We start from the raw sequence: 57,671 nt of genomic DNA on the forward strand, positions 1-57,671 counted from the left end.
TATTGACATTAAGTCCTAATAAGCGTCCTTTCTACCAACAAGGTCAAAGAGCTATGAGACTTATTCTGTCTGCATTCTAGCCCTTTTTGTAGCCCCTTAAGGGTTCTTAATATCGCCGAACTCACGTTATATTAAACCAAGAATAGTACTTAAAGCTATTGCTAAGTTATCTAAATATTCTTTATCTAAATGACCAATTATTCTAATAATTCTTGATTGATCCACAACCCGAATTTGCTCACAAAGCACGACAGAATCTTGGCTTAACCCACCAACACCAGCAGGTACAAACACATGAGATGGTAAAATAGTACGTCTAATTTTTGATGTGAATGGTGCAATAATTGTATGAGGGCTAACAGCATTTGCTCGATCAATTTGCACTACAACCACAGGTCTAATTCCCGCTTGTTCTGTGCCTACAACAGGATTTAAATCGCACAACACTACATCTCCTCGTGCGATATCTACCACTGAACTTCACCTTGTGCTAAACGCTCTTCGTAATCTTCTAAATTAGATAAATATTCGGAAAAATCTGATTCAGCCATGTTTAGTGATTCGCTAAACTGAAGCCACAACTCCCAATTATTACCATTGTGCTTCATTAATAAGAAGTCTATATAATCATTCACTTCCTGAACTAAAGAGTCTGGCATTAGCCTAATTTTAGCAATTGTTTTCTCTTGTATATCCATGATTGATTTAATGTATTTCTCTTTATCTAGGATAATCTCTGCTGCTTGTACTAAACAGCAAAACCCGCTAGTGCGGGTTTTGCTTGTGTTCACTTACATGATACTGCTACTAAAACTCAGCATTCTGCGGTGTACGTGGGAAGGGAATCACATCACGAATATTACCCATACCCGTCATAAATTGCACGAGTCTTTCAAAACCCAAACCAAAGCCAGCGTGAGGCACAGTACCAAAACGACGCAAGTCTAAATACCACCACAAATCTTCAGGTTTCATACCTTGCGCTATTACCCGACGTTCTAGAACATCTAAACGTTCTTCTCTTTGAGAACCACCGATGATTTCACCAATTTTTGGTGCAAGAATATCCATTGCCCGGACTGTGTTTTCATCATCGTTCAACCGCATATAAAATGCTTTAATTTGCGCTGGGTAATCTGTGACAATTACAGGCTTTTTAAACAGTTGTTCTGCAAGATAGCGTTCGTGTTCTGATTGTAAATCTAAGCCCCAACTTACAGGATATTCAAACTTAACATCAGCTTTCTCTAGCAGTTTGATAGCATCGGTATAAGTAAGGCGTTCAAATTGATTGTTAATAATATTCTCGGCTGTGGCTAAAACCGTATTATCAATGCGCTGGTTGAAAAACTCCATATCTTCAGGGCATTTTTCTAACACATAATTAAAAATATGTTTCAAAAACGCCTCGGCTAAATCCATATCACCGTCTAAATCGCAAAATGCCATTTCTGGTTCAACCATCCAAAATTCTGCGAGGTGGCGGGAGGTGTTAGAATTTTCTGCGCGGAATGTCGGGCCAAAGGTGTAGACGTTAGAAAATGCCATCGCCATAACTTCTGCTTCCAACTGGCCGCTAACGGTTAAATATGTGGGTTTAGCAAAAAAGTCTTGGCTATAATCTACAGCTTGGTTGTCAGTTCGCGGAACATTCTTGAGATCTAAACTAGTGACACTAAATAGTTCACCCGCGCCTTCGCAATCGCTAGCGGTGATAATTGGGGTGTGTACCCACAAAAAGTCGCGTTCTTGAAAGAATTGGTGAATTGCTGTAGAACAAGCGTTTCGGACGCGGAAAACTGCACCGAAAGAGTTAGTGCGCGATCGCAAATGTCCAATCGTGCGTAAAAATTCAAATGAGTGGCGTTTCTTTTGCAAAGGATATGTTTCGGGATCAGCCTCACCGTAGACTTTCACCGCCTCGGCTTGCAACTCAATGCGCTGTCCCTTACCTTGAGAAGCCACCAGTACGCCGTTAACTTCAACAGACGCACCTGTATTCAGTTTTTTCAAAATCGCCTCGAAGTCTGGCAAATCCTGATTGATGACAACTTGCAAATTAGCTAGTGATGAACCGTCATTGACTTCAATAAAAGCAAACCCTTTCAAGTCACGTTTTGTTCTTACCCAGCCTTGAACTACAAGAGACTCATCAGGTTGACCACTTCGCAATATTTCTGCAATTCGTCTATTTACCATATTTACCCAGCACAGGATTTTAATATCCAGCCTATGATAACGCCCATTCCACCAAAGCGGACGGCTTGCCAGAAAGGTTTTTTCAGGCTTCGCCACGAAAATAGCTGGCTTTCTAAATTAATTTCTAGCACTTCCAACTGCTTTTGGATTTGCTTTAACTCGACTTTAATTTCTGCTGTCTGAGGCTGATTATCTTTTAATTCCTGCTGGCGTTGTTGCCATTGTGCCTTTTGCTGTTGATCGCAGATTACTTGGTGATACCTTTCTTTTAAGGATAGAAGCGATCGCTCTACTTGGGCTAACTCTTGCTCAAAATCCGGTTCTTGATTTTCTTGGTTGGAAGAATTCTGTGATTTTCTAGGCGGCTTCATTGACTGGTAGTAAATTAAGATTAATGTAATGCCAACAGTTCACAGGCACCGACATGGAATCTCTCAGCACCCAGCAATCAGAAATTAATCTTTTGCCTAAAACCAGTCAACTAAATGAAATTAGCACACTGGAACTAGCGCAAGCCCTCATGGAAAGACTCACCATCTCCCCTAACGATTGGCATCGCCTCAAGTCTAACCGCAATTCTCGCGCTAGTGAGCAAGCTGCTGCCGCTCTCGTATTTCTCCTCAAAAATCAACCCCAAGAAGCCCTCGCCCGCTTAGAACAAGCTACAGGTTGGTTAGATAAGTCAATTTCTGCTCCACCCTGTCCCACACATGGGGATAAGAACTCTAAAGCATAAAAGACTTCTTGCTCTGTTACCTGTCACCTATTCCCTATCCCCTGCTATAGGTATATGCCAAGTTAATCAAGCTTTGAAGTTGAGCGCAGAATTTCGCTGTTGATGGGTAGGGTAACAGTGAATGTTGTGCCAACATTGATTTCACTGTTTACCATAATCGTTCCGCCTTGTTGCTCAACTAGCTGTTTAACAATCGTCAGCCCCAATCCGGTTCCCGGAATTTTACTTACGTTACTAGCACGATAAAAGGATTCAAATAAACGTTCTTGGTCTGCTGGAGCAATGCCGATGCCTTGATCCTGCACTTGAAATATCACAGTTTCAGATTGACATTGCAATCTCAGTTGAACAGTGCTATCAGGTGCGGAGTATTTAATCGCATTAGACAAGAGATTGGTTAAAATGTGCCGCACTAAAGCTTCGTCCATGTAAACTGTGACACATTCATCCACGTAATTAAAATCAATGATGTGATTAGTGCCTGTACTGAGTTTGATTTCTTCAATTAGCTTGCGACAGAAAGGCTCAATTACTATCTCAGTAGGATTAGATGTTAGACTATTCGCTTCAGATTTTCCCAGGATCAAAACGTCATCCAGCAAGGCAACCATGCGGGTAACGGCAGTTTGGATGCGTTGAAAAAAGTCATTTTGCTGTTCTTTATTGAAGTCGCGCTGTTGTAGCAAACGAACAAAACCATTAATAATATTTAACGGGTTGCGAAATTCATGAGAAACCATTGAGACAAAGCGCGATTTTTGTTCTTTAAGTTCGCGTTCTTGCTTTAGCGCAGTCTGAAGTTGTAATGAGAGTTGCCGCGATCGCAGCAGCATTTCCACTCGTGCTTGCAACTCTAGCTTTTCGAGCGGTTTTGTAATTAGCTCATCGATAGTTTGCCACAAATGCCTTGTCAATAGATTGACATCAGAGCGCGCTGTTATTAACAAAAAGGGCAAAAAAACTGGTTGCTCTTTGTATTTTCTGGCTTGCACCCATTCCCAGAGATGATCTAGTGCTGGGCCATCAAGAATGCATAAATCAAAAGGCTCATCTAAGAGCGGTAAGGTTTTGCCTGCTTGTACAACTGAATCGGCGATCGTCACCTCGTAATATCTTTTCAGCCACTCTGCTAACAAGCGACGATTCTCAGATTGCTTTATAACTATTAAAATTCGACTCATCGCTGTTTTTTGTTAACTGGCAATACTGTCGCCAAAGTTTTTTATTGATGGCTAAATCAACATAGGTACATTATCAAAATTCATCCCCAAGCATTTCCGGCACTCCAGTCAACACGCCTCGCAGCTGTGTGAGTGGCTTGCCGACCTTGATTCCATAGCGACTAATTTCAAATTCACGCAAGGTTTTTTCAAAGTCTGTCATCCGCTTCTTGAGAACGCCAATTGCTCGCCGCAGTTCGCCTTGCATTTCTAAATAGCGCAAAAATATGATTGTGTCTGCTAGATAGCTAATTCCAATTTCTGTAACGCGGAATTCTCCTGTAATTGTTTCAATCTCATTAATTAGCAGCACAGCAACACCCATATTTTGCAAATACTTACATAGCCGATGAAGGTGACTTATCAAGTCTTCGCCGCGCAACGAAAGCCGATACCCAGATACACTATCAATCATCACAATCCGCGCCTGTTTTTGCTCTATTTCCTGACGCACGAGGTTAGCAAATTCATCAGGTGTATAATATAGCGGCTCTACTTGTACGACTGAAAGTGTCCCCTTATCCTGCATCGCACCAACGGCAATGTTAATCCCTTTAGCACGGCGCAGCAACGTTTCTTTTCTTTCCTCAAAGATGTAGATCACCGAACGTTCGCCCCGTCCGGCGGCCTCTTTCATAAACTGAAGTCCCAACGTGCTTTTACCCACGCCACTAGGGCCGCTAACAATAGTAATCGTGCTGCGCTCAATCCCACCGTGCAGCAACTCGTCGATTTCGGGGATGCCAGAGGAAACTAATTCAGTATTAAAATCTCGTGCGGAATCTTGAAGAACTAATCGGGGAAAGATTTGCATTCCCGTGCGGGTTAAGCGAATTGCATGATCGCCATCTTGAAAATCACTACCCCGAAACTTAGAGATACACAGTGTGCGCTCATTGTTGCTAAAGTTCAGATTGATTACGCCATCACTCATGAACTGTAAATCATCGTCGGGTGCTTCTTGACTGCTCTCTGAGGTGAATAAAACAGTTGCACCTTGCTCTACCAAAAATCTTAGAAATGACAGTACTTGCTTGCGAAACTGAAAGGGATCGCTTGCCAGGTAGCGAAACTGCGTCATCGAATCAATAAAAATACGCTGCGGCTTAAGAGTTTCCAACTGTTCTGTAATTCGGTTGGTTGTGGGTTCGCGTTCTACCTCAGCTGGTGAGAAAATATCATAAGTCTGAATTTGGGTAAAAAATTCGGGCGTGGGGCTAAGGTCAAGAAAGGAGACACCTTCTAGGTCAAATTCTAGTCCTTCGGCAGTTCGCTTCAATTGTGTGACGGTTTCTGCTAGCGTGATGAACAAAACCCGTTCGCCGTTTATTGCCCCTGCTGTTAAGAAATGCATTCCTAGTGTTGTTTTACCAACCCCTGGGCCACCCCGGATTAAGTAGGCACGATGTGGTACATAACCGCCACAAAGAACTTCGTCTAAACCCGAAATTCCCGAAGACAAACGATTTTCGGACATTTGCGAACAGTTTTCCTTTGTTTAATAACTCAAACGCAGCATAGCGTTGTCTTTCTACTGCATTGGTTTTAAGCACCGCTCAACAGCTAGGAAGTTCGCTTGCATTCACGAAAATCAGAATAACATCACATCACTATAAAAAACTCACTTCGTCCTGATAGTCATCAAAATTAAGTTCTAGCGATCACTCATCAATAAAACAATTGCTTGTTCTACAAAAATGTGGAGTCCGGGAAGCTACCCAAAGTCTAGATACTTCCTTCACACTTCATACTTCATTTCATCGCCTTAAAGACAAGCGGGGGCGATTTTCCATTTGTTTACACAGCCTTAATTCTGTACCTTTGCGGCCCCATTCTACTTGGTCAAAAATTTGATGCAGTAGACACAAACCCCGGCCGCTTTCTGACTCATCAGGTGGGAGATAATCAGTGGGATCATCTTCATCAAGCGTAGGTGCTGGAGTAAAGCCTTTACCTTGATCGGAGATCACCCACCAATACTGATTATCTATTAACGAAAAACGCACTACAACGCGTTTACTAGGATCAAGATTATTGCCATGTTTTGCGGCATTTACTAAGGCTTCTTGAAGACCTAGCCGCAGTTCTGCTTGTAATTTTGCTGGAATCTCTGCCAACAATAAATCTAATATAGGACAAAGATAGAGTGTTGAGGCAAAACTAAGTGTACCCCAATAGCGTCCAACTGGACGAAGCGAAATACTAATCACAAGAGAAACCCCGTAGCTTTCAGTTAGCCAGACATCAGTTTGCTTGGAAACGCACCCTGACAATATTTGAGGTGGTCATGCTGCCTTCAAACTTGCGTCTTTTATACTACGTTTTGAAAATGCTAGGGAGCATCGACTCTATTTATGAAGTTCAATTGCTGATACATAAAACGGCTCTTAAAAATCTAAGATTTGAATCAGCATCTTTTAAGTTGCTGATAGTTTGGAGAAACATTAGGATGACTTTTGTATTGCCGATACTTACTTCAAACAATCTTATTCATAAGTTGAGTATTGAGAGTCTATGCAACTTTAATGATTTTAACAAAATTGTTTCTATGTTTAAGTTAATTCGATTTTAGCATTTTTCTGATGCACTAGACTACAAATTTGAAATTTGAGTTTTTTATGAAGACTCAGTATTACTTATCTAAATGTGATAACACAAGAAAGGCAGCAGCTTCCACATGAGATGTTTGGGGAAAAAAATCAGCAGGTTGTATACGTGAAAGTGCGTAGATTCCTCCTTCACATAATAATTTGAGGTCGCGGGCGAGAGTAGCTACTTTACAGCTGACGTAAACGATGCGAGCAGGTTTCGATTGCCGTAATGAATCGATGACAGTGCGATCGCAACCTTTACGTGGCGGATCTAGTATTACTACTTCTGGTATTATTCCCATTTGTGGCAGTAAATTCTCTACCGCACCGACTTGGAATGTAACGTTATTTATACTGTTGTGTTCGGCATTCAAAATTGCCTGTTCTACGGCTTCGGCTTGCACTTCCAGTCCCACAGCTTGACGCACTTGCTTGGCTAAAGGCAGAGTTAAAGTTCCAATCCCACAATAAGCGTCAACTAACACCTCATGCCCTTGTAGCTTGATTTCTGACTGAATTACCTCTAACAGTGCTTCGGCTGTTTCCGTTGAAACCTGGAAAAAAGTATCTGGGCGGACTTGAAATTCTAATCCCGCAAATTTTTCTTTGAGATAAGGAACACCTGCAATAGGGCGAGTTTCTGCACCGAAGATGGCATTTGTCCGTTCAGCGTTACGATTTAGAGAAACTCCCACTAATTGAGGATATCGCTGCAACCATTCCTCGGCTTGTTCAGTAATTCCTGCTAACTTCCAGTCAGTAACTACCAAAGTCAACAAAATTTCCCCAGTCCGGCGACCGATACGTAAACCTAAATGACGAATTTGACCTTTGTGTCGTTGCTCATCGTAAATCTTCCAGCCGCGCTTTTGAATATCTTGCTTAACCTCAGCCAGCATGGGGTTTAATCGAGAATCTTGTACAGGACATTGATTTAAGTTCACTAAATGGTGACTTCCTTTTTGGTAGTACCCCGCCTGTACTTGTCCAGTAGCAGAAATACTGAAAGGATAAGTCGCTTTGTTGCGGTATCCCAAAGGTGAGACAGATGTCAATACAGGATCTACGGGTGGTGCAGTAAAACCACCGATGCGCTGTAAAGCTTGGATAACTTGATTGCGTTTAGCTTCTAGCTGATATTGGTAGTCAATATGCTGCCACTGACAACCACCGCACTTATCAGCCACAATACAACTTGGTCGTATGCGGTGCGGTGATGGATGTAATAGCTGCACGAGTTTGCCATGAGCATATTTCGGCTTAACGTGTAATAAGCGTACCTGGATGCGATCGCCTGGTACAGTATCCGGTACAAATACCACACGCTCCTCATAACGACCGACACCATCACCAGTATCGCTGAGGTCAGCGATCGCTACTTCAATTAATTCACCCTGTTTCCAAATATTAGTCATTTGTTGTTAGTCAATGGTCATTTGTCAAGAGATTGAAGTTTAATTTCACACTTCATCCTTTTTTCCCCCATTCCCCACTCCCTATTCCCTACTCCCTTCCCCTGTGTACCTCCAACTCGTTAAACTAGCAAATAATATTTCTCGTGATTACAATAATCATGACTGTAATTAGCCAAGTTATTCTCAAAGCCGACGACGAACTGCGTTATCCCAGCAGTGGCGAACTCAAAAGTATCAAAGAATTTTTGCAAACTGGCGAGCAAAGGACGCGCATTGCTGCGACCTTTGCTGAAAATGAAAAAAAGATAGTTCAGGAAGCCACCAAGCAACTTTGGCAAAAGCGACCTGATTTTATCGCACCTGGGGGTAACGCCTACGGTGAACGCCAACGCGCTCTGTGCATCCGTGACTTTGGCTGGTACCTACGTCTAATTACCTATGGCGTACTTGCTGGTGACAAAGAGCCAATTGAAAAAATTGGTATAATTGGTGTACGGGAAATGTACAACTCTCTTGGTGTTCCCGTCCCTGGAATGGTGGAAGCTATCAATTGTCTGAAAAAAGCTTCCCTTGATTTGTTAAGTGCAGAAGACACAGCAGCAGCAGCACCATACTTTGATTACATCATCCAAGCGATGTCTTAATCCCAGTAAGTTGTACTTGTTGAGCTACGGCTTTCGCTCTAATAAAGTGAGTGCAGAGTGTTAGCACTCTCAAGATAAGATCTCTAATTTGATCATACCTCCCCACAATTGGTAGTGGCTGTGGCAGTCTCAGTGTCAAGCTATCAACCAACTGTGGGGAAATTTTGTTTATTGGTCATTGGTCATTAGTTATTCTTTCCCTACACCTTCACACACTCCCCACTCCCCTAGATACAAAAAGCCGACAGTCTTTCATTTAAGCTGTCGGCGATTAGTGTGTTCCCTATTAATGACTCGGCTAGAGTTCAGTTATCTGTAATTATGCCAATGGAGCAATTGAAGTGGGACGATCTCAATCATGGATTTATGTGATTGTCGTCACTTAGGTGTTAATATCGAGCGGAATCTACTTAAGTAAGTGATTACAGATATCGAAAAGCAGAAAAACAAAGCTCAAATGACCAATGACAAACGACTATTGACTATAAAATAGTCTTCTGTCCACTTGGTGCATTACTCCCATGACCACCACCCCTAAAGATCCGTTTTCTCCCCAAGAAATTGCCTCCGAAGGTCTGAAGCCAGAAGAATACGCAGAAATTGTGCGACGTTTAGGTCGTCATCCTAACAAAGCAGAACTGGGAATGTTTGGGGTGATGTGGTCAGAACATTGCTGCTACAAAAATTCCCGACCCTTACTTAAACAGTTTCCCACTACAGGGCCACGTATTCTTGTCGGCCCTGGTGAAAATGCTGGAGTTGTTGACCTCGGTGAAGGATTACAACTGGCATTTAAGATTGAATCTCATAACCATCCCTCCGCCGTCGAACCCTTCCAAGGAGCCGCTACAGGTGTCGGTGGTATCCTCAGAGATATTTTTACAATGGGTGCGCGTCCCATTGCTTTATTAAACTCCCTGCGTTTTGGTTCTCTAGATGACCCTAAAACTCAAAGGCTATTCAATGGTGTAGTGGCTGGGATCAGCCATTATGGTAACTGTGTTGGCGTACCCACCATTGGCGGTGAAGTTTACTTTGACCCTGCTTATGCCGGAAATCCCTTAGTTAACGTGATGGCGTTGGGATTGATGGAAACGTCAGAAATCGTTAAATCTGGGGCATCCGGTTTAGGTAATCCTGTGTTGTATGTCGGTTCGACCACAGGACGTGATGGGATGGGTGGCGCAAGCTTTGCCAGTGCAGAATTAAGTGATGCGTCAATGGATGACCGTCCGGCGGTGCAAGTCGGCGACCCATTTTTAGAAAAGTCATTGATTGAAGCTTGTCTAGAAGCGTTTAAAACAGGTGCAGTTGTCGCCGCCCAAGATATGGGTGCAGCAGGTATCACCTGTTCCACCTCAGAAATGGCAGCTAAAGGCGGTGTCGGGATCGAACTAGATTTAGATAAGATTCCGGTGCGAGAAACAGGGATGGTTCCCTATGAATATTTGCTATCGGAATCTCAAGAACGGATGCTGTTTGTTGCCTACAAAGGTCGGGAACAGGAATTAATCGATATTTTCCACCGTTGGGGACTTCATGCTGTGGTGGCTGGTACAGTAATTGCTGAACCCATCGTCAGAATTTTATTCCGGGGTAAAATTGCTGCCGAAATTCCGGCTGATGCTTTGGCAGAAAATACGCCACTTTACGAGCGTGAGTTATTAGCCGAACCACCAGAATATGCCCGTCAAGCTTGGTCATGGACAGCCGATGCTTTGCCTGCTTGCACAACAGAGGGTATCGGTAGCCACAGTTGGAATGATATTTTATTGACTTTACTCTATACACCAACGATCGCCTCTAAAAATTGGGTATACCGTCAGTACGATCATCAGGTACAAAATAATACTGTCGTTCTTCCAGGCGGTGCAGATGCGGCTGTAGTCCGTTTGCGTCCGCTAGAAGGGCAAGGGAGCAGGGGAGCAGGGGAGCAGGGGAAGACTTATAAATCGGCTGTGGCGGCTACAGTAGATTGCAATCCCCGTTATGTTTACCTTGATCCCTATGAAGGTGCTAAGGCGGTAGTTGCAGAAGCAGCACGCAATCTTAGCTGTGTGGGTGCAGAACCTTTAGCTGTCACTGATAACCTGAATTTTGGCAGTCCCGAAAAACCCATTGGCTACTGGCAATTAGCCGAAGCTTGTCGAGGTTTAGCAGCAGGTTGTCAAGAATTATCTACACCAGTCACAGGCGGTAATGTCTCTCTCTACAACGAAACTCTCGATTCCCAAGGCAACCCCCAACCAATTTATCCCACCCCTGTGGTGGGAATGGTCGGTTTAATTCCTGATTTCACCAAAATTTGTGGTCAAGCTTGGCAAGCAAGTGGCGATGTAATTTATTTATTAGGGTTAACCGTACAATCCAAAGTTGAATTAGGAGCATCAGAATATTTAGCCACTATCCACAACACTGTGGCTGGCAAACCACCCCGCGTTAACTATGACTTAGAACGCCGTGTGCAACAGGTTTGCCGTGAAGGGATTCGCGCGGGTTGGGTACGTTCAGCCCACGATTGTGCAGAGGGCGGATTGGCTGTAGCTTTGGCAGAATCTTCGATAGCTGGCAATTTGGGTGCAGAGGTGAAATTAGAAATCTCTCCAAACCAATTACAACGTCTTGATGAAGTGCTGTTTGGCGAGGCTGGGGCAAGAATTATAGTTTCTGTGAGTTCAGAACACCAAGAAATTTGGGAATCCTACTTACAAGAACATCTTGGTCAAGAATGGCAAACACTAGGCATGGTTAATAATTTCGATGCAGGGTTGACGGTTTTAACTACTGATAACCAAACCTTAATCGCAGTTAGTATTGAAGATATGAAGGGTCGCTACAATAATGCGATCGCTAACCGTCTAGCAGCATATACCACAACCTAAAAAAGTCTGAAGTCTGGAGGCTGAAGTCTAAAATTTCACACTTCACCCTTCATACTTCCTACTTCTTACGGTACTGTTTTAATAAGTGGTTAAAGATTTGTTAAGAATAGATAACCACCCACAAATATAATCCCAGTGACTTGACACCCCAACCAGGAGCAAAGCCAGCATGATTCCCATCCATTCCGTCACTTCGGATGAATACCCCGAACAAATTCACAACTCTACCAATAGTCAAGAGCGTCCTGATAAGCCAGAAGAAGCTTGCGGTGTCTTTGGTATCTATGCACCAGGAGAAGATGTTGCTAAACTAACCTACTTTGGATTGTATGCCCTCCAGCATCGGGGTCAAGAATCAGCTGGGATTGCCACTTTTGAGGGGACAAAAGTCCATCTACACAAAGATATGGGCTTGGTGTCTCAAGTATTCAACGAGTCTGTTTTAGCAGAGTTGCCAGGGAATCTAGCCGTCGGTCACACCCGTTATTCCACTACTGGTTCTAGTCGCAAAGTTAACGCCCAGCCTGCTGTGGTTGAAACTCGTTTAGGTTCCGTTGCTTTAGCACATAACGGCAATCTTGTCAATACAACACAGCTGCGGGAAGAATTAATCCAGAGCAATTTTAACTTAGTCACTACCACCGACTCAGAAATGATTGCCTTTGCGATCGCCGAAGCAATCAACGCTGGTGCAGACTGGTTAGAAGGTGCAACTAAAGCTTTTCATCGTTGTCAAGGAGCCTTTAGTTTAGTCATTGGTACACCAATTGGGGTGATGGGAACCCGCGACACCAACGGTATTCGTCCTTTGGTGATTGGAACTGTAGGTACTAATCCAGTTCGTTATGTATTATCTTCGGAAACTTGCGGCTTAGACATTATTGGTGCTGAATATCTCCGAGATGTAGAACCAGGTGAATTAGTCTGGATTACTGACGAAGGTTTAGCTTCTTTCCACTGGAGTCAAAAACCGCAACGTAAACTGTGCATATTTGAGATGATTTACTTTGCGCGTCCCGATAGCGTTATGCATAACGAAAGTTTATATAGCTATCGAATGCGCTTAGGACGGCAACTCGCTGCTGAATCTGCTGTCGAAGCCGATATTGTTTTTGGTGTACCTGATTCTGGTATACCTGCTGCGATTGGTTTTTCTCAAGCTTCAGGTGTGGCCTATGGTGAGGGACTGATTAAAAATCGCTACGTAGGGCGAACCTTTATTCAGCCAACCCAAACTATGCGCGAGTCAGGTATCCGTATGAAACTCAACCCCCTCAAAGATGTACTGGCGGGTAAACGAGTAGTAATTGTAGATGATTCGATTGTGCGGGGAACTACCAGCCGAAAATTAGTCAAAGCTTTACGTGACGCAGGTGCAGCCGAAGTTCATATGCGAATTTCTTCACCGCCTGTAACTCACCCTTGCTTTTACGGCATTGATACCGATACGCAAGATCAACTAATTGCTGCTACCAAGTCTGTTGAAGAAATTGCCCAACAGTTAGAAGTAGATACCCTCGCCTATCTCAGTTGGAAAGGAATGCTTGCAGCAACGGGAGAAGATCCTAATAGTTTTTGTTCTGCCTGCTTTACTGGGGATTACCCAGTGGGTATTCCCGAACAAGTTAAGCGTTCTAAGTTAGTTTTAGAGCGAGTAGTTGTCTAGTGCTGTAATTTTAAAATTTACCTAATGAAATATCCGGCTATTAAAGTAACAATTGCTTTAGTAGTCGGATATTTTCAATAGGAATAAGTTATATCAAATAAAAGGAATTCTCATACATTATCCCCTGCACCTTGAAAATGGCGATCGCTACTCTATCTGCTACAAATCTTAATTTGGTTGACTTTTAATTTTATCCGATTATATTGAAATTCTAGACTGTGCCACTTGATAGGGCGGAATGTAGACTGATGAACAAATAACCAAATAGTGGTAGCAGTATAGCAATTTCGTTCAAAAACCTTAAATCTACCAAAACTCTACTTTGACATGAGTTCATTATCTCCTCATCCTGACAAAATTCTAGTTGTTGATGATTCGCCAGATAACGTTTTTTTAATCAAAACGATCCTGGAAGAAGAAGGTTATGCAGTTATGACCGCAGAGAACGGGATTGTCGCATTACAACAATTAGAAGCATCTCCTTGCGATTTGGTCTTGCTGGATCTGATGATGCCAGGAATGGATGGTTATGAAGTTACCAAGCGCATCCGTGGTGAGATGAACTTACAGCAATATATTCCTATTTTGCTGATTACGGCTCATGATGCACCCAACGTTGCACATGGACTAGATTTAGGCGCGGATGATTTTATTCGTAAACCTGTGACGGTAGATGAATTACTCGCCAGAGTGCGATCGCTTTTGCGGCTGAAGCACAGCATGGATGAACGTGATGAAATTGCCCGTCAGCGCGAAGATTTTGTTTCGCGCCTCACCCATGATTTACGGACTCCTTTAGTCGCAGCTGATCGGATGTTAATGCTATTTGAACAAGGTGCTTTGGGGAACCTATCACCACAAATGCAAGAAGCACTAACAATTATGGCGCGTAGTAATACTAACTTGCTGTCAATGGTGAATACCTTGTTAGAAGTTTATCGGTTTGAGGCTGGGCGTAAAACTTTAGCATTTCAACCAGTAGAATTAAAGCAATTAGTAGAAGAAGTTGTTGGCGAACTAACACCCTTAGCCCAAGCGAAAGGGTTGGCTATCAAGTTGGAATATGCTGAGGACTTAACTAACAGTAAAATTATGGGCGATCGCTTAGAACTGCATCGTTTGTTAACTAATCTGGTAGGTAATGCGATCAAATTTACAGAGTCCGGTTATGTAGCGATTCGCCTCTCCCCTGAAATCTCCTCATCTCACCCGAATGGTGATTCTATTAAGATTGTGGTAGCTGATACTGGTTCTGGTATTCCATCTGAAGAACAAAGCACTTTGTTTCAAAGATTTCGCCAAGGCAGCCATAAAAGTGCAGGCAGTGGCTTAGGCTTATATCTTTCTCGTCGTATTGTCGAGGCACATCAAGGACAGATTTCGGTCGATTCTACATTAGGTAAAGGTAGTGAATTTATAGTCACTTTACCATTCAAAAACTAAAAAAAATACTTAAAGTTAAATTATGAGTTATGTAGCGGTTTGATTGATTAACTCATAATTTATTATTGCAATTTATAAAGAATTTTAATTTTTTAAGGCTATTTAAATAGAATAATAGTTAATTTCAAGAAACAATGATTACTGCTGAATTATCTAACATCAATGAACTGATTCAGAAACAACGCAAATTTTTCCAACTAGGAAAAACTAAAGATATTGCTTTTCGCTTAGAAAAACTTAAAACTCTCAAACAAGCAATAGTTGATAATGAAACAGCTATTGTTCAGGCATTGCAAGCAGACTTAAATAAACCAGAATTTGAAACTTACGCCACAGAAATTAGCATTATCAAAGAAATAGATTATGCAATAAAGCATCTTCACTTATGGACTAAGCCTAAAAAAGCAGAAGTTCCTTTAGATTTTTTCAATTACTCAGCTAAAATTTATCCTGAACCCTTGGGAGTCGTCCTAATTATCGGTGCTTGGAATTATCCTTTTAGTTTAATTATTGCACCTTTAATCGGTGCGATCGCCGCAGGTAATTGTTCAATTCTCAAGCCTTCCGAAATGGCTCCCCATACGTCTCGTTTATTAGCCGAGATGATGGGTAAATATTTCGAGCCAGAGTATATTGCTGTAGTCGAAGGTGGTGTAGAAGTTAGTCAAAAGCTGCTTGCCCAAAAGTTTGACCATATCTTTTTTACGGGTGGTACAGCCATCGGTAAAATTGTCATGGAAGCAGCAGCAAAACATCTAACACCAGTAACATTAGAACTAGGCGGAAAAAGCCCTTGTATTGTCGATGAAAATATAAATCTTGACCATACAGCCAGACGCATCACTTGGGGAAAATTTATTAATGCTGGACAAACTTGTATTGCACCTGACTATCTTTTAGTTGATAAAAAGATCAAGCAAGATTTACTAGATAGCTTAAAAAAATGTATCAAAGAATTTTATGGTGATAATCCCGTAAATAGCCCTGACTTTGCCAGAATTATCAGTCAAAAACATTGTCAGCGTTTGTCCAACCTGCTGAAAAATGGGGAAATTATTATTGGTGGAGAAACTAAATTAGACGAACTTTACATTGCTCCCACCATCATTGATCAAGTCTCGTTAACAGACCCAGTAATGCAGGAAGAAATTTTTGGCCCGATTCTACCTGTCATTGAGTATACAGATATTGCAGAAGCGATCGCCTTAATTAATTCCAAACCAAAACCTTTAGCTCTATATCTATTCACACAAAATAAAGATTTGCAACAGCGAGTTTTACAAGAAATATCTTGTGGCGGTGTTTGTATTAACGACACAATGATGCACTATGCTATTTCATCTTTACCTTTTGGTGGCGTAGGTGATAGCGGTATTGGTAACTATCATGGCAAAGCTAGTTTTGATATCTTCTCGCACCATAAAAGTGTACTGCAAAACTCTTTCTGGTTAGATTTAAAATGGCGTTACGCTCCGTATCAAGGTAAATTAGCCTTTTTGAAGCGATTAATTAAGTGATTGTGCAGAGACGTTGCATCGCAACGTCTCTACAAAAAAAGACTAAAACCCAAAAGCACCACTGTAACGTTCTTCCGCCCAAGGTTCACCTCGATGGTGGTAGCCATTACGCTCCCAAAAACCTAGTTCTTCTTGATTAAGAAACTCCAAACCATTAATCCACTTAGAACTTTTCCAAGCGTAGAGGTGTGGTACAACTAACCGCATCGGCCCACCATGTTCTGCGGGTAACGGTTCACCAAATAATTGAAAGGCAAAGAAATTTTCTTCTCGTACAAAGTCTTCCATTGCAATATTAGTAGTGTAGCCACCATAGCAATGTTCCATCACATGAACTGCTTCTGGTTCTACCTCTAGCAAATTCATGAAATCTGTCACCTTGATGCCCGTCCATTTGACATCTAGTTTTGACCAGCGCGTCACACAGTGGAAATCTGCTGTAAATTCATGCTGTGGCAGTGCCATAAAATCTGACCAACTGAAGACAGCAGGTTTGACCAAACCCCAAACTCGAAATTCCCATTCTTCTATACTGACTTGGGGTGTTGCACCGTAGGTCAACACAGGAAAGCCTTTAGCTAAGTGTTGTCCTGGAGGGACACGTTCTCCCTGTTCTTTATCTGGTTTCTGAAAAAATTTTCCTAACATACTCTCAGCAGAGATACTGGGCTATTTTGGGATAACTATCTCAACCGTATCTTAACGCTGTTAGGACTTATGCAGTGAGAGGAAAAATTTAGAGTATAGACAATGGGGGTAGGGGTGTGAGCAAAAATTTTACCCTGACACTCTCATCTAAATATTAATTTTGCTGAACACCTAATCTTTAAGAGAACTAGATACTTTACTGTTAATTATAATTATTTGATCATCAGTCATGGGTAAGAGGTAATGGGTAATGGCTTTTCCTGGTTACTCATTACCAATTTTTTATTTAGCTGCTGAGTTTTGGCAAACTACATTGGATTTTTAACTTATATAGCAATAGCCAAGATTGTTAGGACATTGGTAATGACACAACTGAGACAGCAAAAGACTTTTAACCCTGTCACCCTTCGGGTGACGCTCCTGCGTCGCTAACGCTGCGCTAACGCCACTTGACGGCAGTTGCTACAAGTCGGCAAAGCCGCCCAACGCACTGCCTCCTTTATGCCGGGAAACCCGGCCACCGCAGTGGTCTCACCTGTCACCTTTTACCTGTTCTCTGTCATATCAAGCAAAATAAGAAAAGCTTTTGCTCAAATGCCGAAAAGCCTGAGCGGTGACTTTTACCGCTCAAATCTTCGGTGATGCTAATACTTTTCCTTAACCGGAAATTATGATTCTTCTTCCTCTTCTTCAACAGCAGGATATACAAATGTAGAACGTCCAGTCAGAATTGACTTGCCAAGGGAGAGAGCTTTTTGTGCTTCAACAGCAGCTTTGCGTCTCCAGGTAGCACGACGTTTATCTCGTTTAGATTTGGATGTTTTCTTCTTAGGAACAGCCATAGTAGCGGATATCGCATTTTTTGACAACCTTTTTATTCTAAGCCATCTATTGGCATCTGTAATGGTATTCCCCTGGGCAATATTCAGAACGCATACAGACAGAGAAAATTATTGTGGTATGGGAATCTGGTAGAGGTTAGAATGATTGCACTTTTGTCAAGAGGGTGCAGTAAAAGGCGATAAATCCATCTTTGAGACTGGCTTTCGGAGATATTTAACCACGCCTAAGCCGTTGCTGCCAATCTAATTGATCGCACACTTTTAAGCGCGAATGCATTTCTGGGCAAATAAAGTGCTGACTAGGCAAAGATAAAGTTGGATAAACTGACATTCGTAGTGTCTTGAACGACAGCAATCAAGTCACTGCCATAGTAAATTCCTGTGTCTAGAGCAAAACCGCCACTCAAGTTTGCATACCCGAAAGAGTATAGATTAGAGTAACCCCCAGCTTGAATGAGATCAAAAGAGGGGTTCCAGTCAGCAATAGTAGTGTAACCAAGACCTTGGTATTCAACACCCCAGGAACCGCCAATAACGAAAGTATCAAAACCAGCACCACCAACCAGAGTGTCGTATTCTTCTGCACCAGTGTTTCTAGAGCCGATCAATGTATCGTTACCATCTCCGCCGTAAATGATGTCATTCTGATTGCCGCCATACAATATATCGTTGCCACCAAAGCCATACAAAGCATCGTAGCCGTCGTAATCAAAGAAACCAGAGCCATAGGAATAGCCAGTGATAAAGTCGTTCCCGTTGGTGCCATTGAGTATATCGTTGTATAAACTGCCATAAATAATAGCCATTTGAGCTTCTCCTTAGAATTTATGTTTTTGATTTGTTATTAGAGCAGTTATTGCTTATGCGTAAAAGGCAATTTCCTCTGCCCCAAAGCGTTGGCTGTCCTCACAATTCTTTGGGCATCAAGTCCTTCATCCTGCCCAAAAGTTAAAGTTTTTCCAACTATGGCACTCAGAGGAGGTCTGAAAACTAAAATCTTCCGACGTAACCCGATCTCAATTGAGTGATATAACTTCAAGACAACTTGCTATCCTGTTGATTGAATTATTCTTTGATACCCAAAAAACGTTTATAGATTGAGTCTGTCCTTTTTCCCCATTTAACTCAACCGAAGTTGACGAACTTAAGAACATACTTAAAGACTTCTTAAACTCGATTTTCCCAAGCTAGACACAAGAATTATTTCAGCCTCTGCTAAACTTAATTCTCCACTCCCTCTTCTTCCTTAAGTTCGGCAAAACTAACTTAATTTCAGCATCAATAATTACAAAACTTCATATTAAGTTGTCCGAAAAATACAATTAAAGTTGTAGCAAACACAAGAATAGCGATCGCTTTCTAGGGAATTTGTAGATAGGGGTTGCAGATATAGGAATTTTTTAATTGCCTCTCCCCAAATTTCGATCGCCTTCACAACAGCTAAAATATTTTCTGTGTTCTGTGGAAACGCCTCAAGTTTCGATATCAGCGATCGCTCTATAGAACTGAAGAAAAAGGCGATCGCATCTGGTAATTTGACAATAGTTTACTCTGGGTTCAAGCAGCCTGACCCTTGCAACTGCTATAAAACTGAGCAATTCGCGCTCGCGGTTTTAATAACCAACTGTAAAATTACTTAATGTCTGTACAACCACAAAGCAAGTAACATAAATATAGCTGGAGAAATTGGCTTAATTCAATCTTTTCTTTTAACTTTTAGCTGATTGAAATTCGCAATAGTGCATTACATCTGTGTTCCCTAGCATAATTATTTAACAAATCTTTTAAATGAGTTCAGGTTTGACAATCAAGGTTTGATTGAAATGTAGATAACTTTGTAGCTTTCGCAGCTTAAGTTATTTACTGCTGAATTGTGCCGTTTATTTTCTGTTTGCTGCTACATCTTAAAGATGTGCTACAGACGATCATGCCGATCCATAAAAATACATTTATAACTTCTGATTTTCTTAATGAAATCACAACACAGGAGCCGTAGACGTGGCGTAATCCTCACGCCCCAGGGATTGCAGAAACTCCAAGATGCAAAATCTAAATCAGAACATTATGACAATTTCGATAAACATTATACTCGTGAAGTCTTAAGCTTTCGCATGGGGTTAGACTCCGATACAGTGACAAAGGTATTTGCCTGTGAAATGGGGGTAGATCGGCAAACTCTGAAATACTGTTTTCAAGCATTCAACCTACAACTAGAACCTCATGACTATCAGTTTTCCAATCAGGATATTAACTTACAGGAAAACACAAAAATTCAAAATCAAATTGATTGGGGAGAAGCACCAGATGTATCCCTTTTTTGCGGACGCACGGACGAACTGGCAACCCTGAAACACTGGATTTTACCTGAGTCTCCTACCAATGAGCTAATACCCTGTCGTCTGATTACAATATTGGGCATGAGTGGGATCGGCAAAACCTGGCTATCCGTGAAACTAGCTCAACAACTTCAGGATCGGTTTGAATTCGTGATTTGGCGATCGCTTCTCCCTAACCCTCCAGTTAACGACCTCCTAGCAGACCTGATTGCCGTCCTATCCAATGGAAAAGAAATCGATCTGCCAAAACCATTCAATCACAAAATTTCACAGTTGATTCATTATTTGCAACGTCATCGTTGTTTACTGGTTTTAGACGGTGCTGACAGAGTTCTCCAAGAATGTGCCGCCCCAAAGATCGCCTGTCGAGACTGTATCTGGCTTCAGCACACAACCATCGGCGAGTACTGCGAGTTGTTTAGGAGAGTGGGAGAAGTTACCCATCAAAGTTGTTTAATCTTGACTAGTCGTGTCCAATTCCATGAGATCGCCTCGCTTGAAGGAAAGACACGACCTATGCGAGTATTATGTCTCCAAGGATTACAGGTTACAGACATACAAGAACTTTTCAAAACAAAAGCAATCTTTAGAGGAACACCAGAGAACTGGAATCGATTAATCGAATCTTATGGAGGTAATCCCTATGTGCTAAACTGCATTGCCACAACGATTCAACAGTTATTTGATGGCAGCATCACTGAATTTTTCAAACAAAAAGTTACAGTTTTTGGTACAGTTCTTAACAGTTTAGACCAAGAATTTGAACGCTTGTCGGACACGGCTAAATTAACGATTCAATGCCTAGCAATCAATCGCCAACCCATTTCTTTTTCACAGCTACGAGCAAAGATGCCATCCTCTGTTTCATCCCAAGAACTCTTGGAAATCTTGGAACTACTGCAAGCGCGATCGTGGATTGATGCTAAATCAGGTCTGTTCTCTCTCCAAACGATGATTATTGAATATATCAAATCTTTTATTCTTGACGAGAAGCTCGCCAAATTTCAGCCGAGTGCATTTTTGGATCGAGAACATCAACATCAGGTAGCAAGCTAAAACTGCCAGGGGAACTTTTGTCTAAAACTATGTTTATTTGAGTTCATTACCAAAACACATAACAATAGCAATAAGCTTTCGTGTGTCTAAATTGTACTTTTTGGAGGCTGAAAATTTCGCTGTAAGATTTTCAGCTTGAAAAATTAAATCCATCTCAGCTTTATCTACACAATTCGGCGTTTAGCTGCATCTGCTTCTTGAATCTACCCCTGGCAAAATTTTAAGCACTATTACTTATTGACAAATTGTTTATGACCTTAAATTGTCAAGGATTTGGTATGGGTGTAGGTGTAGCAGCTGGTGGCGCAACAGTATTAATAGGAGCAATGGGAACAGGATTTGTTGGCGTTTTTTCAAAGAATAGTAATGAGCGCGCTGTTTTAAAGTAAGTAGCCCAACGTTGAGTATCGGGACGAGAACGCCATTGTGGACGGCTAACTTCTAAAGACAAAATGGGCGCGATCGCACCGTAACTCTGTACGGAAACAATGATAGAAACATCTGTAGCTAATATATCCTGGTCGAAACTGCGTTGAGCGGCGGCTCTAGCGGTGGCTTCGGCTCGGCGTAGTGTAGTTTCATAGTTTTCATCTGGTAATCTGTCGATAATTAGGTCAACTCTAGCCGTGTAAGCTCTTACCATTTGTGGTGTCACAATTTCTGCCACAACCCATACAGGTACAGCAGAGAACAGCAAAAATATTAATGGAAATATCCGGATTTTCTTGGCAACTTGGCTAATAGATAAATAGGAAATGATCGATGATAGTTGGTAAGCAACATTCCTGGTCATCACCTTAAAGCTCCTTACTAATAATGGCCTGTAATTGAAATTGTCTGAGAATTTTTACTGAAATTAATGGCAATAAAAGTTACATAGTTTTGAGGGTTCGATAATAAGCCCTAAGACTATAAGACATAGGTTAGCTTTGTTTTTTCAGCAAAGCCAACCGCAATTTTAGGCAAGTCAACCACAACCTACAAAGAGCGGATGGCAAATTACTGGGCGATCGCAATCGGCATCAATCAATATCAATTCTTTCAACCTTTACGTTGCGCGCAAGCCGATGCCGAGGCGTTAAAAAACTTTTTGGTTGAAGAAGCAGGTATTACACCCCAACGCTGTCTTTTAATGACAGACACTTCGCCACCAATTGGGGATAGATCCACATATCCAACAAAAGAAAATATTCTGTTTTTGCTGGAAGATTTAGCGGCAGCTTGTTGGCAGCCAGGCGACCATGTATGGTTTTTCTTTAGCGGTTATGGTGTTAACCACGCTGGTCAAGATTACTTAATGCCAGTAGAGGGAAATCCTGAATTGCTTCAGGAAACTGCCATCGAAGTGCGATCGCTGCTACAAAGCCTACAATTAGCCCAAGTCAATGTTTTGGTATTGCTAGATATTAACCGTGCTTCCAGTACCCAAGCAGATGCGATCATTGGGCAAGAAACCATCGAACTAGCCAAAGAATTACAACTGGCGACGATTATTTCTTGCGAACCAGAGCAATTTTCCCGTGAAAGTAGTGAGCTAGGTTACGGCTTCTTCACCGCAGCATTGTTAGCGGCTTTGCGTTCTGGTCATGGCAGTAGTTTAAAAGATTTAGATAGTTATTTAAGTGTTTTCACTCCTGAATTATGTCAACACTATTGGCGACCTACACAAAACCCCGTTGCGATTATTCCTTCTAACCCGCCAGCTATCTTACCGCATCAAGAAGTTAAGCATTCTAATGTAGTCATCCCAAGTACATTAGAACCAAGTGAAACACCACCCCAAGAATTACAGCTAAACGAAGAAGCCAGTATTTTTCCAGAAGAAAACTTTGCTGTAGCTTTAGCGGCTCCCCCCTTAGCCCCAACGTCTTCTACAAATGCAGCTAAACCACCAATAATTGGTAATTGGGGCGAATTAGAATCAGCTGTTGGCTCAAAATATCCAAATTTTGCCCTAGAGACAGAAAAATTCTCAAAATCTCCAGACTTAGCAGTTAAAGAACAGTATTTCAACCAACAATCACAATTAATTCCTCCCTCCCCAGAAGCAACTAAGAGGTTCATCCCAGATATTCCTCAACCATACATATCTCGTTTACCTGGGAAAAAGACAAAAACCTCATGGTGGCAGCAATTTGTGTTTTGGGGAGGAGGTACGATGTTAGCGATCGCTGTAATAACAGTAGTGTTTCTTCGCAATCAGACGAAACTGGTTGCAGGGGGAAAAATTTTATCAGCTTCATCGAATGAGCAGTCTGCAAGATCTGCCTTAAATCCCCCGAAAAATCAGTCAAATGCTCAATTAGTTGCTAATTCCGAAGAGTCACAAAAGCGGAATCAAGCGGTATTAGACTTAGCGAAAATGTCTCTTAGACAAACTCAAGCTAGTGACCTCAGTTTAGCGATCGCTACAGCTCGTAAAATACCAGCAGGTGAGCCACTTTACGAACAAGCGCAAGAAAATATCAAAATTTGGAGCAATATGATCCTCAATTTAGCTGAGGGTCGTGCCAAGCAAAGACAGTATGCTAATGCCATTGCGGCGGCGCAATTAATCAGTAAAGATGAATTATTATATCCTCAAGCGCAAGCCTCAATTAACCAGTGGCGACAAGAAGCCAAGCAATACCTCGCTAACAAAACTTTACTAGATGCAGCTAATGCCTTAATCAAGCCAGGGCAAGCATCTACTTATAATCGTGCCATTGAAGTCGCCAAGCGAGTACCCCAAGGTCAACCAGGATTTGATTTGGCACAGAAATCAATCAATAGATGGAGCGAAAAAATCTTAGATTTGGCGAAAGACCGCGCTGCTGAAGGTAATCTTAAGGCTGCCATTGATACCGCCCACTTAGTCCCAGAAGTCACAGCAGTTTATGAAGATGCTCAAGAAGCAATCCAAAAATGGCAGAAAAAATAGTTATTAGTCAAAAGTCAATAGTCCATAGTCAAAGTTAATTACTCTTGACTATGGACTATTTATTGTTAATTTCTTGTATAGCCAATAGATTAGCAGTTGTAAGAGCGGGAATCTCAGGAATAGTAATAGTATTATCACCTCCTGCCTTCTGCCTCCTGCCTTCAGCTAACAGTACTGAGAAACATCCTCGCCGCATTCATCAGCTAAATAGCACAGGGCGCGGAAACGCAAACTCACTACTTCTTCGTATAAGGGGTTGAGTTTACACATTGGCGGAATGTGTAATATTGTTTTCCCAAATAATTTAACATCACGCTCAAAAGGACATTGAGCCGGAATCATTTTGCATAAACGATGAGCTAATTGGCGATCGCTCACTTGAATATTATCTAATTGCCGCCGTAGAGGTTGAAGAATATCAAAGCCAGACTGGGAATTTGGATTATGCAGCTGGGATACATGAGTGTTGCTAACTTCTGCCGAATTTAATGAAACCCAGCTTGCCAAAAAAATCTTTTTTGTGGTATTATCGAATACCTTCATGGTTCAGCCTCTGTATTATTGAGGTTATTCACCTTTCTGATGAATATATACAATGTGACAACGACATTTACCGGAAAAATCTTGTTCTGACTGAGTACAATAAGAAATTACAGTAACTACTTGTGTCAGAACTCATTTCTTTCTACGTTAAGTAAATCCCAATTTTTTCGGAAACGGTAGTGTAAAAATCTGATCTTGTTGATAACTTGACACAGTTTAAATTTTAATGAAGACATCTACCATTGGGTGGATTTTTGCAAAATCTTTACAAACTTTAATATAACCATAATTGCCTGTAATTTCCACAAGCTCAAGCGTTAGCTAGACAGCGAAATGTGCAGACAAAGGCATTCTGGTATGGCAAAACATCTGATAATTAGATATTCCTGGGATAAATGGCTAAATCAATAAAGTGATTGTCAAGCAACTTGCAATTTATGCTTTGTTAGGGCTGACGTATTTGGGTTTAGCCTTGGGCTATATTCCTGGCTTACGGATGAACCGCGCCACTATTGCCTTAGTTGGTTCTAGTTTTTTAATTGCTTTAGGCGTGTTGAACTTACAGGAAGCATGGCAAGCAATTGATGCCAATACCATCGTGTTTTTGTTGAGCATGATGGTAGTGAATGCCAACCTATCCTATGCTGGATTTTTCGGGCGATCGCTGTCACTATTATTAAGCATTACGCGCAGTCCACTGGGCTTGTTAATTGCGCTTACCTTTGGCAGTGGAATTCTTTCAGCATTTTTTCTTAATGACACTTTAGCGTTAGTTTTTACGCCCCTAACTCTCAGCCTGACTGCAAGTTTAGGTTTAAATCCTCTACCTTATTTACTAGCGATCGCAGGTGCAACTAATATCGGTTCTGTTGCTACCTTGAGCGGTAATCCGCAAAATATCCTCATTGGTTCATTTTCCGGGATTCCTTACCTAGATTTTTTGTGTGTATTAGCACCTGTCGCCTTGATAGGCTTAGTAATTCAGATAGTATGGCTATGGCTTCTTTATCCCGATGTGCGTTCCATCCGGCCTTGCACAAACTCGCTTACCAGCAATCAAAGAATATTTAAACCCTTATTCAATAAAACATTAGTTATCACTAGCGGGTTACTCGTAGCCTTTGCGCTAGGTTTACCTTTAGGAGAATCTGCTTTAGTTGCAGCTAGTTTATTGCTAATCACACGCCGCATCAAACCCCAACGCATTCTCAAACACGTCGATTGGAATTTGCTAGTGATGTTTTCAGGGTTATTCATCCTGACAAAAGCTACGCAAAAATTGAACTTATTACAGCCGTTTACCCAAGCAATCAACTCGGCTGCGAGTTTACTGGGTGTGACGGTTATTTTGTCTAATTTAATTTCTAACGTTCCTGCCGTGCTGCTATTGCATCCTTTGATTCCTAAAGATGATACTCAAGCGTGGCTATTGTTAGCAGCAGGTTCAACTTTGGCAGGTAATTTAACTTTATTTGGTTCAGTTGCTAATCTTATAGTTGCAGAAGCGGCTAATGATTTAGGGTATAAGCTCACTTTTTTGGAACATCTGCGCTTTGGGTTACCGTTAACTTTGTGTACTTTAGTGTTAGTTTATTTGTTTATTCACTAGAATTTTAAGTCTCACGCATAGACGCAGTAGCAGCTACTCTTCGAGAACGCCTAACGGCGAACCCGCAGGGTAGGCGCAAAGGCGCAAAGTATTTCTTCACATCTTTGCGCCTGACCTACTTTACAGTTTTTATGATGCGACTTGAGCAGCTGTGCGAGTGCGTCGCCTTCTACCATCGGCAACTTTCACAGGTGGTTCATCAGGAATTTGCATTAACAAAGTGACAGTTGGTTGACATTGCAATTCCCGTCGAATTGAACGGGCTAGTTCCCGCTCTAAGGTTCCTTGCAATCCACCCCAGTCTATTTCAGGTTGTTCTCCTTCCAAAGATGCAAATTCTGACCAACGCACGTTGAGAACTTCTTCGATGCGCTGCTGTACCCATTTTTGGATCAGCGATCGCTCTACACTAGTAACCACACCCCGTAGGTGAATTTCTGGCTTGGCTAGGAGTTTACCAGCCCAATCAATCGCTGCGGCAATAGTGACAATTCCTTCTTCCGCCATGCGTTGCCGTTCTTGCAGAACTTTGGCACTGACCATACCCGAACTAGAGGTATCCACCAGTTCGATACCAGACTGCACTTTACCACCGACACCGATAGAATTTTCTGTTAGTTCTATAACATCGCCATTCTGGATAATCACCATATTTTCGGCGGGGATACCCATACTTTGGGCGGTTTCGGAATGTTTGACTAACATCCGATGTTCACCGTGAACTGGCACGAAGAACTTGGGACGAGTTAAAGCAATCATCAGTTTTTGGTCTTCTTGGCAGCCGTGGCCGGAAACGTGAATTCCTTTATCGCGTCCATAGACCACTTTCGCCCCTTGCAGCATCAACTTATCGATGGTGTTGACTACTGCGATCGTATTTCCTGGAATTGGGTTAGCGGAGAATACAACAGTGTCGCCTTCACGGATTTTGATGTGCGGGTGTTCTTTATTAGCAATGCGAGTCATCGCTGCCATTGTCTCACCTTGAGAACCTGTGGTGAGAATCAACACGTTGTCATCTGGAAGACTGCGAACCATGTGCAGTGGTTGCAGTAGGTTATCTTCACATTTGACATAACCCAAGTTGCGGGCATGGGCAATCAAATTCAGCATCGAACGTCCGACAACTGTCACCACGCGGTTGTGTTTCCGCGCCAGTTGCAAAATCATGTTGATGCGATGCACAGAGGAGGCAAAGGTGGTGACAAACAATCGTCCAGTGGCTTGACTAAATACCCGATCCAAATTTGGATATACAGAACGTTCGGAAGGAGTGAAGCCGGGAACTTCTGAGTTCGTGGAGTCACTCAACAGGCAAAGCACGCCTTTTTCACCATGTTCTGCCAAGCGTTGCAAGTCAAATTTTTCCCCATCGACTGGGGTATGGTCGAATTTAAAATCCCCTGTGTGAATCACGACACCCAGGGGAGTATGAATAGCGACGGTAAAACTATCAGCGATTGAATGGGTATTGCGGATGTACTCGACAAAGAAATGTTTGCCAATTCTAACTACATCACGCGGCATCACTGAACGCAACTCTGTGCGATCGCGGACTCCTGCTTCTTCTAATTTCCCTTCCAGCATGGCCATTGCTAGTCTTGGCCCGTGAATTACCGGAATTTCAAATTGCTTGAGGTGAAAAGCAATACCACCGATATGGTCTTCATGACCGTGGGTGACGATCATGCCTTTAATTTTGTGACGATTTTCTCGTAGATATGTCGTATCAGGGAGGACAATATTCACCCCATGCATTGCTTCTGTAGGAAAAGCTAATCCTGCATCTAATAAGATAATTTCGTCATCATATTCAAAAACACAGGTATTTTTGCCAATTTCATGTAAACCGCCCAAAGGAATAATTTTTAGGGCGGAGTTAGCTTCGTTTTTAGCCATTTGCTCCTTAGGTTAGATTGTTGTTTAGTGTTAATAAATTGAAGGTTAGGAAGCTTGTATTAAAGACAACACTGGCTTTCTATCGGAAAGCAGTTAAATTTCACGCTTATTTTTAACTGTTTGTTCAATAAAATCGAATTATTGTCAATATTTTCAGCATTAGTAGCAAACCTTGAGAAATTCCATCCTCAAAATCTGCCAATTATTCATATTTCATAAACGTTTGCAGCAAATTGCCAATCATGCATACCTAAATTAAATTTAGTTTCTGAAGTACCACCTCTAATTTTTGGCTAACCTCTGAGTCAGCTTCACATAGCGGCAGACGTGTTGAACCAACCTCCCAACCTTGAAGTTTGAGTGCTTTTTTAATGGGAATGGGATTTGTTGTTATAAATAAAGCTTTAAACAACGGGAAGAGTTGAAGATGAATGTCTCTAGCTTCTGCAATTTTTCCCGCACTAAAAGCTTGAATCATCTGCTGTAGTTGGTTGCCTACCAGATGAGAAGCCACGCTGACTACTCCTGTTGCCCCTAGTGCTAACAAGGACAAGGTGAGGGAGTCATCTCCAGCGTAAATCTGAAATTCTTGTGATGTCAAGCGGCGGATTTCACTTGCCTGATCTAAATTACCACTGGCTTCTTTGATTCCAACAATATTATCAATTTCAGCTAGTTTGGCAACTGTTTCTGCACTGAGATTTTGACCGGTACGACTGGGAACGTTATATAACAACAGTGGTGTATCAGGGCAAGCTTGGGCAATTGCCTGAAAGTGTTGATATAGACCAGCTTGTGGCGGTTTATTGTAATAGGGTACAACTTGTAATGTACCATGTACTCCTATTTTAGCCGCTTTTTGGGTAGCCGCGATCGCTTCTTTGGTGGAATTGGAACCACATCCCGCTATCACCTTGGCTTTGCCGGACACGGCCTGCAATACTTCCAAAAATAGCTGGTATTCCTCCTCCCAAGTTAGGGTGGGGGATTCTCCTGTTGTACCGCATACCACCAATGTATCCGTGCCGTTGTTAGCTAGATGTGCTGCTAGTTCTGCCGCTACACCATAGTTAACACTACCGTCTGCTTTGAACGGCGTGATCATAGCGGTTAAAACTCTGCCAAAATCTCCCACCCTTTTTTTACTCCTAATTACCTGCTTGGTTTTTTTTTGCTTTGGTGGTTTTCTATAATGTAATAGCTTATTCGCCAATTACTTTCAAGAGAGATGCTCTTGTTTGTCATTTATCATTGATTTCTCGCTAATGACTCATAACTACTGAGCAACATATGCTGCGGCAGACTTAAGTAGATTTTTTTCTACTAATAATTCGGCAATTTGTACTGCATTCAAAGCCGCACCTTTACGGATTTGATCGCCACATAGCCATAATTCTAAACCGCACGGATGAGATATATCCTGACGAATTCGACCCACTAAAACTTCATCTTTACCTGTTGCTTCTATGGGCATTGGGAAATGATTTGCCCGCCAATCTTCTACCAATTTTACCCCAGGAGAGCGACTTAAAATTTCTCTAGCTGTATCTGGATTAAATGGAGTTTCAAACTCTAGATTAATCGACTCTGAATGGGCGCGTAGTACGGGAACCCGCACACACGTGGCCGTAATTCTAATTTGCTGTGTGTCGAAAATTTTTCTGGTTTCATTAACCATTTTCATTTCTTCCTCACAGTACCCTAAATCGTTGATTGGGGTGTTGTGTGGAAATAAGTTAAATGCCAATGGGTATGGTAATACTTCTGCAATTGGTTCTTGTCCTTGCAAAATAGCACTAGCTTGGGTTTTTACCTCTTCCATTGCTTTCGCACCAGCACCACTAGCTGATTGATATGTAGCTGCAACAATCCGTTGGATTGGTTTAACTTGATGTAATGGCCAAATTGCCACTGTCATCAAAATTGTGGTGCAGTTGGGATTGGCAATAATCCCTTGGTGATTAGCTGCGGCTTGGGGATTTACCTCTGGCACAACCAAGGGAACTTCTGGGTTCATTCGGAAGGCACTGGAGTTATCAATAACTACTGCACCTTTTTCGACTGCAATTGGCGCCCATTTTTTAGATGTGGAACCACCTGCACTAGCTAATACTAAATCGACATTTTCAAAGGCGCGATCGCTAACTGCTTGTACAGGTATATTCTCACCTTTAAAAGTTAGCGTTCTGCCTGCACTGCGCTCTGATGCTAGTAATATTAATTCCGAAATTGGAAAATTTCGACTTTCTAGTAATTCCAGCAACTCTGTGCCGACAGCACCAGTTGCCCCCAAAATAGCTACACGATATGTTTTAGACAAATGAATTTCCTCCTTTACGAGGTGAGCAGTAATGTTTGAGAATTTTATTTAAATAGCAGTAGCAGATTTTGAATATATTTTTATGATTTTATTCAAGCTTGTTGATAGCGGTAGATTGATTTTTTATTTACATAACTTCATAATTATTAGAAAAATTTACAATAATTATAAATATCAAGCAAATCTACCACCAATTTTAAAAAAGTATATATTATTGTACAACAAATTGCTGTTGGAGAAATAACTAGCAGCAATTGGCTCTCAGCCATACTCGCATTCGGCATTTTCTACTCAATGAAGATTGTGCCTTGATTGTGATTTGGACTGACATAGGTGATCAATGTACTATGATCCGAAATGGATTAAAACCAGTACAATAAACCACCGAGCTAGGCGGTAAGCAGATAGTAAAGCTGACCTTACACAACTTAGGATGAAGTGCTGCTGGTTGACTAGGATATCACGGTGTCCGCCTTCAGATATAAAAGTCTATCTCCAGTAGTAGGTGATCAAGAAGAAATTCTCAACAGCATAAGATTAGCTGGATGTCATATCACCCGTAATTTTTACAAATGTGAGGTCGTATGTCTATGCTCAGTTTAAAGGGTGCGTGGGTAAAGTTATTGCGCTAAAGCGACAAGTCCTTTGCCAATGGCAGTAAACTGGATATCTACTGAAGGAACCTGCCTTGTGGGTGCCTCCCATCCCAAACTAGCAATATCAACGCACAACAGCGTGAAATCGCAGCTTGTGTACTTGGAGTTACAAATACCAAATAGAGACGAAGCATGAAAGTTACCCAGGAGAAACTTCCCGCTAGCCAAATAGGGCTAGAAATAGAGATTACACCAGAAATCACTAAGCAAACCTACGAACAAGTTATTAAAAACTTATCCAGTACTGTAAATATTCCTGGGTTTCGTAAAGGTAAAGTGCCTCGGCAAATATTGCTACAACGCCTAGGTATAACTCGCATCAAGGCAACAGCCCTAGAAGAATTAATTCAAGATGGGATACAGCAAGCAGTCAAGCAAGAAGATATCCAGGCAATTGGTCAACCACAATTGCGTTCTTCGTTTGATGACTTGATCAATAATTATGAACCAGGAAAACCTCTGACCTTCTCTGCTGCCGTTGATGTCGAGCCAGAAATCAATCTCACACAGTACACTGGTTTGCAAGCTCAAGCTGAGGAAGTTAAATATGACCCAGCACAGGTAGATAGCGTTCTCGAAAAAGAACGCCAAGAAATGGCAACCTTGATTCCTGTAGAAGGACGGGCAGCCCAAATCGGAGATGTGGCTGTTGTAGATTTTAAAGGGGTAATAGCTAAAGCAGAAGGGGATGACCCTGACGCAGAACCAACACCAATTCCTGGTGGTGAAGCTTCTGATTTCCAAGTTGAGTTACAGGAAGATAAATTTATCCCTGGTTTTGTTACAGGCATAATAGGGATGAATCCTGGCGAAACCAAAGAAATTTCGGCACAGTTCCCAGATCCTTACGTAAATCAAGAGTTGGCAGGCAAGCCAGCAATTTTTACCGTCACCCTCAAGGAACTCAAGGAAAAAGAACTACCAGAATTGGATGATGACTTCGCCCAAGATGTCAGCGACTTTGAAACCTTAGAGGAACTGCGAAAATCTCTAGAGGAAAGGTATCAAAAAGAAGCTGAAGACAAAACTAAAATCAACAAACAAGAAGCTTTGCTGGCAGAACTAGTCAAGCACGTAGAAATTGACTTGCCAGGAACTTTAATTGACCAAGAAGTAGACGCGATGCTGACACAAACAGCCATGCGCCTTTCGCAACAAGGGCTGGATGTGAAAAAGCTGTTTACTCAAGATATTATTCCACAGTTGCGGGAGCGATCGCGCCCTGAGGCAATTGAACGCCTAAAACGTTCTCTAGCCTTGCGAGAAATCGGCAAACGCGAATCTATCACAGTCACACCTGAAGAACTGCAAGCCAGAATTACAGAACTTTTGCAGCAGTATGCAGAAGAAGATATTGACGAAGATAGACTGCGTTCGATGGTTGAAAACGAAATGCTAACCGAAAAAATCATCGATTGGATTTTAGAAAAATCATCCGTAGAACTAGTGCCAGAAGGGACTTTAAGTGCCAAAGCAGAAGAAACTGAAGACGCAGACCTCGAAGTAGAGGCAACTGCATCTGAGGCTGAGGAAACAGTCAGCGAAGTTACGGCAGAAGCAGAAACAGAAGCTTAAGGGTAGAAGAGTGCAAGGGTGTAGGGAAACAAAAAGGAAGACGAAAAGAACAATTTTCCCCCCTGCCCCCCGCACCCTGCCCCGTTTCCTCTACCCTTCGGCTATCTCTACTTTTGGGCGATCGCAATCTGGCTGATCGTAGATTAGGCTAGTAGTGTAATAGCTGTATTGTTTGAGTAGGAACACATGATCACTCAGTCCTTAATATTTAATGGAGGCTTAATATTCCTGAAATATTAATTAAAACCCTATATATATAACAGCCTGAGCTTGATACTGTGTTACACGAGAAGAATCTGGATGAGGCATAATGGTTAACACATAGCTTAAATAAAAATCTCATCCGTTAAAAAAGCAGCGATCGCTGCCTTAAACTAAGTCCTATTAACTTTCAGAAGTTCTCCTATGCTTTTATCGCAGTCGGGAAATTACCCCATCATCAGTTCTAGTCATCTAGCTATTAACTCCCATATGCATGGCCCCAACAGCATTGTGCCAACTGTGGTTGAGCAGTCTGGTATGGGAGAAAGAGCTTTTGACATCTACTCCCGCCTGCTGCGTGAGCGGATTATATTTTTGGGAACTGCAATAGATGACACCGTTGCCAATTCTATTGTCGCCCAGTTGCTATTCTTAGATGCTGAAGACTCTGAAAAAGACATACAACTGTACATTAACTCTCCTGGCGGCTCCGTCTACGCAGGAATGGCAATTTATGATACAATCCAACAAATCCGTCCCGATGTTGTGACTATCTGTTTTGGGTTAGCCGCAAGCATGGGGGCATTTTTGTTAGCCGCCGGAACCGCAGGTAAGCGTATGTCTCTACCTGACTCACGCATTATGATCCACCAACCACTAGGTGGCGCTCAGGGGCAAGCCATTGACATAGAAATCCAAGCAAGAGAGATTCTATATATCAAAGGTCAGTTGAATCAGTTATTGGCTCATCATACTGGTCAACCCCTAGAAAGGTTAGAAACAGATACAGACCGAGACTTTTTCATGTCGGCAGAAGAAGCTAAAAACTACGGTTTGATCGATCAGGTCATCTCCCGACAAAATCTTCCCACAGCTGGGGAAAACGTCACCATTGTGAATTAAGAGGCTGGTATGTCTAAGTACGACTCCCATTTAAAATGTTCGTTTTGTGGCAAGTCTCAAGAGCAGGTGCGTAAGTTAATCGCAGGGCCGGGAGTTTACATCTGCGATGAATGCGTTGACTTGTGTAATGAAATACTAGATGAGGAGTTACTGGACACCAACGGTGTAGCGTCGCAACCAGCACCAAAGTCTGAAGCCCCTCAAAAACGTCGCAATCGTTCTGCTAATCTCTCCTTTAATCAAATACCTAAGCCTAGAGAGATTAAAAAGTATCTGGACGAACACGTTATTGGCCAAGACGAAGCCAAAAAAGTGTTATCAGTTGCAGTTTACAATCATTACAAGCGGCTAGCAATTTTACAATCTAAAAATAGTGGCAAAAATGGGGCAGATGACGCTGTAGAACTGCAAAAGTCTAATATTTTGCTAATTGGCCCGACTGGTTGCGGCAAAACGCTTTTAGCGCAAACCCTAGCTAAAATTTTGGATGTACCCTTTGCTGTTGCTGACGCTACTACATTAACAGAAGCAGGGTATGTCGGTGAAGATGTAGAAAATATTTTGTTGCGGCTGTTGCAAGTGGCTGATTTAGACGTAGAAGAGGCGCAACGAGGCATTATCTACATCGACGAGATTGACAAAATTGCGCGTAAGAGTGAAAACCCATCAATTACCCGCGATGTCTCTGGTGAAGGCGTGCAGCAAGCTCTCTTGAAAATGCTAGAAGGGACGATCGCTAACGTACCACCCCAAGGCGGACGCAAGCATCCGTATCAAGATTGCATCCAAATTGACACTAGCAATATTTTATTTATTTGTGGCGGAGCCTTCGTTGGGCTAGAGAAGGTAGTAGAGCAGAGAGGCGGTAAAAAGTCCATAGGTTTTGTCCAACCTGGTGAAGGTCAATCGAAAGAGAAACGCGCTGCTAACACCCTGCGTCATTTGGAACCCGACGACTTAGTGAAATTTGGGATGATTCCCGAATTCATTGGGCGGATGCCAATGGTAGCAGTGGTAGATCCGCTAGATGAAGAAGCTTTGATGGCGATTCTGACCCAACCACGCAGTGCTTTGGTGAAACAGTACCAAAAACTGCTGAAGATGGATAATGTACAGTTAGATTTTAAATCAGATGCTTTACGGGCGATCGCTCAAGAAGCCTATCGTCGTAAAACTGGTGCTAGAGCATTACGCGGCATCGTAGAGGAACTGATGTTAGATGTGATGTATGAGTTACCATCGCGGAAGGATGTGACACGCTGCACAGTTACACGGGAAATGGTTGAGAAACGCTCTACAGCCGAACTGATAGTTCATCCATCTTCATTACCTAAACCAGAATCAGCATAATAGTCATTAGTTAAGAGTCAATAGTCTATAGACTGTTGACTTTTGACTATGGACTTTTGACTATGGACTTTTAACAAATGCCTTACATCAATGTTCGTGGCGTTGAACATTACTACGAGTGGGTGAAAAAACCATCTACTTCCTTAACAAAGCCCGTGATGGTGTTCGTTCACGGTTGGGCAGGTTCAGCTAGGTACTGGAAAAGCACTGCGGAGGCTTTAGCTGACAAGTTTGATTGCTTACTCTATGATATGCGCGGATTTGGGCGATCGCAGGGTAAACCAACTATCATCCAAGCTAGCGAGTCTGTTGTTGAGTCTGAAACCAGTCAAGAAAAATTAGCAGCAATTCAAGAGTTAACTTATGAGTTGGAAGAATACGCTGATGATTTGGCAATTTTGTTAGATGAGTTGCATCTTGGGCGTGTTTACATCCAAGCTCATTCAATGGGCGCGTCTGTTGCGACTTTATTTTTCAACCGCTATCCCCAACGTGTAGAACGAGGGATTTTGACTTGTAGCGGAATTTTTGAGTACGACGAGAAAGCCTTTACAGCCTTTCATAAATTTGGTGGCTATGTAGTTAAATTCCGTCCCAAGTGGTTAGCAAAAATCCCATTTGTTGACCGAATGTTTATGGCAAGATTTTTGCATCGCTCCATTCCAAAATCTGAACGCCAAGCATTTTTACAAGATTTTCTAGATGCAGATTATGATGCTGCTATAGGCACAATTTTTACTTCTGTTAGTAAGGCGCAGTCGGAATTAATGCCACAAGAGTTTGCCAAGCTAACTGTCCCAACTCTGCTAGTGGCTGGAGAATATGACCAAATTATTCCGGCGGCGATGGGACGACAAGCTGCAGCATTGAATGACAAAGTTGAGTTTGCGTTTATGGCTGATACGGCGCATTTCCCGATGTTGGAAGATCCCCAGACTTATTTGCAACGGGTGCAAGAGTTTTTGCAAGTTGCTGTATCAGAGGCGCAACTGGGTTAGGTGGAAGTTTTTCTTTGGTAGGGTGGGTTATAGACAAAGCACCGGAAATCTTGGATGGTGCGTTGCGCTACGCGACAACACACCCTACTAAACTAAACCTAGCCTCTGAGTTCAAAGCTTGATTAACGGTAGCGTGACAATAAATGTAGTACCAACTCCAACTTCGCTGTTTACCATAATCTCTCCCCCATAAGCATCAACACACTTTTTCACAATTGCTAAACCTAAGCCAGTACCAGGAATTCTGCCAACATTTTCTGCACGCTGGAAAGGCTGAAACATTCGCTTTTGGTCTTCTTTGGGAATGCCAATTCCCCAGTCTTGAAATCGAAAGATGACAGAATTTTCGTGGCCAATTAGTTCAAATTGAATTTTGCCATCGGGAAGCGAATATTTAATTGCATTGCCAAGTAAATTACCTAAAATGTGACGCAGTAATGTTTCATCCCAGAATGCTTCACTTAATTCTCCATAACTAGCAAAACTCAAACTTAGATTTTTATCTTTGAGAGTAAGTTGTGCTTCTTCAACTAGTTGACGGCAAAATATTTCTAAATTTAGTCGCTCAAGGTCGCATTGAAATTTACCAGAATCAGCCTTATCAATTAGTGACACTTCATCTAACATTTGTGCCATATTTTTGATTGCTAGGCGGATCATTTGTAAATGATTGCGTTTTTTTTCTTGAGTTAATTTATCTTCGTTATTTTGTAGTAATCCAGCTGCTAAAAGAATTGTATTTAAGGGTTGGCGGATATCATGAGAAAGCATAGAAACTAATTCTGATCTGAACTGGTTGATTTCGTTAGCTTTAACCAGTTCGGCGGTGCGTTCGTCAACTCGAACTTGTAATGTCTGATTAACTTGACGTAATGTTTCTAAAAGTTGTTTACGCTCGATCGCATAACATATAGAACGAACCAAGCCATTAACGTTGACATGACGTTTGACTAAATAATCTTGCGCTCCTTCTCTGACTGCTTCAATTGCCAGTTCTTCGTCGTTAGTATTGGTTAGCACCACAATTGGCACACTAGGCGCACAATTAATTAGTACTGGCAGAGATGACAATCCTTGACTGTCTGGCAGGGTAAGGTCTAACAAAATAATGTCGTAGTTACTGCGACTAAGTTCATTGAGTCCTTCTTGCAATCGCTTGACATGAACTAGGACAAATTCTTTAGCATCGGCTTGCTGCAAAAACTCTTGCAATAACCTAGCTTCTGCCAGATTGTCTTCAATTAACAAGATTTTTACTAAGCTTTCAGCCATAGTTTTCTGGTTTTAAGCCCTGGGAAGTGTTTAGAAGGCAGGAGGCAGGAGGCAAGAGGCAGGAGGTAGAAAATTATAGTAATATTACTCCCCTAAACTCCTGCACCCTTGCACCCTGACACTCATATCCTTACTCTGACGGTAAGGTGACGGTAGACAGCCAAAAATCTTCGATACCTTTAACAATTTGAAATAGTTGGCTGAGATTACGGGATTTAGTAATGTAGCAGTTTACGTGCAAGTCGTAGCTGTGAAAGATATCATCCTCGTTTTTAGAGGTTGTCAGCACTACGACAGGGATACGTTTGAGTAGGGGATCATTTTTAATTTCTGCTAATACTTCCCGGCCATCTTTCCTTGGTAAGTTCAAATCTAGCAGAATCAGGTCAGGGCGGGGAGCATCGGCGTACTCACCTTCTTGGCGTAAAAATGCCATAGCATCCACGCCATCCCTAACCGTCACTACTTGGTGCGGCACTGAGCTATTTTTCAATGCTTCTTGGATTAAACGGACATCGGCTTTATTATCCTCGACCAAAAAGATGGTTTTGAGCTTGTCTTCCGTTTCTACGCTCACGCTCGCGTCCTCCAACTGGAATTGTAAAGTAGAAGGTAGCTCCTTCACCAAGTTGTGATTCTACCCAAATGCGACCACGATGACATTCGGCAATCTTTTTACAGATAGCTAAACCCATACCTGTACCAGCATACTCATCCCGCGTATGTAGGCGTTGAAAAATCACAAAAATGCGATCGCTAAATCGGGGGTCGATGCCAATACCATTATCGCGTACCCAGAACAACCATTCATCTTCTAACCTCTCGGCTCCCACATGAATTTGTGGGGGTTGGTCACTCCGGAATTTGATAGCGTTAGCAATCAAATTCTGAAATAGTTGCATCAGCTGGGTGCTACCAGCCATCACCGTTGGTAAGGGGTCATGTGTAATTATAGTTCCGGTTTCGGCGATGCGCTGCCTGAGATTACCTAAAGCTCGTTCTAAGGCTGTTTCGACCTCAATTAGTTGAAATGCGATCGCTTGTGTATCTACTTTGGAATATGCTAATACGTCATCAATTAACGTCTGCATCAGGCTGACTCCCTGAACTGCAAAGCTAATAAACTCTTTCGCATCTTCGTCTAGTTCTTCGTTATAGCGCATCTCTAAAAGTTGCACGTAATTCGCCACTTGATTTAGTGGTTCTTGCAAGTCATGAGAAGCGACATAAGCAAACTTTTTCAATTCAGCGTTAGAACGTTCTAAATCTTGTGCTAATTGAGCCAGTTCATCAGCTTGGCGCAATACAATATTGACAATGGCTTTCCGTAATTCCAGCGCGGCTTTAATTTCGACAAATTGCCAAGGTAAAGATGTCAGCCTAACTGTTTCTTTCCACAATTCAAAGGATTTCCGGGGACACAGCCGAACATTTCCATCTGTCTGGCTAACCTCAAACGCCTTATTAGGATCACCACCCCAATTAACAGTTTGAATTACTTCTGGTCGAAACCAGAGTACATAATTCCGCTTGGAAATAGGAATTGCTAACAAACCACTGGCAACGTTTTTAAATCTTTCCGCATCTGGATAAACCTGTGCCAAAGAATTCGTATAGAAAACTTCTTCATTGACATTATTTTTTAACCACTGCACTAAAAAAGTCAGGTCTTCTTCTGCGGGAGTTTCGCCAATTAATGTACAATGATCGCCAAAACAAACAGCCGCACCTTGGGCGCTAGTTAAATCTAAAAGATTCGGCTGATGTTTGATTAAACCATCGATAAAATTTTCTTCTTGGGACATATATTCAACCAACAGCGATTGAATATGTGTCAAATTCATGCGATAGTCGTAATCTTCTGTTTCTTCTCTGGCTGAGATTTCTGCAAATATGACCCGGCCTAAAAATTCGCAGGCTTTCCGCAATTCATAAGATACAAATTTGGGTGTTTGATGATGACAAGCAATCAATCCCCAGAGTTTTTGGTCTTTAATTAAAGAGATAGTCAAAGAAGCACCCACACCCATATTGTGCAAGTACTCAAGATGACAAGCAGCAGGACTGCGAAGTATTGAGTTAGTTAAATCTAATGAACGCTGACTGACTGGATTAGTGGCCGGAACTAGTTGTACTGGCTCTGCCTTCGCATCCGGTATGATTCTAATAGAATTAGATGCAAATAATTTTCTGGCTGGTTTAGGAATATCTGACTCAGGATAATGTAACCCTAAATAAGGCTCTAGAGTATCTAGCTTTTCTTCGGCAATGACTGAACCATGTCCATCATGATCAAATTTATATAGCATTACCCGGTCGAAACCAGTTACTTTCCGTACTTCTTGGACAATTATCTGACAAAAGTCCCGCAGATTTGATGTTTTTTCTAACTGATTAATCGAAGTTTTTGCTAGATGATAAAAACTTAAAAATGGGATATTTTCTTGCGAAAATGCTGGCTCTAGTTCTAGGATTAACAACCCTTCTGGATTCCGGTGAAAAACTGCGTCAAAAACTACGTATTCATCACCTTTCTTTCTGAACCAAATTTTTGTTGGATTGATGAATTCTAGATTATCTTCTGCTAACCCTGCTTTAATTCTTTCTAGTTGATACGAGTCGAGTAAATCTTCTAGTTTTTTTTGCAACATTTTTTCGGGTTCTATGCCGAAAACACTCCAAGTATTATTACTAACTTGCAAAATTTCTAATTCTGGTTCCGCCAACACCAATAGCACACCGTGGGGCTGTATTTGCCTAGAAGTATGAATTGGAGCTTCTTTCAAACTAGTAACATTAATGCTGGGAAGCTGTAAGTTTAATTCCATTAAGATTCTCCTCTATGGATAGAAAGCATCAAAAGTAGAGCCTATATATGTTCTATAGGATGCATAACTTTATGACGCTTCCTAATATGTAAGCTTGGATAATTTTTATTCTAGAAATTAACTAATTGCTATGTTTAGTTATTACTAATAAAAAACAGAATGATGAACTCTGAAAAATTTCTTCATTTTCCTTCATCAATTCTGGTTATTTGCGATGCCTAAATGTTGATACCTCTGTTGCGTTTTGTAGCTTTTATCCATCATGCTTGCGTTTTCAGTCTAACAGGCAGACTCTCTAAATACCGATAAGAAATGTAAAAAATGGCTGATTGTTTACACTGCATATATGTAGCAGTATGAAGCATTAATAGGTGATAGGTTACAGGTGACAGTTATTTTAATAAGAAATTGCATCAAATCCAAGAGTTAAACCACATCCGGAGTTTATAGCCTTCGGATGAAAGAGGTAAACCTAAATAAATGGGCAACCAAAACATAAAAGCCACTAAAATAATCAAAGATAGGGTGCTACCCATAACCTGCAATGGACGATAATAGCTACGAAGACATTGATCAACAAACCAAGCGATCGCTAAAAATGCAAATACCACAGCCGTCATATAGTGGTAAATAAAAGCGCACCGTGTTACCTTCATCCAAGGTACTAAGTTCGCGGCATAATTTACCACTATATATAAAGCAATCCATGTATCGACAGTAAAAGTTTTAGGTAAAATAAAACGTTTTTGCGTCTTAAAAAAACTTACCATTGAAAAAATTAGCATCCCCATCAAAAATAAAATGGCAGCAATACCGAACCACCATAAAAAAGGATTGCCCATTGCATGAACATCATAAATAATTTTCCCGGCACCAGCAGGTAAATTAGGCCCTAATACAGGTAATGGGTCAGTAGCATTTTGGGCTGTTTGATAATAATATGCCATTGGTCGAGTCAACAACGGCCATTTATACCAAGCAGCACAGTAGGGATGTACTTGAGCATTATTACCACCTAGACGTTCATGAAAAGCCAAAATTTGCTTGTGGACTTCGATAAATCTATATTTTGTATCTAGTCGTAAATGGGGAATCCAAATTAGGCTATATACAGTAAGTGGAAGAACTCCCAAAAACAGTAAAACTTGCCAACCATACAATTGTGTTAGCTTTTGTAGGGGTGAAGATGTTTGTTTATTTAATTCTTCATAACTATGAGATAAATTATTAATTTCTATTTTTTTGACTAATATTTGCCATATCCAAGCAAATATCCACAAGAAATAAATACCTGCGAGAAAAAATAAACCGTTCCATTTGGTAGCTACTGAACAACCAAAAGCAATACCAGCAATGGCTAAAAATAATTTGCGTTTATGTCTGTGGTTGTTTAACGCTAAAAGAAACAACCACTGACCTAACAAACCAAATAAAACTATATATATATTGATTAGTGCATAGCGAGATTCAACGATAAATATGCCATCAACAGCAGTAAATAACCCAGCAATTAAGGCAAAACTACGGCGAGAACTTAATTGATAAGCAATCCCAGCAATTAATAATGGGATAAAGGAACCTAAAAAAGCATTTATCCACCGATAATCCCAAGGCGATCGCAGTGAACCTGTCAATCCATTCACGGTATCATGCCAAAATGGTACATGACTGCCCAGCCAGATACCTAGCGCAATTATCAGTTTCCCTAAGGGTGGATGACCATCAAAAAAGGGAACATGGGTGAGATAGTTATTACCAAACTTAGCGTAGTAAACTTCATCAAAGACTAAGGTGTTAAACCTATCTAGTCCCCAAAACCTCAAAGCGAGTGAGAGTAGAAATATACTCACTAACCCAATGCGGAACCAAGTTTTAGTCATTAGTCAATGGTCATTAGTCAATAGTCTTTTGTTATTCTCCCCTTTGTCTTGCTTTCTTAAAAAATTTTTTAGGGTGAGCATTGCCCACCCTCATAGTAATGAATATTAGGCGATCGCAAATTCTGAATCTTTTCTCAGTTCCTCAGACCGAAATCCCAACACAATCTGATTTTTTGGTACACCAGCACTGACGAGTTCTGTTGCAATTCCCTCTTCCGTACCATCACGCTGAATCCAAATCTTACCATCGATAATATCAACGTGAATCAGACAACCGTGAACACGACGAGTCACGGTAGGAGAAAAATCATACGCAGGTTCTCGTCCCAAAATCATCACAAGGTAACGATCTTGTTCTCTATCAAAAACTGTTTCAAATTGAATATCGCCAGTGCTGAAGGGAATTTTTGTATGTTCAATTAAAATATTTCGTATTAACTGCTTATATTGCTCCAGGGTATCCATCGGAAAATAACCTCTTGTTCTAGGTTAAAGACAACGATATTAACTTTGTAATCCTCTACCAAAAGTTTAGCAATTGGCTCATCAAAGACATCGGCGTATACTTGGTCACGAACAGCAAGATAAAGGATGCGTTCAGGATTTGTTCTAGTCATGACAGAGCGATAGGATAGGTACTGCCCCAATGTATGTTCGAGGTCTGTCATATCTGATACGCTGCGAAATGTTTTAATCTCAACTGCTATTAGTTGTCCTTCCTTTTCAGCAGCAATTAGTTTTTCTGCACCCAAATCAACATACATATCCCTTTTTCCCCATTTCAAATGAAAGGGATCATCTGTAATTGTCCAGCCATCTTTAATTAGGGCGTTCTTGACGTTCTCATGGTAGCGGTCTCTAACTGGCATACATGGCTTAAGCTATTGATTGTCATGATTGTAATACCAGAACGTTAAAGGCTTACTAGTATTGCAGTACAGTATTTGCTGCAAAAAATCGATTCGCCATGAGGCGACAAAGGAAGAGAAAAAAAACAAGTGTAAAGTGTAAAAGGGTAAAAGTATAAAGGGCTACCGGAAAATCCTCCCAGCAGCGCACACAACACGATAACCAAAAGGGTCATCGAAGTTGACGCGCCCCGCCCTAACGTAGTTGAAGCGGAACGCAGAACGGCAGTATCTAGGATAGTAGATCCAGGAACCGCCCCGCAGCACGGCGTTTCCTGACTTTTGAAAAATATTGTCATTATCATTAAACCAAGGACTGCCATCTGTTGGCGCAGCTTCATAGTTAGCGTGCCAATCATCCAGACACCATTCCCACACGTTGCCGTGCATATCGTATAGTCCTAAATAATTGGGTGGAAAGCTGCCTACTGACGTTGTTTGTTTTCTATACTTTCCCTTAGGGGCTGCACCGTAAATGTAGTTACCATCATAATTAGCGACTTCAGTTGTGATTGTCTCACCAAAATGAAACGGAGTTGTCGTACCAGCGCGACAGGCATATTCCCATTCCGCTTCACTTGGTAAGCGATAATTACGACCTGTTTTTTGAGAAAGCCTGTGACAAAATTCTACAGCCTCATACCAAGAAACACGTTCTACAGGCAGATGATCATCTCCCTTGAAACGAGACGGTGTTGGATCTAAATCTCGATTGATTTTAGGACAAGAAGCAACAACTCTTGCCCATTGTTCTTGAGTGACGGCATATTTCCCCATAAAGAAAGTTGGAACGGTAACGTGATGGGTGGGGCGTTCATTATCTCTGCTTTCTGCTTCACTTTCAAAAGCACCCATTAAAAATGTGCCACCAGGAATCTCTACCATTTCTAACTTTACGCCAAACCCCAAATCTTCTAAAAAATATCTAGCTTGGCTGGTGCGAGTAAATTTTTTCGTTCCAGATTGGAATTTCACCGTTTCAAATTCAAATTCTTTTAAGAAAGTATTTTCTTGGGGTTGAGAAATCACCACACCTGCTTTACTAAGTGCTGCAACAATTTCATTAACAACTTGCGGAATGCCTTTAGAAGTATTAGCCGCTAATTTGTCAGCTAAAGTGGGAGAAAAATCAAGAACTTGTTGATATGAAACTTTGTGCCATATCGGCAGTATTGTTTTTCCAGATTGTAATTCTTTCTGTACTAGTCCTTGTAACTCGCGCTGTGTCCAAGATTTTTTGATGAAATCAGAGCTAATAACAATTATGCCAAACCTAGATTCTTTCAGTCCTTTATCAATTGAGCTACTTAAGCTATCTCCTACTGTCAAAGAAAATTCATCATACCAAACGCGATAACCTTTATCTCGCAACTTTTGCGCTAGAGGTCTGACAAATTCATCTTTATCTTCACTTGCATGACTGATAAATATGTCATGTTGATAGTTCATCATTTCTTAGTTATATATAGTAGCGTAACTTATCAAAGCTTTGTGCGGTGCGTTACAGCTTCCGCCTAACACACCTTACATATAATTTATAAATGGTCTCATAATCAACCGGACATAACATAGCAGTCATAAATCATTCGTGAACAAGAAGCTCCCCGACTTCTTAAAGAAGTCGGGGAGCTGAGTCTCTACAATCTGAACTTTATCGCTTCACTTAAGACTCAGCACTTTCCACCTTTGCAACTTCTAGCATTGTCTTTAATACAGAATCGGGATTTAAACTGATGGAATCAATTCCCTGTTCTACTAAGAATTGGGCAAATTCTGGGTAGTCACTGGGTGCTTGTCCACAAATGCCAATTTTGCGCTGACGTTTTTTAGCAGCTTCAATGGCCATTTTCACCATTTGCTTGACGGCGGGATTGCGTTCATCAAATAATCGGGCTACTAAAGCGGAATCTCTATCTAAACCCAGTGTTAGCTGAGTCAAATCATTGGAACCGATGGAAAAGCCATCAAATACCTCTGCAAATTCTTCTGCCAAAATCACGTTACTTGGTAACTCGCACATTACATAAACTTGCAAGTTATTAACGCCTTGCTTCAAACCATTTTTTGCCATCTCTGCTAATACTAAACGCCCCTCATCAGGAGTGCGACAGAAGGGAATCATGGGGATGACATTTATTAAACCCATCTCATCCCGAACTCGCTTGATAGCTTGACATTCCAAGGCAAAAGCGGCTTTATAACCAGGATCGTAATAACGTGCTGCACCTCGCCAACCTAGCATCGGGTTTTCTTCGCTAGGTTCAAATTGTTTACCACCTAATAAATTGGCATATTCATTACTCTTAAAATCTGACATCCGCACAATCACAGGTTTGGGATAGAATGCTGCGGCAATTCTGGCGATACCTTGGGCTAATTTATTAACAAAATACTGTGGCTTATCATCATAAAGTGAAGTGATTTCTGCAATTTCTGCTTTCACTTTTTCATCTTGCAATTGGTCGTAATTAAGCAACGCCATTGGATGAATTTGAATTTGATTCGCAATAATAAATTCTGTCCGCGCTAAACCTACGCCATCGTTGGGAAGCGCAGATAAACTAAAAGCTTCCTGAGGATTACCGACATTCATTAAAATTTGCGTGCGCGTGCGGGGTAAGTTTTCTAGGGGGACTTCTTTGACTTCAAATGGTAATAGTCCGGGATAAACTTTGCCGTCTTCGCCTTCAGCACAGGAAATTGTGACTTCTTGACCATCTTTTAAAACTTGTGTGGCATTGCCGCAACCAACGATCGCCGGGACACCCAATTCTCGTGCAATAATCGCTGCATGGCAGGTACGTCCACCAGCATTGGTAATAATTGCACTGGCGCGTTTCATAATTGGTTCCCAGTCGGGGTCTGTTCTCTCTGTAACTATTACATCCCCAGGTTTAAATTTGTCGATGTTGTGGACATCTAAAATTACGCATACTTTGCCTTGGCTGATGGCTTCGCCAATTGCACGTCCTGTTACTAGAGGTGTTGGCGCAGATTCTTTACCTGTTTTCAAACGGTAGCTACGCAAGACATTTTCATTCTTCTGTGACTGCACAGTTTCCGGACGCGCTTGCACAATAAATAATTGATTGGTGATGCCATCTTTTGCCCACTCAATATCCATTGGGGTGTAATTACCGTTAACTTGGGAGTAGTGGTCTTCAATTACACAAGCCCAACGCCCTAGCTGTAAGATTTCTGCGTCATCAAGGGCAAATTTGGTGCGATCGCTTTCCGGCACAGGTACATTTCTTGTTAATTTACAGTTATCGTCCCCTTGAACTGTTAATGTATGCGCCTTATCCGTAGCACAAGCAATTAAATCTATTTCTGAAGTCGGAACATATACCATTTTGATTTCTTTGCTGCCCAATTTCTTATCAAGAATTGGGCGGAAACCGGTTTTTAATGTTGGCTTAAATACAATATACTCATCGGGATTTACTGCACCTTGAACAACGTTTTCTCCTAAACCGTAGGCGGCGGTAATTAAGGCTGCATCCTTAAACCCGGTTTCTGTATCAATAGAAAACATGACTCCAGAAGTTGCTAAATCAGAACGCACCATTTTTTGTACACCAACTGATAAAGCCACATCAAAGTGATCAAATCCTTTCGTATGGCGATAGGAAATAGCGCGGTCAGTAAATATAGAAGCAAAACATTTATGGCAAGCGGTGATTACTTCGTCAACACCAACAATATTTAAATAAGTTTCTTGCTGTCCAGCAAAACTAGCATCTGGCAGGTCTTCAGCCGTTGCACTAGAACGAACTGCGACATCTGTTTGGGATTGGTATTGATCAGATAAACTTTGATAGGCTTTAGCAATTGCCTCACGCAACTCTTCAGGAAACGGTGTGTGCAATAATAGCGATCGCGCTTTCTCTCCCCTTTCCCGTAAATTGTTAACATCCTCAATATTTAAGTCGGAGAAAAGTTGGCGTAACTTCGCTTCTAAACCTGCTGATTGGATGAAATAACGATAAGCATAAGCAGTGGTTGCAAACCCCATTGGCACATTTACACCTTTGGGGGTTAATTGTTGAATCATCTCTCCCAAGGAGGCATTTTTTCCACCTACTAGGTGTATATCTTTAATGCCTACTTCATCAAACCAAAGAATGAGCGATCGCTCTTTAGAAAATGAAGTCAACGTTTGATGAGATACTGTAACCATAAATGTTATCTCCCAAATATATACTCTGCCTAATGAGCTTTAAATTTATTGAATAACTTTGATCCCTAGCACCTAGCAGGCATTTTGACGCTTGTTCAGCATCCAGACTCTCTTATTGGTGCTTAATGTTTCCTTTGGGTTAACGATAACAAATAAATTTAGATTTTGGGGGGAAGACGCAGCATTCCTTAAAATAGTACATTTAAGGTCTACAATTTATTCATCCTTAGTTCTAACTAGAAAAAGGTTTGCGTGCCACAAAAGCTACAATTCCTTTTGGTAAATGATAGCTGCCATAACTACGGGTTATTTGAACTCGAAACCCTAAATTACGAAGGTCTGTAGAGATTTGTGTAGATCTGTATAATTTCACCCGATGAATTTCGTCATCTCGTCTATAGTTTTCTCCTACTTTGCGGAAGGTAATTATCCGACGAGTTAAAGTAGCTTGTGAAGGATTTTCTTCTTTTTCAACTAATACAATCCAGTCTTTGCCCTCAGTAAATTTCTGAGTTGTCTTGCCTGGACTAACCTGTCCTGCTTGTGCAATATCGAATATCAGAACTCCACCAGGATTTAATGCTTGATATATGCGTCCAAAAAGCTGAATTAATGTCTGGCGATTATTATCAGGATCAAACAAGTAGCTAAAGCATTCACCAATAGAAATAACAGCATTACATGGAGGGATATCAGTCTTGAATAACGAACTAACTCGAAACTCAGCTTTGGGAACTCTTGTTTGGGCGATCGCAATCAATGACTCAGAAATATCAACGCCCAATACCTGATAATTAGCTTGAGAGAGTTTTTCTGCCAATAATCCACTACCACAACCCAAATCAACTACTAAACCTGAGTTTATTTGGTTTTCTGCGAGGATGTTCAGAATACCTGGGGCAGATTTGAGAGCAAAATCACGAAAACCGTCATCATGAATAAAAGCTAGATCTTGTTTATACCACTTATTCATATTCAGATTTAAGCGTTGGTTATTTAATATTAAAACGAGATAATTTTTTTAGGGATGCGTAGACGCGTACTGCTTCGCAGAACCCGCAGGCTAGCGGCTTGTCGTCAGACATCGCTTTTAGGTTTCGTAAAATTTAAACTCATCACTACTGAATTAAGATGTACACATCTTCTCTCTATGAAACCGATTTTTATGCTTGGACTCAAGAACAAGTAAGTTTGCTAAAAGCGCAGCAGTGGGAGCAACTAGACACAACTAATATTATTGAAGAAATTGAAACTTTGGGTAGAAAAGAACGCCAAGAATTGCGAAATCGTCTAGGAGTGTTGTTAGGGCATTTGTTGAAATGGCAGTATCAATCTCAAAAGCGTACTAGCAGTTGGTTGAGTACAATTCGAGAACAACGTGTCCAGATAAAATTGCTTCTAGAGGATAGCCCAAGTTTAAAATCATATCTTCATGACATTTTTCTAACTGCTTATGAACTTGGTTTAGCTTTAGCAATCAGAGAAACTCAGTTAGGTGAACAAGTTTTTCCCGAAGAATGTCCTTATAACCCAGAACAAATTATGAACCCAAAATTTTTACCAGAACCGGACGGGCTTGAGGTTCAATCAGAGTAATCTAGCAATACTATTTCATTTATAAACGACTCGTAAAGGCATTCACGAATTTTTCAATAAATAAAAAATTGTAGAGTGTAATATTCTCACTCTACAAAATTCAACTATGACAATTCTTAGATAGCATGACTGTGTGATATTCAGCCCATTTATAAATCTTCCTTTCCTAAAATTTGCGCTCTTAAAGAGTCAATCTCTGCTGCCAATTCTTGACGAGTTGAGGCACTGAGCAGATAGCGAAACACAAACCAGGTTGAGTAGACAATTCCAATCAACTCTAAAGTTGGTTCTAACAAGGGAATATCATTAATTACATCCAGTAATGTTAGTACAACTTTTAGAGTAATAATTGCTGCTAAAACTAAACCAAAATTAATTACAGGTAGTTTATACGCTGCCCAAAACTTATTGAAATAGTAAGGCGATTGATCTAAAAATTGAGATATTTTATCAATTATTTGCTGCCATTGGTTTTCGGGTTGGCTAGCAGGTGGTAGCTTTGGCAAATTTTCAGTATCCACACCTGTTAGAGCAGTTGTACCCGTTGAAGGTGTGACATTCTCAGATTCTAATTTTTGTTGTTCGAGTGCCATACTTCTATAATTTTAATAATCACAAAAATTTTACTAATTACGGAATAAATCAGTAGCTAGTTTAACTTTATTTTAATACTAGCTACTGACTATCATACCGCGTTTTAAGTAAATTTATGTCCGCCTATTAATTTATATTTGTTGTTAGCCTTTTTATTGCTTTGCTGGGGCAACAACTGCTTTGTTAACTACGTTTTTCACGCCTTTAATTTCTTTGGCTAAAGGCTGAATTTTGTTGTACTGATCCTGATTATTCACAGTACCATTTACAGTAACTGTGCCTTTATCATCAGCCGCAACTGTTAGTTGACCATCAGGAATATTTGCTTCTAACTTAGAGCGAACTTCAGTAGCTAAATCGCCTTTATCTCTGTCGGTATCACCGCCAGTAACATTATTGCGCTGTTCATTGGCGCGAATATCTTGATTAAGTTGTCTTCTGCGGACTTCGCTTTGAGCGTCTTGTTTTGCTTCTTGAGTGGTTTCAGCAGCTGGTGATGCTGGATTTTGATTAACATTATCTGGTGCTGACTGAGCGGTTTTAGAAGCATCGTTACAAGCAGCAGCACCAACTAGTAGTAAGCAACTAATAAAGAAGGGAGCTAGTTTTTTCATTTTAGTTAATGATAGATAAATGGGAGATGTGGATTGTTTACTCAAAAGAGTAGGGAGAGAAGAGGCAAGGGGGAAGGGAGCAGGGGAGCAGGGGGAGAAGAGGCAGTGTGAATTAATTGGCGAAAGTAGCGATCGCCTTTTAACTTTGGTTAAACTGTTTCATCACGACGGTCGATGATGGTTACAGCAGGATCGTGATTGCTACCTACTGGATAGTTGCGACCGCTTTCGATCACGGGAGTTTCTTCATGTCTGTTCCAGTCGCCTCTATTAACATCAGTAGCGTCAAAGATGCCAAAGTCTTCAATACCACGACGTTTGAGGATGGTTTCTGCGTGTTGGATTTCCGCTTCTGTGCCGTCAACCATGACTAAGTAATGACCACGTTGGAAGCGATCGTTATAGACTCTAGCGCGGTCTTCAGGAATACCTAAACCGACTAATGCACCAACTAAGCCACCTGCGGCTGCACCAATAGCACCACCTGCCAAAGTTGTGGCGATAGCTGTCGCTACTGCACCACCAGCAATCACAGGGCCAATTCCCGGAAGTGCCAAAGCACCAAGACCGACTAATAAACCACCTAAACCGCCTAAAGCACCGCCTGTAGCGGCTCCGGCTTTAGCACCGTCATCAGCTTTATTGCCAACACCAGCTACACCATGACCATCTGTGTCTTTAGCGATGAGTGAGACTCGATTTAGAGGAAAGCCAGCATCGCGCAGTTCATTCAGTGCGGCTTCTGCATCTCGACGATGGGAAAATACACCAATAGCACGGCGGTTGGTGTGGATGGGTGCAGTACCATGATTCCCATGAGCATCGGGATGGTTGTAAATCCCATACTCTTCAATTCCACGGCGTTGCAGGATGGCTTCTGCTCTGGAGATTTCATCATCAGTGCCATCAACGATAATTAAATAGCCGCCTCTTTCTACTCGTTCGTTATAAACTCTGGCACGTTCTTCTGGAATGCCTAAACCAATCAATGCACCCAGTAAACTACCAGCAACCGCACCAATACCAGCACCAGCCAGAGTTGTTGCTATGGCGGTAGCTGTTGCCCCTGCCAACATAATCGGCCCGATACCAGGAATTGCGAGAGTGCCAAGACCGACTAATAAGCCAGTTAAACCACCTAAAGCACCACCTGTAATTGCACCAGTTTTGGCACCTTCGTCAGATTTATCTCCAACTCTATCGCTGACTTGGGTACCAGCAATGTCATCACTATTTGAATTTCTGGCAATTACAGAAACTCTATCCATTGGGAAGCCAGAATTTTTCAATTCATGTAGTGCTTCTTCGGCATCCCTACGATTAGAAAATACACCTACAGAACGTCTACGTATACCAGTAACCATCCTAACTTCTCCTATAAGTTAAAATTTCTGTTGCACAAATTTATTGAATTCAATAATCCTATTCGTAGCGTTTTTTGATTAGTTTTACATCAATCTGTCGGAATAAGTGCCTAATCTGTCAACAGATATAGGTGTCTGCAAAATAATACGAAGAAATAATTTAAATTAGATAAATATAATCAGATACAGGTTGCATAAGTACTGCTCGCAAAACATTAATATTATTGGTATTCACGCTTTTACACTGTGCTAATTGATATGCTTTTTGCTGTATATTAGTTTGGTTTAATAGATATAATTATCTTATTGAAATTAAATAAATCTATAAAAATAAAAAGACGCAGAGTTAGAAAAACCTCTACGCCAGCCTAGAAATTATATGTTTAAATATCGAATAGTTTTAGCTAGTAACTACTTGCCAAATTTTGATTTTTTTGTCAGAGCTAGCACTAACAAGAAACTTCCCATCAGGACTAAGAGCCAGAGAGCTTATTGTACCTGAATGACCCGTGAGTGTATATAGTATTTCATTTGTAGAAATACGCCAAATATTAATTGTGCGATCGCCACTACCACTAAACAGTAGTTCTCCATTCGGACTAATCGCAATTGATTTCACTGCATCTGAGTGGCCGTTAAGAGTATGCAAGAGTTTGCCTGTGATCAAATGCCAAATTTTAATAGTTGTATCGGCACTACCGCTAAACAGAAGTTGTCCATCAGGACTAATGGCAATTGATTGTACCTCGCCTGTATGACCTGCAAGTGTGCAGATTGGATCACCGTTGCGCGGGTTCCACAGTCTGATTTTGCTATCGGAACTACCACTGGCTAGAATGCTACCATCGGGGCTGATGGCCACAGCATGAACAGCAGCTGAATGCCAAAGTGTACAAATGCGATCGCCTTTATGCAAGTTCCAAATTTTAATTTTATTACTGCCAGTAGCGAGAATCTGCCCATCAGGACTAATATTTACAACATTGACTGGTTTTTGATGTCCTAAAAGTGTGTGAATTAATTGACCAGTTTTTAAACTCCAAACTGTAACATTACTTCTTGGATGTTGGCAGCTACCAACAGCTAAAAAATTACCATCGGGACTAATAGCTACTGATGAAACTTCACCTAAGTTACTTGTAAGGGTGCGGATATGTTTTCCGCTTGGCAAATTCCAAATATTAATAGTTTGGTCAGCACAGCCACTAACTAAAATCTCACTATTAGGACTAATCGCTACAGATGTAACTTTGCCGGAATGACCAGTTAAGGTATGAATGAGTTCAGGAGATTCTAGAGTGCGTTTGTGTTTCAGATTTGCAATGGCTGCTAAAAGTTGGTCTACAGCTGCACTATTTTGGCGATCGCCTACTGCTGTAAAATATTCTTTTAACTTATAGATATACTCCTGATCTTCGATTTTGATTGCAGATTGCATTGCCTGTAATGGATGTAAAAATTCCCCAGTGGTAACTTGGCGCAACTCCAACCATGTCGTGATTGAATAGTCTACCTGTTCCTGCGCCCAAGTGCGATCGCTCAGATGGGTTAAACTTTGTGCTAATTGTAAAGCCAACTCTGGCACCCAATAACGCCGCTCCTTTTCCAGAGCCTGATAAACTTGTTGGTAACCTGTAGCATATACCCTGAGTAAGTTGTCATCAGCCATTGTCTGTGTATCTGACAATCGGGTATCTTTCAGCAAACTAGGCAGCAATTGGGGTAACAAAGGCTGTACATCATGATGAACTAGGTGATAAGCATCTACTACCCAAGCAGCAACTAAGCAGTGGCAGGTAATTAAAACTTGGCTAAATTTAGCGATATCCTGATGATTAATTTGGTATTTTAACGACAATTTACTAGTATCAATACCTTTAGATTGCCATTTTTCTAACTTTTCTAAAATTGCCAAATTCTGAATATTATCACCACCTAGCTGATTAATTTCTTCTATGTCTTCTCCTATAGTTACTAGTTCATCTCTAGTTTTTTTCCACTCTAAGGCACGACTTTTAGCAAACTCCTGAATAATATCTTTATAAGCTAGGCGAGAAATTGTCTTATAAAAATAATTTTCTTGTCCTAAACCCCAATAAGCAATGCGAAAATTTAAATAATCACCATCATGCTCTGACTCTAATACTAAAATCGGCTCTGTTTTTAACATACTAAACAAAGCCTTAATGCTAGATTCACTATGAAAACGTTTACTATCCCAAGCTCCTGCTAAGAATTCTGTTGGTCGGAGAGGATCATGCAAAGAGTAATTTGTATTAATAAACTCACGCAAACCCTCAGCTAAAGTTCTCTCTATTTCGGAAACTTCTTCATGATTAGACTCAAACTGGTCAAACTTAATTTGCGGAGGAGCCAGAAAAATTTTTAGTGGCGTATGTTTGTGATGATGATTTCCTAAAATTTGGGAAGGGTATAACCTTAAAGGCCAGCTATCAAGAACTTTATTCATCTCTGGTAATTGAAGAGATGTATCTCTCTGTTGCTGTGCTACTTGTAATTGCGTTTCTCGGTGGTAAACAGCTAATTGCTTTTGGAGATTTTTTTCTTGTTGAAATTCTTCTTCAGCATTTTTATTATTAGTTGTAATGCTGACGAATTCAAGCACCTCTTCGATGACTTTCGGAAATTGATAAGTAGTTGTAGCCAGCCCTTCTTCTGTTCTCTTTTGTACTAAATTTACAACCACAGGTGCAAACTCTAGCACTAGTTGAATTAGTAATCTTAACCCTTGTTCCATAAAGGGATTCCTGTTAGATAATTAACCTTAAGTTTTTGTAGCAAACAAATTTGTGTAGCAGCTTGTCATTAAATAAAATGAGATTCATCAGAGAAATTAATCACTATAATTTATAGTACTACTTACCGGACTCATCTTTGCCAATAACTCTAAATTCAATGTTTATGGCGGTTATTAAGCAATAATAACCATGCTCAAATAGCAGAGAGAGAATCATAAGTAGAGGGACATAAATAATTGTAATTAGGAAAAGGCAGGAGGCAGAGGGCAGGAGGGAAGAGGTTTTTAGCTATTTTGCCCAAGACTTATCTAGTTAAGTTTATTTGTGCCTTCCTCCTACTTAATATAATCCTATAAAAAAATTATGAGCGTTTTATCTAGCGATCGCAACTGTGATTTCAGTCTAAGATAGCAGCAAAATTAAGGAAACCAATTTTTTAGTAAAAATTTAAAAGCCTGCATAATTGAAAATTTTGCAGTTAAACGAAACTTATTTCCATAATCAACAAGTAAATTAGAATTAGATGCACCGCATCAACCTCTGCTAACTGATAACTGTTAACTGATAACTGCTTATGCGTGCAATGCTTTTAGATGCACCCCATCAACCTCTGCACCTAGTTGAGTTACCGATACCGCAACCTCAGCCTGAACAAGTCTTGATTCGTGTTCATGCTTGTGCTGTGTGCCGTACAGATTTGCATATAGTTGATGGAGAATTGACTCATCCAAAATTACCTTTAGTACCTGGACATCAAATTGTCGGTACTATTGAGTCTATGGGAACCAGCGTTGATAAATTTTATGTAGGTCAACGAGTTGGAGTACCTTGGTTAGGGCATACTTGCGATCGCTGCCGTTACTGTCTCTCCGGTCGTGAAAATCTGTGCGATTTTGCCCAGTTTACTGGCTATAACCTAGATGGCGGCTATGCAGAATATACTGTCGCTGACCACCGCTTTTGCTTTGCCTTAGATCCTAGCTTTCCTGATTTGCAAGCTGCACCTTTGTTGTGTGGTGGCTTAATTGGTTATCGTGCCTACAGCATGACAGGCGATGCAGACAAAATTGGTTTTTATGGTTTTGGTTCTGCTGCTCACATTTTAATTCAACTGGCTCACTATCAAGGTCGTCAAGTTTTTGCTTTTACCCGTTCAGGAGATATTGCCGGACAGAAATTCGCCCGTCAACTTGGTGCAACTTGGGCAGGTGACTCAGAAATTTTACCACCAGAACCTTTAGATGCAGCGATAATTTTTGCACCTGTAGGTAAGTTAGTTCCAACCGCCTTACGTGCAGTTAGTAAAGGTGGAACCGTCGTTTGTGCAGGTATTCACATGAGCGATATTCCGTCCTTTCCTTATGAAATTCTTTGGCAAGAAAGGATGTTGCGGTCTGTGGCTAACTTAACTCGCAAAGATGGGGAGGAATTTCTCGCCTTAGCACCTAAAGTTCCTATCCGTACTGCGGTGACTGCTTTCCCTTTAACCCAAGCAAATCAAGCTTTGAATGCGCTTCGCAGTGGTCAAATTGAAGGTTCCGCAGTTTTAATAATTGATTAAAAACAATAGACTTGTACTTTTTTCTCAGGCTGAAATTTAACTAATCAAATAAAAATCCTTTCAGTAAAGCTGAGATAAAATTTATAATAAATTTCAGTAAAGTTATCGGTTTTAATAGACCTCAGAACACAGCTAAATATATATTTATTTTTGATTTTAATTATCAATAATGCTTCTTTGACTTGTTCTGTGTTTAAGAATTAGGCACAAAAAGGCTGTTAGACATAATAGCTTAAATAATGCTTACAAAATATTGATCTTTATTTTGTTTAGTGCTTTGGGAAATTGGCGCATTACTTAAATAGCAAAACCTGGTATTCACTTGATAAATCATGCATTGCGAAACCTAGATTAAGTTTCTGCTTCCATTAAAATTTTTTTATTGCCATAAACAAAGATGTTAGTAGAAAAAACTCAGCCTATCTACAGTATTCCTTCAATTAGAAATTATCGATGGTCAGTTCATCTAGACTTGTTAAGAGGATTAGCGGCTATACTAGTTCTCCTTGACCATATGAGATTTTTATTATTTGTAGATTATTCAGAAATTACCAATCCTACTTTTTTCAATAAAAGGTTCTATTTCTTTACAGGATTAGGACATCAATCTGTGATGATTTTTTTTGTTCTCAGTGGTTTTTTTATCTCTGCTAGCGTCATCAGAACAATTAAGCAAAAACAATGGTCATGGGTTAACTATTTAATAACTCGCTTAACCCGTTTATATATTGTTTTAATTCCGGCTTTATTTTTAACTGCGTTTTGGGACTTGCTTGGGATAAAAATTTTTGGTACTGGTCAAGATAGCTTTTATGGAGAAAAGTTCCATAATAATTTTTTAGCAACATATAAAATTTGGGAAAGTTTAACTTGGCAAAATTTCTTAGGAACCATTGGGTTTGTTCAAAAAATATTTGTAAACGAATTTGGTTCCGATAAAGCAGTTTGGAGTTTAGCTTATGAATTTTGGTACTATATACTTTTTCCAGCAATTATTTTATGCGTTTGTGTTAAATCTCTAAAATTACGTGTTTTATATGGTGTTCTAAGTTCAGCCATATTATTAATGGTAGGTTCAGAGATTAGACTTTACTTTATTGTTTGGTTAATGGGTGCATTAGTTAGTATAGGTTCTACTTCTAGATATATTAGTAGAAAGATAATTTTGAATTTACTGATTTTCTTTTCTACCCTTACCCTTGTAATTAGTTTAAAAATTGAGAATTTCGTAGCTAGTGAAAAAGTAGCAGACTTTATCATAGGTATTGCTACTGCTGTATTGATATATTTTCTAGCTAATGACCGTAGCCAAATCCAAAAAGTAGGATTATACGAAAAATTTGCTCAAGGTTTAGCAGGATGTTCATATACTCTTTATCTGGTTCATTTGCCTATACTTTGCTTTATTAGAGCCTGTATCATTGGCGATCGCCCTTGGGAACCAGATGTTTTTCACGTACTTTTAGCTCTGGGGATAGTTGCATTTGTATTTTTGTATGCGGTTGTAATATATTATTTCACCGAGGCGAAAACAGACAAACTCAGAAAATTGATCATGTCTTGGGTAAAAAGTAGAAATTTAAATCAAGCCTAGATATTTCTCATGAAAAAGTAGAGACGTAGCAATGCTACGTCTCTACTTTTTTGATCTGATGATCATTATGTTAATATTTAACGCCTTTAACTCAAGCTTGTTCTTCACTTCTAAATGAATGGGCTACTATCTACCAATTATCGGCTGTATCTTTGTTATAAGGTTCGCCTGTAAAAGGCTGTACCCCAGTATTGGGATACTGATCATCAGTAGGGCCAAAAATTCGCATTGCGGCTTCAGAAATGTACTGGGTTACGCTTGCCAGGATTTTGGAAATATCCATAATCTGAGACTCCTTATTTTTGAGTCCGTTTAATTGTTATGTTTCTACTGTAATTCTGATATTCTCACC

The 57,671-nt window shown here is 40.9% G+C and carries 46 protein-coding genes; 16 read left to right on the forward strand and 30 right to left on the reverse strand.

Annotation, left to right across the window (positions count from 1 at the left end; genetic code table 11):
- Positions 1-126: 126 nt before the first annotated feature.
- Genes H6G76_RS20665 through H6G76_RS20680 form a run of 4 tightly spaced genes read right to left on the reverse strand, consistent with a single transcriptional unit; the run spans position 127 to position 2,570 of the window.
- Positions 127-474 carry a type II toxin-antitoxin system PemK/MazF family toxin gene (locus tag H6G76_RS20665; protein ID WP_190704808.1) on the reverse strand — a complete coding sequence of 116 codons (348 nt, stop codon included), beginning with the start codon at positions 472-474 and terminating at the stop codon, positions 127-129.
- Complete coding sequence (locus H6G76_RS20670) at positions 468-791, reverse strand: DUF2281 domain-containing protein (RefSeq protein WP_242056476.1); 324 nt, start codon at positions 789-791, stop codon at positions 468-470. Before H6G76_RS20670 ends, H6G76_RS20665 begins: the two co-directional genes overlap by 7 nt.
- Before the next feature lie 16 nt (positions 792-807).
- Entirely contained in the window at positions 808-2,199 is a 1,392-nt protein-coding gene (asnS, locus tag H6G76_RS20675; RefSeq protein WP_190704810.1) for an asparagine--tRNA ligase, read from the reverse strand.
- A gap of 2 nt (positions 2,200-2,201) precedes the next feature.
- Positions 2,202-2,570 carry a hypothetical protein gene (locus H6G76_RS20680; RefSeq protein ID WP_190704812.1) on the reverse strand — a complete coding sequence of 123 codons (369 nt, stop codon included), beginning with the start codon at positions 2,568-2,570 and terminating at the stop codon, positions 2,202-2,204.
- A gap of 53 nt (positions 2,571-2,623) precedes the next feature.
- Between H6G76_RS20680 and H6G76_RS20685 the strand changes: the two genes are divergently transcribed.
- Positions 2,624-2,935: a DUF6439 family protein gene (locus tag H6G76_RS20685; protein ID WP_190704814.1), complete on the forward strand. Its 312-nt coding sequence runs from the start codon at positions 2,624-2,626 to the stop codon at positions 2,933-2,935.
- Positions 2,936-2,997: 62 nt separating this feature from the next.
- Here H6G76_RS20685 and H6G76_RS20690 read toward each other — a convergent pair whose 3' ends face one another.
- The 4 genes from H6G76_RS20690 to rlmD form a co-directional block, all read right to left on the reverse strand.
- A complete protein-coding gene (locus H6G76_RS20690) occupies positions 2,998-4,116 on the reverse strand; it encodes a HAMP domain-containing sensor histidine kinase (RefSeq protein WP_190704817.1) in 1,119 nt (372 codons plus the stop codon).
- Between the two features lie 73 nt (positions 4,117-4,189).
- The gene (locus H6G76_RS20695) at positions 4,190-5,632 is read right to left on the reverse strand and encodes a gas vesicle protein GvpD (RefSeq protein WP_190704820.1); all 1,443 of its coding nucleotides are present in this window, start codon (positions 5,630-5,632) and stop codon (positions 4,190-4,192) included.
- A gap of 280 nt (positions 5,633-5,912) precedes the next feature.
- Entirely contained in the window at positions 5,913-6,365 is a 453-nt protein-coding gene (locus H6G76_RS20700; protein WP_190704823.1) for an ATP-binding protein, read from the reverse strand.
- Positions 6,366-6,787: 422 nt separating this feature from the next.
- Entirely contained in the window at positions 6,788-8,161 is a 1,374-nt protein-coding gene (rlmD, locus tag H6G76_RS20705) for a 23S rRNA (uracil(1939)-C(5))-methyltransferase RlmD (protein WP_190704827.1), read from the reverse strand.
- A 158-nt stretch (positions 8,162-8,319) separates the two neighbouring features.
- On the opposite strand from rlmD, the gene H6G76_RS20710 reads away from it, so the two are divergent.
- The 5 genes from H6G76_RS20710 (at position 8,320) to H6G76_RS20730 (ending at position 16,313) form a co-directional block, all read left to right on the forward strand.
- A complete protein-coding gene (locus H6G76_RS20710) occupies positions 8,320-8,805 on the forward strand; it encodes an allophycocyanin subunit alpha-B (RefSeq protein ID WP_190704829.1) in 486 nt (161 codons plus the stop codon).
- Between the two features lie 521 nt (positions 8,806-9,326).
- Complete coding sequence (gene purL, locus H6G76_RS20715; RefSeq protein WP_190704833.1) at positions 9,327-11,687, forward strand: phosphoribosylformylglycinamidine synthase subunit PurL; 2,361 nt, start codon at positions 9,327-9,329, stop codon at positions 11,685-11,687.
- A 169-nt stretch (positions 11,688-11,856) separates the two neighbouring features.
- Positions 11,857-13,353 carry an amidophosphoribosyltransferase gene (gene purF, locus H6G76_RS20720; protein ID WP_190704836.1) on the forward strand — a complete coding sequence of 499 codons (1,497 nt, stop codon included), beginning with the start codon at positions 11,857-11,859 and terminating at the stop codon, positions 13,351-13,353.
- Positions 13,354-13,680: 327 nt separating this feature from the next.
- Positions 13,681-14,796, forward strand: coding sequence for a hybrid sensor histidine kinase/response regulator (locus tag H6G76_RS20725; protein ID WP_190704838.1), 1,116 nt, complete (start codon positions 13,681-13,683; stop codon positions 14,794-14,796).
- A gap of 134 nt (positions 14,797-14,930) precedes the next feature.
- Entirely contained in the window at positions 14,931-16,313 is a 1,383-nt protein-coding gene (locus H6G76_RS20730; protein ID WP_190704841.1) for an aldehyde dehydrogenase, read from the forward strand.
- A gap of 42 nt (positions 16,314-16,355) precedes the next feature.
- Here H6G76_RS20730 and H6G76_RS20735 read toward each other — a convergent pair whose 3' ends face one another.
- From H6G76_RS20735 to H6G76_RS20745, 3 genes are all read right to left on the reverse strand, one after another.
- Positions 16,356-16,961, reverse strand: a complete 606-nt coding sequence (locus H6G76_RS20735) for a sulfite oxidase-like oxidoreductase (RefSeq protein WP_190704844.1) — start codon at positions 16,959-16,961, stop codon at positions 16,356-16,358.
- A 668-nt stretch (positions 16,962-17,629) separates the two neighbouring features.
- Positions 17,630-17,803: a 50S ribosomal protein L32 gene (gene rpmF, locus H6G76_RS20740; protein ID WP_190704847.1), complete on the reverse strand. Its 174-nt coding sequence runs from the start codon at positions 17,801-17,803 to the stop codon at positions 17,630-17,632.
- A gap of 299 nt (positions 17,804-18,102) precedes the next feature.
- On the reverse strand, positions 18,103-18,609 hold the full coding sequence (locus tag H6G76_RS20745; RefSeq protein WP_190704960.1) for a calcium-binding protein: 507 nt from the start codon (positions 18,607-18,609) through the stop codon (positions 18,103-18,105).
- A 1,164-nt stretch (positions 18,610-19,773) separates the two neighbouring features.
- Here H6G76_RS20745 and H6G76_RS20750 point away from each other — a divergent pair.
- A complete protein-coding gene (locus tag H6G76_RS20750) occupies positions 19,774-21,195 on the forward strand; it encodes an NB-ARC domain-containing protein (RefSeq protein ID WP_190704850.1) in 1,422 nt (473 codons plus the stop codon).
- 265 nt (positions 21,196-21,460) lie between these two features.
- On the opposite strand, the gene H6G76_RS20755 is transcribed toward H6G76_RS20750, so the two are convergent.
- Positions 21,461-21,988, reverse strand: a complete 528-nt coding sequence (locus H6G76_RS20755; protein WP_190704852.1) for a hypothetical protein — start codon at positions 21,986-21,988, stop codon at positions 21,461-21,463.
- A 198-nt stretch (positions 21,989-22,186) separates the two neighbouring features.
- Between H6G76_RS20755 and H6G76_RS20760 the strand changes: the two genes are divergently transcribed.
- The gene (locus tag H6G76_RS20760; RefSeq protein ID WP_190704855.1) at positions 22,187-24,115 is read left to right on the forward strand and encodes a caspase family protein; all 1,929 of its coding nucleotides are present in this window, start codon (positions 22,187-22,189) and stop codon (positions 24,113-24,115) included.
- A 165-nt stretch (positions 24,116-24,280) separates the two neighbouring features.
- Here H6G76_RS20760 and H6G76_RS20765 read toward each other — a convergent pair whose 3' ends face one another.
- Positions 24,281-24,658: a Mo-dependent nitrogenase C-terminal domain-containing protein gene (locus tag H6G76_RS20765; RefSeq protein ID WP_190704858.1), complete on the reverse strand. Its 378-nt coding sequence runs from the start codon at positions 24,656-24,658 to the stop codon at positions 24,281-24,283.
- A gap of 412 nt (positions 24,659-25,070) precedes the next feature.
- Between H6G76_RS20765 and H6G76_RS20770 the strand changes: the two genes are divergently transcribed.
- Positions 25,071-26,267: an anion transporter gene (locus H6G76_RS20770; RefSeq protein ID WP_190704860.1), complete on the forward strand. Its 1,197-nt coding sequence runs from the start codon at positions 25,071-25,073 to the stop codon at positions 26,265-26,267.
- Positions 26,268-26,396: 129 nt separating this feature from the next.
- On the opposite strand, the gene H6G76_RS20775 is transcribed toward H6G76_RS20770, so the two are convergent.
- The 3 genes from H6G76_RS20775 to H6G76_RS20785 form a co-directional block, all read right to left on the reverse strand.
- Positions 26,397-28,166 (reverse strand): ribonuclease J, encoded by a 1,770-nt coding sequence (locus H6G76_RS20775; RefSeq protein ID WP_190704863.1) that lies wholly within the window; start codon positions 28,164-28,166, stop codon positions 26,397-26,399.
- A 250-nt stretch (positions 28,167-28,416) separates the two neighbouring features.
- A complete protein-coding gene (gene dapA, locus H6G76_RS20780; RefSeq protein ID WP_190704866.1) occupies positions 28,417-29,301 on the reverse strand; it encodes a 4-hydroxy-tetrahydrodipicolinate synthase in 885 nt (294 codons plus the stop codon).
- A gap of 141 nt (positions 29,302-29,442) precedes the next feature.
- The gene (locus tag H6G76_RS20785) at positions 29,443-30,486 is read right to left on the reverse strand and encodes an aspartate-semialdehyde dehydrogenase (RefSeq protein WP_190704880.1); all 1,044 of its coding nucleotides are present in this window, start codon (positions 30,484-30,486) and stop codon (positions 29,443-29,445) included.
- Positions 30,487-31,274: 788 nt separating this feature from the next.
- On the opposite strand from H6G76_RS20785, the gene tig reads away from it, so the two are divergent.
- The 4 genes from tig (at position 31,275) to H6G76_RS20805 (ending at position 36,169) form a co-directional block, all read left to right on the forward strand.
- Entirely contained in the window at positions 31,275-32,717 is a 1,443-nt protein-coding gene (gene tig / locus H6G76_RS20790; RefSeq protein ID WP_190704883.1) for a trigger factor, read from the forward strand.
- A gap of 405 nt (positions 32,718-33,122) precedes the next feature.
- The gene (gene clpP, locus H6G76_RS20795; RefSeq protein WP_190704886.1) at positions 33,123-33,821 is read left to right on the forward strand and encodes an ATP-dependent Clp endopeptidase proteolytic subunit ClpP; all 699 of its coding nucleotides are present in this window, start codon (positions 33,123-33,125) and stop codon (positions 33,819-33,821) included.
- 9 nt (positions 33,822-33,830) lie between these two features.
- On the forward strand, positions 33,831-35,171 hold the full coding sequence (gene clpX / locus H6G76_RS20800) for an ATP-dependent protease ATP-binding subunit ClpX (protein ID WP_190704888.1): 1,341 nt from the start codon (positions 33,831-33,833) through the stop codon (positions 35,169-35,171).
- A gap of 77 nt (positions 35,172-35,248) precedes the next feature.
- Positions 35,249-36,169: an alpha/beta fold hydrolase gene (locus tag H6G76_RS20805; RefSeq protein ID WP_190704890.1), complete on the forward strand. Its 921-nt coding sequence runs from the start codon at positions 35,249-35,251 to the stop codon at positions 36,167-36,169.
- A 111-nt stretch (positions 36,170-36,280) separates the two neighbouring features.
- Here the strand turns inward: H6G76_RS20805 and H6G76_RS20810 are convergent, their stop codons facing one another.
- The 9 genes from H6G76_RS20810 to H6G76_RS20850 form a co-directional block, all read right to left on the reverse strand.
- Positions 36,281-37,441, reverse strand: a complete 1,161-nt coding sequence (locus H6G76_RS20810; protein WP_190704892.1) for a hybrid sensor histidine kinase/response regulator — start codon at positions 37,439-37,441, stop codon at positions 36,281-36,283.
- A 130-nt stretch (positions 37,442-37,571) separates the two neighbouring features.
- Entirely contained in the window at positions 37,572-38,018 is a 447-nt protein-coding gene (locus H6G76_RS20815) for a response regulator (RefSeq protein WP_190704894.1), read from the reverse strand.
- Complete coding sequence (locus H6G76_RS20820; RefSeq protein ID WP_190704896.1) at positions 37,966-40,269, reverse strand: ATP-binding protein; 2,304 nt, start codon at positions 40,267-40,269, stop codon at positions 37,966-37,968. Before H6G76_RS20820 ends, H6G76_RS20815 begins: the two co-directional genes overlap by 53 nt.
- Positions 40,270-40,682: 413 nt before the next feature.
- The gene (locus tag H6G76_RS20825; protein WP_190704897.1) at positions 40,683-42,149 is read right to left on the reverse strand and encodes a dolichyl-phosphate-mannose--protein mannosyltransferase; all 1,467 of its coding nucleotides are present in this window, start codon (positions 42,147-42,149) and stop codon (positions 40,683-40,685) included.
- A gap of 105 nt (positions 42,150-42,254) precedes the next feature.
- Complete coding sequence (locus tag H6G76_RS20830; protein WP_190704900.1) at positions 42,255-42,614, reverse strand: XisI protein; 360 nt, start codon at positions 42,612-42,614, stop codon at positions 42,255-42,257.
- Positions 42,584-43,018: an element excision factor XisH family protein gene (locus tag H6G76_RS20835; RefSeq protein WP_190704903.1), complete on the reverse strand. Its 435-nt coding sequence runs from the start codon at positions 43,016-43,018 to the stop codon at positions 42,584-42,586. Before H6G76_RS20835 ends, H6G76_RS20830 begins: the two co-directional genes overlap by 31 nt.
- 162 nt (positions 43,019-43,180) lie before the next feature.
- Complete coding sequence (locus H6G76_RS38085; protein WP_190704906.1) at positions 43,181-44,509, reverse strand: SUMF1/EgtB/PvdO family nonheme iron enzyme; 1,329 nt, start codon at positions 44,507-44,509, stop codon at positions 43,181-43,183.
- Between the two features lie 211 nt (positions 44,510-44,720).
- Positions 44,721-47,237, reverse strand: coding sequence for a phosphoenolpyruvate synthase (gene ppsA, locus H6G76_RS20845; protein WP_190704909.1), 2,517 nt, complete (start codon positions 47,235-47,237; stop codon positions 44,721-44,723).
- 232 nt (positions 47,238-47,469) lie between these two features.
- On the reverse strand, positions 47,470-48,210 hold the full coding sequence (locus H6G76_RS20850) for a trans-aconitate 2-methyltransferase (RefSeq protein ID WP_190704912.1): 741 nt from the start codon (positions 48,208-48,210) through the stop codon (positions 47,470-47,472).
- A 158-nt stretch (positions 48,211-48,368) separates the two neighbouring features.
- Here H6G76_RS20850 and H6G76_RS20855 point away from each other — a divergent pair, with 158 nt between their 5' ends.
- Positions 48,369-48,833 (forward strand): DUF29 domain-containing protein, encoded by a 465-nt coding sequence (locus tag H6G76_RS20855; RefSeq protein ID WP_190704915.1) that lies wholly within the window; start codon positions 48,369-48,371, stop codon positions 48,831-48,833.
- A 149-nt stretch (positions 48,834-48,982) separates the two neighbouring features.
- Here the strand turns inward: H6G76_RS20855 and H6G76_RS20860 are convergent, their stop codons facing one another.
- The 4 genes from H6G76_RS20860 to H6G76_RS20875 form a co-directional block, all read right to left on the reverse strand.
- Complete coding sequence (locus tag H6G76_RS20860; RefSeq protein WP_190704917.1) at positions 48,983-49,426, reverse strand: CAAD domain-containing protein; 444 nt, start codon at positions 49,424-49,426, stop codon at positions 48,983-48,985.
- A gap of 153 nt (positions 49,427-49,579) precedes the next feature.
- Positions 49,580-50,041, reverse strand: coding sequence for a BON domain-containing protein (locus tag H6G76_RS20865; RefSeq protein ID WP_190704920.1), 462 nt, complete (start codon positions 50,039-50,041; stop codon positions 49,580-49,582).
- Between the two features lie 149 nt (positions 50,042-50,190).
- Positions 50,191-51,405 carry a histidine kinase gene (locus tag H6G76_RS20870; protein ID WP_190704923.1) on the reverse strand — a complete coding sequence of 405 codons (1,215 nt, stop codon included), beginning with the start codon at positions 51,403-51,405 and terminating at the stop codon, positions 50,191-50,193.
- A 400-nt stretch (positions 51,406-51,805) separates the two neighbouring features.
- Positions 51,806-54,163 (reverse strand): WD40 repeat domain-containing protein, encoded by a 2,358-nt coding sequence (locus H6G76_RS20875; protein WP_190704926.1) that lies wholly within the window; start codon positions 54,161-54,163, stop codon positions 51,806-51,808.
- A 575-nt stretch (positions 54,164-54,738) separates the two neighbouring features.
- Between H6G76_RS20875 and H6G76_RS20880 the strand changes: the two genes are divergently transcribed.
- Both H6G76_RS20880 and H6G76_RS20885 read left to right on the forward strand, forming a co-directional pair.
- On the forward strand, positions 54,739-55,725 hold the full coding sequence (locus H6G76_RS20880) for a zinc-dependent alcohol dehydrogenase family protein (RefSeq protein ID WP_190704928.1): 987 nt from the start codon (positions 54,739-54,741) through the stop codon (positions 55,723-55,725).
- Between the two features lie 397 nt (positions 55,726-56,122).
- Positions 56,123-57,319 (forward strand): acyltransferase, encoded by a 1,197-nt coding sequence (locus tag H6G76_RS20885; RefSeq protein ID WP_190704931.1) that lies wholly within the window; start codon positions 56,123-56,125, stop codon positions 57,317-57,319.
- A gap of 130 nt (positions 57,320-57,449) precedes the next feature.
- On the opposite strand, the gene H6G76_RS20890 is transcribed toward H6G76_RS20885, so the two are convergent.
- Complete coding sequence (locus tag H6G76_RS20890) at positions 57,450-57,602, reverse strand: hypothetical protein (protein ID WP_190704932.1); 153 nt, start codon at positions 57,600-57,602, stop codon at positions 57,450-57,452.
- Between the last annotated feature and the right edge of the window lie 69 nt (positions 57,603-57,671).

The organism is Nostoc sp. FACHB-152, from assembly GCF_014697475.1.
Lineage (GTDB): Bacteria > Cyanobacteriota > Cyanobacteriia > Cyanobacteriales > Nostocaceae > Nostoc_B.

Excerpts from the sequence above, each read along its gene's own strand:
- H6G76_RS20865 (WP_190704920.1), bottom strand. The coding sequence starts at position 50,041 with ATGAAAAAACTAGCTCCCTTCTTTATTAGTTGCTTACTACTAGTTGGT.
- H6G76_RS20695 (WP_190704820.1), bottom strand. The coding sequence starts at position 5,632 with ATGTCCGAAAATCGTTTGTCTTCGGGAATTTCGGGTTTAGACGAAGTT.
- H6G76_RS20835 (WP_190704903.1), bottom strand. The coding sequence starts at position 43,018 with ATGCCAGTTAGAGACCGCTACCATGAGAACGTCAAGAACGCCCTAATT.
- H6G76_RS20810 (WP_190704892.1), bottom strand. The coding sequence starts at position 37,441 with ATGGCTGAAAGCTTAGTAAAAATCTTGTTAATTGAAGACAATCTGGCA.
- H6G76_RS20875 (WP_190704926.1), bottom strand. The coding sequence starts at position 54,163 with ATGGAACAAGGGTTAAGATTACTAATTCAACTAGTGCTAGAGTTTGCA.
- ppsA (WP_190704909.1), bottom strand. The coding sequence starts at position 47,237 with ATGGTTACAGTATCTCATCAAACGTTGACTTCATTTTCTAAAGAGCGA.
- H6G76_RS20805 (WP_190704890.1), top strand. The coding sequence starts at position 35,249 with ATGCCTTACATCAATGTTCGTGGCGTTGAACATTACTACGAGTGGGTG.
- H6G76_RS20690 (WP_190704817.1), bottom strand. The coding sequence starts at position 4,116 with ATGAGTCGAATTTTAATAGTTATAAAGCAATCTGAGAATCGTCGCTTG.
- H6G76_RS20825 (WP_190704897.1), bottom strand. The coding sequence starts at position 42,149 with ATGACTAAAACTTGGTTCCGCATTGGGTTAGTGAGTATATTTCTACTC.
- purL (WP_190704833.1), top strand. The coding sequence starts at position 9,327 with ATGACCACCACCCCTAAAGATCCGTTTTCTCCCCAAGAAATTGCCTCC.
- H6G76_RS38085 (WP_190704906.1), bottom strand. The coding sequence starts at position 44,509 with ATGATGAACTATCAACATGACATATTTATCAGTCATGCAAGTGAAGAT.
- rpmF (WP_190704847.1), bottom strand. The coding sequence starts at position 17,803 with ATGGCTGTTCCTAAGAAGAAAACATCCAAATCTAAACGAGATAAACGT.
- H6G76_RS20855 (WP_190704915.1), top strand. The coding sequence starts at position 48,369 with ATGTACACATCTTCTCTCTATGAAACCGATTTTTATGCTTGGACTCAA.
- H6G76_RS20735 (WP_190704844.1), bottom strand. The coding sequence starts at position 16,961 with ATGTTAGGAAAATTTTTTCAGAAACCAGATAAAGAACAGGGAGAACGT.
- H6G76_RS20750 (WP_190704850.1), top strand. The coding sequence starts at position 19,774 with ATGAAATCACAACACAGGAGCCGTAGACGTGGCGTAATCCTCACGCCC.
- H6G76_RS20860 (WP_190704917.1), bottom strand. The coding sequence starts at position 49,426 with ATGGCACTCGAACAACAAAAATTAGAATCTGAGAATGTCACACCTTCA.
- H6G76_RS20725 (WP_190704838.1), top strand. The coding sequence starts at position 13,681 with ATGAGTTCATTATCTCCTCATCCTGACAAAATTCTAGTTGTTGATGAT.
- clpP (WP_190704886.1), top strand. The coding sequence starts at position 33,123 with ATGCTTTTATCGCAGTCGGGAAATTACCCCATCATCAGTTCTAGTCAT.
- H6G76_RS20850 (WP_190704912.1), bottom strand. The coding sequence starts at position 48,210 with ATGAATAAGTGGTATAAACAAGATCTAGCTTTTATTCATGATGACGGT.
- tig (WP_190704883.1), top strand. The coding sequence starts at position 31,275 with ATGAAAGTTACCCAGGAGAAACTTCCCGCTAGCCAAATAGGGCTAGAA.
- H6G76_RS20755 (WP_190704852.1), bottom strand. The coding sequence starts at position 21,988 with ATGACCAGGAATGTTGCTTACCAACTATCATCGATCATTTCCTATTTA.
- clpX (WP_190704888.1), top strand. The coding sequence starts at position 33,831 with ATGTCTAAGTACGACTCCCATTTAAAATGTTCGTTTTGTGGCAAGTCT.
- H6G76_RS20680 (WP_190704812.1), bottom strand. The coding sequence starts at position 2,570 with ATGAAGCCGCCTAGAAAATCACAGAATTCTTCCAACCAAGAAAATCAA.
- H6G76_RS20830 (WP_190704900.1), bottom strand. The coding sequence starts at position 42,614 with ATGGATACCCTGGAGCAATATAAGCAGTTAATACGAAATATTTTAATT.
- H6G76_RS20710 (WP_190704829.1), top strand. The coding sequence starts at position 8,320 with ATGACTGTAATTAGCCAAGTTATTCTCAAAGCCGACGACGAACTGCGT.
- purF (WP_190704836.1), top strand. The coding sequence starts at position 11,857 with ATGATTCCCATCCATTCCGTCACTTCGGATGAATACCCCGAACAAATT.
- asnS (WP_190704810.1), bottom strand. The coding sequence starts at position 2,199 with ATGGTAAATAGACGAATTGCAGAAATATTGCGAAGTGGTCAACCTGAT.
- H6G76_RS20745 (WP_190704960.1), bottom strand. The coding sequence starts at position 18,609 with ATGGCTATTATTTATGGCAGTTTATACAACGATATACTCAATGGCACC.
- rlmD (WP_190704827.1), bottom strand. The coding sequence starts at position 8,161 with ATGACTAATATTTGGAAACAGGGTGAATTAATTGAAGTAGCGATCGCT.
- H6G76_RS20760 (WP_190704855.1), top strand. The coding sequence starts at position 22,187 with ATGGCAAATTACTGGGCGATCGCAATCGGCATCAATCAATATCAATTC.
- H6G76_RS20765 (WP_190704858.1), bottom strand. The coding sequence starts at position 24,658 with ATGAAGGTATTCGATAATACCACAAAAAAGATTTTTTTGGCAAGCTGG.
- H6G76_RS20870 (WP_190704923.1), bottom strand. The coding sequence starts at position 51,405 with ATGGTTACTGGTATACGTAGACGTTCTGTAGGTGTATTTTCTAATCGT.
- H6G76_RS20775 (WP_190704863.1), bottom strand. The coding sequence starts at position 28,166 with ATGGCTAAAAACGAAGCTAACTCCGCCCTAAAAATTATTCCTTTGGGC.
- H6G76_RS20820 (WP_190704896.1), bottom strand. The coding sequence starts at position 40,269 with ATGGAATTAAACTTACAGCTTCCCAGCATTAATGTTACTAGTTTGAAA.
- H6G76_RS20685 (WP_190704814.1), top strand. The coding sequence starts at position 2,624 with ATGGAATCTCTCAGCACCCAGCAATCAGAAATTAATCTTTTGCCTAAA.
- H6G76_RS20885 (WP_190704931.1), top strand. The coding sequence starts at position 56,123 with ATGTTAGTAGAAAAAACTCAGCCTATCTACAGTATTCCTTCAATTAGA.
- H6G76_RS20880 (WP_190704928.1), top strand. The coding sequence starts at position 54,739 with ATGCGTGCAATGCTTTTAGATGCACCCCATCAACCTCTGCACCTAGTT.
- H6G76_RS20890 (WP_190704932.1), bottom strand. The coding sequence starts at position 57,602 with ATGGATATTTCCAAAATCCTGGCAAGCGTAACCCAGTACATTTCTGAA.
- H6G76_RS20730 (WP_190704841.1), top strand. The coding sequence starts at position 14,931 with ATGATTACTGCTGAATTATCTAACATCAATGAACTGATTCAGAAACAA.